Raw genomic sequence first — 55144 nt, 5'->3', positions numbered from 1 at the left:
CGCCAGGCCGAACTGGCCGCCAAAATGCCGGAAAAACTGCCGCCCGATACATCGAAAATGCTGCTGTGCCCGATGCCGGGCCTGATCGTCAAAGTGAACGTGGAAGTGGGCGATGAAGTGCAGGACGGACAGGCGCTGTGCACTGTCGAGGCGATGAAAATGGAAAACATCCTGCGCGCCGAGCGCAAGGGCATCGTATCCAAGATCAACGCCGGTGCTGGCGACAGCCTTGCCGTGGACGATGTTATCATGGAGTTTGAGTGAGATTGAATGCTGCCCGTCGAATGGATAGGCCCGGCCATTATTGCCGCCGTGATTGCGGCGCTGATCAATGTGGCGGGCTGGTTCGTGACCGGGCAGCGCGAAGTCAGGCGCGACCGGCGTCGCCGCCGCGAGAGGTGCGAAGATTTGCAAATCGCCCTGCGCGCGGAAATCCAGCATTATATGGATATTCTGTCAAATCCCGGCTTCGATCTGCGCGATATCTGGGCCGAAGTGGTGGGGCAGATGGAAACCGATGAAAACTATGCCCCGTTTGTGCCGTCCGAATGCAATGACACGGTGTTCAAGACGGTCCTGACCGATATCAGCATCCTGCCCGAACAGGTGATCGGCCCGGTGGTGCGCTATTACAATCAGGTATTCGCGATCGAGGCGATGATAGAAGACCTGCGATCCTACAAGTTTGACGGCATGGATCAGGAACAGCGTATCAAGATGTACACGGATTACATTTCGCTCAAGCTTGAAGCGCTGGATCAGGGCAATCAGGCTATTGAAACGTTAAATGCCAGTATCGGTGCGCCCAATGGCGCAGCCGTCAGTACCCCGGACGCGGTCCGGTCTGGCCAGTTCTAGGAGGCGGTGATTTCGGTGTATTCGACATATCCGGTCACTCCTGACGGTAAGGCGCACCATGCGCCCGTTTCCTGTTTCAATATAGGGCATCGCCGCCTGACATGCAATGAATCCGCCGCCCTACAGGGGCCGCGGTCGCATTATTCTCCGCGGCGCTCCTGCACCTCGCGCTGGCGCACGGGCATCTTGTCAATCACCCGTGTCAGTTCGCGCACTGTATACGGCGCCGGTTTACGCAGCTTGACCCCGCCGTCCTTGCCAACAAGCACCAGTGTAAAGCCGCGCGGGCGAAGCTTTGTACGGATTGCGGATTTTGCCGCAGGGTCTGTGTCGGTCAACACCACGACATCGCGCACTTCCAGCATCTCAAGCTCTTTTTCCAGCAATTCGATCTGTTCGATGAACCGCGGGTCGGCCGGGGTGTCCGCAAACACGACGACGGGCCGCTTTATCCATAAAAATTCGCTCAAATCTGAGCTTTCAGCGGGCCGGATCAAGGGCAGTTCGGCTGGATCAACCGATCCTGTCGCACCGGCTGGCAGTGCGAGAAATCCGGCTAAAACAAGGGCTAACGTGTTTTTCATAATGTCTCCTGCTAAGCGCAATATAGGGGGCAATTTCCGGAATGCGAACACAGATCGTAACGTTGTTGTACAAAACGGCTGTGTTAAGTGCTTTGTCAGAGGTTCAACGCAATGATGGCCGCCATCCCAAGGATCGGGCCGGACTGGGCGGCCCTGTGGCGACAGGCGGGCGCATTCATGGACGTGATATTGCATATCGGGGCGCACCGTACCGGCACGACGACATTTCAGGATTACATGCGTCGCAACCTGATTGAACTGAACGCGATGGGAACAGGGTTCTGGGGGCCAAGGCGCACACGGCGCGGGGTTTTTGCCGGCATCCTGCCAAAACCGGGGGCGGCAACGGGCCGCGATCTTCAAAAACGCGGGATCGGGCGGGTCAAACTGGGCTGCGCGTGGGCCTTTTCGCGGGGCCACACACATCTGGTGATCAGCGACGAAAACATGATCGGGTCGGTATGCGGTAATCTGGACACAAATACCCTTTATCCTGCGGCGGGTGAGCGTTTGGCCCATTTCGCACCTGCGTTTGAAGACCGGAAAACCAGGGTTTTCCTGACCATCCGCGCGCTGGACCGGTATTGGGCATCGTCGCTGGGATACGGGATCACCCGCGGGCGCGGCGTGCCTGATCGGGCAGAACTTGATCGGCTGGTGCAGGGGCGCCGCAGCTGGCGCGACGTGATTACCGATATCGCCTGCGCTATGCCACATGCGGACATTAACGTGGTGCCATTCGAAAACTATGTGGGCCAACCCGATGTGCAACTGGCCCTGATGACAGGGCAGGCCGGTCCGGAAACGCATGCCCGAAACTGGTGCAATGCCACGCCAGCACCGGATGTCTTGCGCCAGATGGTGGCCGAGCGCGGACAGAACGGCGCGGGCCTGACCGGTACGGATCGCTGGTATCCGTTTGATGCCGTACAAACCGCGCATCTGCGAGAAACCTATCTGGACGATCTGTTCTGGCTGCGCACAGGCGCCGACGGATTGGCCAATTTCACCCAGGGAACAGGGGCGAACAAGACGGGGAACACGTCTGCCATCGCCCGAAATGCAAGAGGACACGGACATGACAACGAAAAAAGAGAAATGGGCTGAAGCGGCCAAGGCCGAACTGCGCAACCGCAGCCTGGAAGACCTGACATGGCACACCCTTGAAGGCATCGACGTGCAGCCTGTCTATACGGACGAGGATGTGGCCGACCTGACCCATCTGGGCACCTTGCCGGGGCAGGCGCCGTTTACCCGTGGTGTGAAATCCACCATGTATGCGGGCCGGCCATGGACCATCCGGCAATATGCCGGCTTTTCCACTGCCGAGGAAAGCAACGCCTTTTACCGCAAGGCACTGGCGGCAGGGCAGCAGGGCGTGTCAGTTGCGTTCGATCTGGCCACGCACCGCGGCTATGACAGCGATCATCCCCGCGTGGTCGGTGACGTTGGCAAGGCCGGTGTGGCCATTGACAGCGTCGAGGACATGAAAATCCTGTTTGACGGCATCCCGCTCGACAAGGTTTCGGTGTCGATGACGATGAACGGTGCGGTGATCCCTATACTGGCCAATTTTATCGTCACCGGAGAAGAGCAGGGCCATGACCGTGCGGTTCTGTCCGGCACGATCCAGAACGACATTCTCAAGGAATTCATGGTGCGCAACACCTATGTCTATCCGCCCGAACCGTCGATGCGCATCATCTCGGACATTATCGAATACACCAGCACCGAGATGCCGAAATTCAATTCGATCAGCATCAGCGGCTACCACATGCAAGAGGCGGGCGCGAACCTTGTGCAAGAGCTGGCCTATACGCTGGCCGACGGGCGCGAATATGTCCGCGCCGCGATTGCGCGCGGCATGGATGTCGACAAGTTTGCCGGCCGGCTGTCGTTCTTTTTTGCCATCGGCATGAATTTTTTCATGGAAGCCGCGAAACTGCGCGCCGCGCGCCAGATGTGGTTCGAGATCATGAAGGAATTCGAACCGAAAAACCCGAAATCGTCGATGCTGCGGACCCATTGCCAGACATCCGGCGTGTCCTTGCAGGAACAGGATCCTTATAACAACGTGGTGCGCACCGCCTACGAGGCGATGAGTGCCGTGTTGGGTGGCACCCAAAGCCTGCACACCAACGCGCTGGACGAGGCGATTGCCCTGCCAACCGAATTTTCGGCCCGCATCGCGCGCAATACCCAGTTGATTTTGCAGGAAGAAACCGGCGTCACCAATGTGGTCGATCCGCTGGCCGGTTCCTATTACGTTGAAAAACTGACCGCAGATTTGATGGCCGAGGCGTGGAAGCTGATTGACGAAGTCGAGGAAATGGGCGGCATGACCAAGGCGGTTGCCAGCGGCCTGCCCAAGCTTCGGATCGAAGAATCCGCCGCGCGTCGACAGGCGATGATTGATCGCGGCCAAGAGGTGGTTGTCGGGGTCAATAAATACAAACTGGATAAACAGGATCCGATCGACATTCTGGATATCGACAATGACGCGGTGCGCACGGGCCAGGTGGCGCGGCTTGATAAAATGCGCGCAACGCGGGACGATGCTGCCTGCACCGCTGCCCTGAACGAATTGACCCGCCGCGCCAGCGAAGGCGGAAACCTGTTGGACGCCGCGGTGGATGCCGCCCGCGCCCGCGCATCCGTAGGAGAGATCAGTATGGCAATGGAAAAGGAATTCGGCCGTCACCGCGCCGAAGTCAAAACGCTGGCCGGTGTCTATGGCGCGGCCTATGAAGGCGACGAAGGGTTTGCCGCAATCCAGAAATCGGTCGAGGATTTCGCCGCTGACGAAGGCCGCCGCCCGCGCATGCTGGTCGTGAAAATGGGGCAGGACGGGCATGATCGCGGCGCCAAGGTGATTGCCACCGCCTTTGCCGATATCGGGTTTGACGTGGATGTAGGGCCGCTGTTCCAGACACCGGAAGAGGCCGCGCAGGACGCGGTGGACAACGATGTGCACGTGATTGGCATCAGTTCGCAGGCTGCAGGGCATAAAACGCTGGCGCCGCAGCTGGTTCAGGCCCTCAAGGATGCCGATGCCGAAGATATCATCGTGATCTGCGGCGGTGTCATTCCGCAGCAGGATTACAAGTTTCTCTATGACGCGGGCGTCAAGGCGATCTTTGGCCCCGGCACCAACATCCCCGAGGCGGCGCAGGACATTCTGCGCCTGATCCGCAAGGCGCGCGCCTGATGGGCAAACGCCCGACCATCCTTTCGGGCATGGCGGGCGGTGCCCTGTGGGCGCTGGCCGTGGTCTGGGGCGGGCAGCGACTGGCGGGCGGGGCGTTCATGCCCGCGAACGTCGCGCTGCTGACCGCCTTTTTTGCGCCCGGTCTGGTGATGATGGCGATGATCGCTCGGCTGGCGCAGCGGCGTTTCTTTGATGACAGTATCATCGACGGTCAGGATTTCGCACCGGGTTCTGCGGCATGGATCGATCAGAAGGTTCTGGCCAACACAACCGAACAGGCGGTGCTTGCGCTGGTGATCTGGCCGTTTGTTGCCACCACGCTGGGCGGCTTTGTCGTGCTGGTGATGGGGGTTGCCTTTGCGCTTTCGCGGCTGGTGTTCTGGGTCGGATACCATCTGTCCCCGCCGCTGCGCGGGTTGGGTTTCGCCGCGACGTTCTACACAACAGTTCTTGCGGCACTTTGGTCTGTCGTCGTCTGGGTGGGTTGAGACGCCCGCGCTTTCAACGCGCTTTGCGTCCGGAAACAGTTGAAATATTCTCAAATTCATTTTCCTATGGGGTCTGTTGTGGCCGAACCCGCTGCCATTTCGGGCGACGGCGCTGGGAGAACACAGAATTTGAGCACTGAAACCATCAGGTTGGATCATATTGCCATCGCAGGCCAGACATTGGCCGAGGCAACAGACTGGACGGAATCACGCCTTGGCGTAGCCCTGCAACCCGGCGGAGCGCATGATTTTTTTGGTACCCACAATGAATTGCTGGGTCTGGCCGACGGGCTGTATCTGGAAGTCATCGCAATCGATCCGTCCGCCCTGCCACCCGAACGGACGCGGTGGTTTGATCTGGACCGGTTTCAGGGGCCGCCGCGTCTGACCAACTGGATTTGCCAGGTTGAAGATCTGGATGCAGTTCTGGGCGTGTTACCCCAGGCGGGTGTGCCCGTATCGCTTAGCCGGGGTGATCTGCGGTGGCGCATGGCCGTTCCGAAAGACGGGATTTTGCCCTATGACAACTGCTTTCCGGCGCTGATCGAATGGCAATCGCCGGTGCATCCAAGTGCCCTGCTGACATCGCAGGGCTGCCGGTTGTCGCGCCTGATCGTGTCGCACCCGCAGGTCGAACGGCTTGAGGGTGAACTGGCCCCCTATCTCGACAGGTCCGTCATCGCCTTTGAAAAGGGAACCGCCGGGTTGCACGCCGATATAGAAACGCCGACTGGCACGCGACGCCTGTGATGGCGGTGCGTACGGCCAAAGTGCAGGACGCCGTTGCCATCTGTGACATCTGGAACGATGTCATCCGCGATACGCTTGTCACCTTCACAACCGAAGAAAAACAACCCGAAACCATCGCCGAAAGGATTGCAAACGCGCCCGACCCGTTTTTTGTCGCAACGGACACATCCGGCGCGGTTGTCGGGTTTGCCACTTACGGGCCTTTCCGGTCCGGGCCGGGATACGCGTTTTGCAAGGAACATTCGGTCATGCTGCGCCCAGGCGCGCGCGGTCAGGGCATTGGGTGCGATTTGATGGCTACACTGGAAAAAGCCGCCTGCGTGCACCGGGTTCACAGCCTGATCGCGGGGATCAGCGCACAAAACCCCGGTGCGGTCGCGTTTCACCGCAGTCTTGGCTTTGCTGATGCGGGATGTATCCGTCAGGCGGGGTTCAAACACGGGCAATGGATTGATCTGATCCTGATGCAGAAAATAATCGGCTGACCCCACTGACACTTGTCCCCGCAGCTTGTATCGTCGCGCCATGACGTTATGGACCCGTATTTCAGACGCCCTTGCCGCCCTGACCCAGGGCGAAAGCCTGACGGCTGTCTTTGACAAATTGCGCAGCCCGCCGGAACGCAGCGTGGCCTTTGCGATTGCCGTGATTGCGCTGGGCGCCAAAATGGCAAAGGCCGACGGGCAGGTCACGCGCGCCGAAGTGACCGCTTTTCGCGAAGTGTTCCAGATCGCCGCAGAAGACGAGGCGGGCGCGGCGAAAGTGTTCAATCTGGCGCGTCAGGACGTTGCCGGATTCGAAGATTACGCGACCCGCATCCAGAAAATGTTTGACGGTCAGGAGGGCACGCTCTGCGACCTGATGGAAGGCCTGTTTCACATCGCCATGGCCGATGGGTTCTATCATCCCAACGAGAACCTGTTTCTGAAACGTGTGGCCGAGATTTTCGGTCTGCCCGATGCCAGCTTTCAGGCGTTGCGCGCGCGGTTCGTTCCCGATGCACACCCCGACCCCTACACCGTTCTGGGGGTCAGCGCCGATGCCCCGATAAGCTCTGTTCGCAAGGTCTGGCGCGAACTGGTGCGCAGCAACCACCCCGATGCGATGATCGCGCGGGGGGTTCCGCCCGAGGCGGTGAAGCTGGCGGAAAAACGGATGATTGACATCAACCGCGCATGGGAAGCGATCAAAGAGGCGCACGGCTGATGCGGATTGCCACGTATAACGTGGAATGGTTCGCCAATCTTTTTGACGAAAACAGCAAACTGGTCGCGGATGGCGCATGGTCGGGACGGCGCGATGTTACCCGTGCGCAGCAGGCCGAGGCCCTGGGGATCGTGTTTACCGCCCTGAATGCCGATGCGATCATGATCATCGAAGCCCCCGATCAAAGTCCGAGTCAATCGACAGTCGCGGCGCTGGAAGATTTCGCCGCGGCCTTTGATCTGAGAACAAACCGGGCCGTGATGGGGTTTGCCAACGACACCCAGCAGGAAATTGCCCTGCTCTATGATCCGGAAGTGGTCAGCGCGCGCCATGATCCCCAGGGGGATGAAACCGGTAAAAAGGGCGGTGTTGATGCGCCCCGCTTTGACGGTGTGTTCCGGATTGATCTGGACATTGACGCGCATGAAGACCTTGTTCAGTTTTCCAAGCCGCCTCTGGAACTGGCGATGGAAACCAGAACGGGTGTGACCTTCCGGATGATCGGCGCGCATCTGAAATCAAAGGCACCGCACGGGGCGCGTGGCCGCGATGCGATCATGCGCCTGTCGATTGCGAACCGTCGCAAACAGCTTGCCCAGGCGATCTGGTTGCGGGCACGGGTGCAGGCGCATCTGGATCAGGGAACACCGGTGATTGTGCTGGGCGATCTGAATGACGGCCCCGGTCTGGACGAATACGAAGGATTGTTCGGGCGGTCTTCGGTGGAAATCGTGATGGGTGAAGGCAACGGCAATCCGCTGTTTGATCCGCACGCGCAGCGCGCACTTGGGCAGCGCATTCCGGCACTTCCGACCACATCGCGGTTTTTCATCAAGGACGAGGGCCGCTATCTGCAAGCCTTGCTGGATTACATCATGGTGTCGCAGGATTTGCGCCAGAAAAGGCCGGTCTGGCGGATCTGGCATCCTCTGGATGATCCGGCATGCTGGGCCGTTGAGGAATTGCGCGATGCTTTGCTTATCGCATCAGATCATTTTCCCGTCACACTGGATATTGATCTTTGACCCCTTAAAAACGACGGCGGGATCTCGTATATTGAGGAGCATGAAACAGTTTGCTCCCCTTGTGATGATCATTGCCTTGTCCGGTGTACCCGCCAGCGCGCAGGAACAGGACAGCGAAGGCCTGTCGCTGATGGAACGCGGTGCCCAGATGTTCATGGAAGGCATCCTGCAACAGATGGAACCGACCCTGAAAGATCTGGAAGGGCTGGGCGAAGAGGTGGGACCAGCCTTGCGGGGGTTTGCCGAACAGATGGGGCCTGCCTTGTCTGATCTGCTGGCGCAGGTCGAGGATTGGAGCGCGTATCACCCGCCTGAAATCCTGCCCAACGGCGATATCATACTGCGCAAGAAAACACCGGAAGAAATCGGGCCTGATGCAACGCCCGAACTTGGCCCCGAACTTGGCCCTGACGGATCCATAGATCTTTAAGGATTACGCCGCGGTGCTGACATGCGTTTCAGCGCCCAGTGAGGCCGCCAGTGACAGAAACCGGGCTTCGGCCACTTCACCGTAAAGCGGCACAGCCTCTGGCGTCAGCGTCAGTTCCAGCCGCTTTTTCTTGGGGTACCATCGTAGCTTGCCCATTTGCGCGTCGGGCTCCATCCACAGCATTGCGCCGAACCGCATCGCCTTGCCCAGAATTTCGGCCTGCAACTGCTTCTTTTCATCGATCAGGTTATACAGGTCTTCGAAACGCGTGCCCTCGCGACGGTTGCGATAGCGATGCAGCAAGGCCACGCCCAGAAATACCCTTTCGGAATGTTTCAGCCCGCCCAGATTGGCCCGCGTGGCGTTGTCAAAACACACCTCGGCGCGATAATCGGGATGCGCGCGCCAGCTGACATCATGCAACAGGCAGGCCGCCTTGATCAGTCGTTTCTTGTCAGCCGGTGCCGATTGGAACAGCGGCATGATGAAACTGTGCAAGGCCTTGCCAAACCCCGGCAGCCGCGCATCCTTGGCCTCTGCAAAGCGACACGCTTCTATCAGCGGGTCCCGGTCACGCAGGCGCTGCGGCATTTGTTCGTATAACATGCCTTCGCGGATGCCATAGCTGGACAGCGCAATGTCTTTGGGCCGAAAGGTGCTGATCAACCGTTTCAGCACTTCGGCGGCGATGGGCACCAGCGCCATGCGTGCCGATGATACACCACATTCGCTGCGCAATTGCTCGGGGTCGGATTTTTCGATGTATTTCACCGTCTGCGATACTGATCGCGCTGTCATCCGGTATTCGTGCAGCACGTGCAGGGGATAGCCGCGCCGGTGCATGTCGATCCGCGCGATGGCACGCCATGATCCGCCAACCAGAAACAGGCGGTCGCGCTGCGGCCCCATTTTTTCGCCCAGTTCCTGCATCACCGATTTGATATGCGCGCGCCGCCCGGCCTTGCCGCCCTTGATATCGCACAAAACCAGCGGGCCAAGTCGCGAAGACACCCGCCGCCCGACGCGGCCCTGCGATATTTCGGCCAGTTCCATCGAAGACCCGCCAATGTCACAGACCAGCCCGTAAGAGCCGGGCCAGCCCAGCAATACGCCCTGCGCCGAAAGACGGGCCTCTTCCTCGCCATCTATCACCCAGATGCGCAATCCGGTTTCGCGTTCCACGTCACTGCAAAAGTCGCGCCCGTCACTGGCCTCGCGCACAGCGGCGGTGGCCACAGCGGTCAAGGGCGGAATACCCATGCCATCGGCCAGGGTCTGGAACCGCTTGATCGCGGCCAGCGCCCGCGCACGGCCCTGTGGGCTCAACTGGCCGGTTTCGCTCAGACCTGCGCCAAGGGCGCACATGATCTTTTCGTTGTAAAAATAGACCGGGCTGCGGGCCGCGCCGTCAAATACCACCAGCCGCACCGAGTTCGATCCGATATCAATCACGCCCACCCGCGACAGCGCGCGGGCCGAGGCATCATTGAAAAGCGGACGACCGAAAGGCCCCCAATCGGTGTTGGCGGGTTCGGCTGCCACGTTCATTCAATCCCCCGTTTTCCGGTTCTTCGGCGCGCCTGCAAAATGCGTCACCGACGGGCAAGGGTCAATCACCGTCGCGGCGCAAACCGGCACTAATCGTCAGTATGGGTCAGTTGTGGCACATCGGACGCACCCGCCGAACCCCGCCCTGAAAGCGACGGATTTTCCATGAAAAAGCGATGGCAGTTGAAGGCAAACGTACCTTGCGGCACATCCGGGCGCACAAACGTGCCATCTGGTGACATGACCCAGCTTTGCGCAACATCCGCCAGATTGGCGGCCATGATCTGGCTGACGATCTGCGCCTTGACGGTCGCGTTGTTGATTTCGACAAGGGTTTCGACGCGACGGTTCAGGTTGCGCCCCATCCAGTCGGCCGATGAAATGAACACCCGCGCCTTTTTGCCCGGCAATTCGTGACCGTTGCCAAAACAGACGATGCGCGAATGTTCCAGAAACCGCCCGACGATGGATTTGACGCGAATGTTTTCGCTCAGCCCCTTGACGCCGGGGCGCAGGCCGCAAATGCCGCGGATCACAAGGCTGATCTTCACCCCTGCCTGGCTTGCGGCATAAAGCGCATCGATGACTTCGCTGTCGATCAGCGAATTCATCTTGGCCCAGATCACGGCAGGTTTGCCCGCTTCGGCATGGGCCGCTTCGGCCGCAATCAGATTCAACAGGCGGATTTTCAGGGTCGTGGGAGAAATGGCAAGGTTTTCAAGATGTTCCGGTTCGGCATAGCCCGACAGGTAATTGAACACCTTGGTGGCATCGCGGCCCAGTTCCGGATCGCAGGTGAACAGCGACACATCTGTGTAGATGCGGGCTGTGATCGGGTGGTAGTTTCCCGTTCCGTAATGGGTATAGGTGACCAGCAGATTGCCCTCGCGGCGCACGACCGTGCTGATTTTTGCATGCGTTTTCAGATCAAGAAACCCGTACACGACATGCGCGCCCGCCCGTTCCAGACGGCGAGACTGCCGGATGTTGGCGGCCTCGTCAAAGCGGGCTTTCAATTCGATCAATGCGGTCACGGATTTGCCGTCTTCCGCCGCCTCGCACAGTGCCTCGACGATGGGCGAGTTCTTGGAGGTCCGGTAAAGCGTTTGTTTGATCGCAACAACGTCAGGGTCGCGCGCCGCCTGTTGCAGGAACCGGATCACCATATCGAATGTTTCATACGGGTGATGCAACAGCATGTCTTTCTGTCGCATCGCGGCGAACATGTCGCCATCGTGATCGCTGACACGTTCCGGCACCCGTGGCGTGAACGACGGCCACAGCAGATCGGGGCGCGCATCAATCACCAGTTCGGCCAGATCGGCCACGCCAATCATGCCGTCAATTTCGATCACTTCGTCGGGGCGCACATGCAATTCGCGCATGATGACCTCTTTCAGCTTGGGCGGCGCGCCTGCTGAATGGGTCAGGCGCACCACTTCGCCGCGACGGCGGCGTTTCAGCGCCACTTCGAATTCGCGCACCAGATCTTCGGCCTCGTCCTCGACCTCAAGATCGCTGTCGCGCAGGACGCGAAAACTGAAATGCGCCTTAAGCTTGTAGCCCGGAAACAGGCTGCCCAGATGTAGCAGCAGCAGTTCTTCCAGCGGCAGGAAACGGTGTTCACCTTCTTCACTCGGCAGGGCGATAAACCTGTCGATCTGTCCGGGAATAGGCAAAAGCGCCTGAAGCGGACGTTTGTCGCGCGTGCGTTCCAGTTGCAGGGCAAGCGAATAGCCGGTGTTTGGAATGAACGGAAACGGATGTGCCGGATCAATCGCCAGCGGCGACAGAACGGCAAAGACGCGGTTCAGAAATACGTCTTCCAGATAGGTTTTATCGGCCTCGTTCAGGGTTTCGCGTTCCAGAATGGTGATTCCGTTGGCTTCCATTTCCGTGCGCAGCGACACAAAGGCCGCCTGCTGCGCGCGCAACAGGTTCTGCGCGTCCTCGTTGATCAGCAGCAATTGTTCCGCAGGCGTCAGCCCGTCATCGGACGGCATCGTGTTTCCCGCCTGCGCCAGTTCGCGCAGGCCGGCCACGCGCACCGTATAAAATTCATCCAGATTGCCGGCCGAAATGGACAGGAACCGCAAGCGTTCCAGAAGCGGCACCCGGGGGTTTTCCGCCTCTTCCAAAACGCGCCAGTTAAAGCCCAGCCAACTGAGTTCCCGGTTAAAGAACCGGCCCGGCCCGCCCAGATCAAGATCCGGCAAGTCGACAGCTTCGGGGAACGGTGCCTTGAGAAAATCTGTGTTTGTCATAAAGGCCTTATTACGATGAATTGTTATGTTTTTGTAACAGAGTCAGCCTGTTCCAAGCAATTCCTTGGCAAGGGCGCGATTCAATTTGCGCCGTTGCGCTAAAGACTGACGGTCCAGCATGTCTACCAAATCGCGGGCGCGGGCAAAAGACCGATCCATGCGGGGGATCAGATAGGGGATCAGATCAGCCGGTGGCGTAATCTGGCGATCTGCGAATAGTTTGGCCAGAACCGCCGCCAACAGCGTGTCATCGGGCAGCTGGAGTGCCGCGTTCTGCGTGCCTTGCATGCGGCTTTGCAGATCAGGCAATGTCAGGCCCCAGTGATCCGGTGCGCACACTCCGGTAAGCAACAGCGAATGACCTTCGGCCAGAACCAGATTGTGCAGGTGGAACAGCGCCTCTTGGGCGGCGGCGTCATGGGCAATGTCGGGCACATCCTCGATCGCGACGTGGCCGCGCGACAGGGCGGGGATATCGGCGTCGCCTACATCTTGGGCCTGCACGACATGCGCGCCCGATGCCGCTGCCCACACATGGGTCAGATGCGTTTTGCCCGATCCTGCGGGGCCACACAGAGTCAGCTTGCGGCCCACCCAGTTGGGCCACATATCAATCATCGACACGGCAACCGCATTGGCGGGCGATACGAAGAAATCACCGCGCCCCAGCGCCGGTTTGGCGGGCAGATCAAAGCTGAGCTGTTGTGACGACATTTCAGGTTTTGTCCTGGCCCGACTGTCCCAGATAAAGGCGGCTATGGGTATATTGCCCGACAGCAAATCGCGCGATTACGCCCATCGCAGCGGCGACCGGAACAGCGACAAGCATTCCGACAAAGCCGAACAAGGCCCCGAAAACAGACAACGCCAGCAGCAGCCAGACAGGGTGCAAGCCGACGGAATTTCCCACCAGCTTGGGTGTCAGAATATTCCCTTCCACGACCTGACCGATTACGAAAATACCCGCCACCATCGCAAGCGATATCCAATCCCCCCAGAACTGGAACAATCCCAGCCCGATCGCCAGCGCCCCGCCGATCAACGCGCCCAGATAGGGAATGAACGTGACAAGCCCGGCGACAAAACCCACAACAAGCCCGAATTGCAGGCCCACCAGCATCAGCGCGATAGCGTAGTAGGTTCCAAGGATCAGACACACAGTGCCCATCCCGCGAATGAACGAGGCCAGCGTTTTGTCAATATCGCGGGCCAGTTGGCGGATAACCGGCGCGTGATCCCGTGGCAAAAGCCCGTCGATCCGTTCGATCATGCGATCCCAGTCCAGCAGCATATAGACGGCCACAACCGGCGTCACGACCATCAGGATCACAACGTTGATCACCGACGCCGCCGATGACAGCACCGAATTCAGCAATTCGCCGCCGCGGTCCTGCACGGTTTCCCCGATTGTGACCAGCGATTTGCGGATCGTCGATTCGGAATCCACCAAAGATGGGAACCGTTCGGTCAGAAAGGTCGAAAACTCTCGCACCAGTTGGGGCGCGGTGTTGAACAGCGATACGGATTGTTCCACCAGCGTTGGCACGACCAGCAGGATCAGAATTACAAAAACCAGAACCGCGGCGACGGTAATGATCGCCGTTGCGGCAGCGCGCGACAAACCCATCCGTTCCAGTCTGTCCGCGACGGGATCCAGAAAATACGCGATGGCGCCGCCCAGAACAAACGGCAGCAGCACATCACCGAGAAGCCACATAGCCACGACAAAACCGACCGTAGCAATGCCCCAGTACTTCAGCTGATCTCGGGCTGACAATGTCATTCGATCCTCGGGTTGGTTGAGTGTACACATCGCCGATGCCACTGAAGGTTTCAAGGGGCAAGCACGTTCAGAACAAGCAAAAAGGCCCTGCTGTAACAGCAGGACCTTTCCGGCCGGATCATGAGATTGGGGGGACCAACCAGATGATCACAACATCTGACACTGGCAAAGGGTCAGTGGCAGGCGGGGCGTGTTCCGGGCAGCAGCACCTTGTCTACTACGTGGATCACACCGTTATCGGCCATGATATCTGCGATGATGACTGTCGCGGATTCACCGGTTCCATCAGCAATTGTGACACCGCCCGATCCTTTGGTGATGCACAGGCGTTCGGATGCGAGCACCGGCTTGAAATAGTTCGAACCGTTGGGGATGTCCCCGGCAGTCAGTTTGCGGTCATCGACATGGTACAGCAGCACATTGGTCAGTTGTCCCTTGTTTTCCGGCTTCAGCAGCGTTTCAACCGTGCCTTCTGGAAGGGCGGCGAATGCATCGTTGACGGGAGCATATACTGTAAACGGACCCGGGCCTTTCAGAGTATCGACCAGTCCGGCGGCGGTGACGGCTGCGACCAGCGTGCTAAACCGGTCATCTCCGGCGGCGATGTCAACGATGTCGGCGGCGCTCGCGGCGGTGCCGAATGTGAAGGCAGTCGCGGCGGCAGCGGCGATGGTGCGGAATTTGTTCATTTCTGGGTCCCTTCCCGTGTTTCAATCATGCTGTCTTGCATGTGGTAGGGAATACGGCCTGCATCGCGCCCCGGTTCACAGTGTCACGCCGACGTGATCACTGTTTGCCTAATTCCGGTGTCGTTCTAATTGGCAGGTGTTTCGCGTAAACTGCCTGTAACAGGTGAAACACCTTTGTTCATTGTGATTGCCGGATTGCGGGCCTGCCAGCTTTGGCTTAGACCCCTTGCAACATTCGACTGCCAAAAGGTTTCAAACCCATGCGCCTGACCCGATATTTCTTGCCCGTCTTGCGGGAAAACCCTGCCGATGCCCAGATTGTCAGCCATCGCCTGATGTTGCGGGCCGGCATGATCAAACAGGCCAGCGCGGGCATCTATTCGTGGTTGCCCATGGGCTTCAAGGTGCTGAAAAAGGTGGAAAACATCGTGCACGAAGAACAGATGCGTGCAGGCCATATTCCGATGCTGATGCCAACGCTGCAATCGGCAGATCTGTGGCGCGAAAGCGGGCGGTATGACGATTACGGCGAAGAAATGCTGCGCATCACCGACCGGCACGGGCGCGATATGCTTTATGGCCCCACGAACGAGGAACTGATCACCGATATCTTCCGCAGCCATGTCGGCAGCTACAAGGATCTGCCGCTGACGCTCTATCATATCCAGTGGAAATTCCGCGATGAAATCCGCCCGCGCTTTGGCGTGATGCGGGGCCGCGAATTCTATATGAAGGACGGTTACAATTTCGATGTGGACAAGCCTTCGGCGCTGCATGCTTACAACCGCCATATGGTCAGCTATCTGCGGACCTATGAACGGATGGGCCTGAAGGCGTTGCCGATGCGGGCCGACAGTGGCCCGATTGGCGGGGATGACACGCATGAATTTCTGGTTCTGGCGGACACCGGCGAATCCGAAGTGTTTTATGATGCCGATATCCTGAACCTGAAACTGGGCGACCGAGTGGTGGATTATGACAGCTGGGACGAATGTGCGGCCATCGTGAAAGAATGGACAACACCCTATGCCCGCACCGATGAAACCCATGATGCGGCCCTGTTTGATGCCATCCCCGAAGCGCGGCGCAAGACATCCCGCGGCATCGAGGTGGGGCAGATTTTCTATTTTGGCACCAAATATTCCGAAGCGATGAACGCCACTGTTCAGAACAAGGACGGCGAAAAGGTACCTGTGCATATGGGCAGCCACGGCATCGGCGTCAGCCGCCTGCTGGGCGCGATCATCGAGGCCAGCCATGACGACAAGGGGATCATCTGGCCCGAAGGGGTCACGCCGTTCCATTGCGGGATCGTGAACCTGAAACAGGGCGACGGCGAAGCCGATGCCGCCTGCGAGGCGCTTTATGCGTCTTTGACGGCGCTGGGGCTGGACCCGCTTTATGATGATCGCGATGAACGGGCCGGTGGCAAATTCGCCACGATGGACCTGATCGGTTTGCCCTGGCGCATCACCGTCGGCCCGCGCGGGCTGAAAAACGGTGTGGTTGAACTGACCAGCCGCCGCACTGGCGAAAGCGAAGAACTGCCGCCCGAGGCTGCGGTGCAGAAAATCTACGAGATTTACACGGGCCATCACAAGGCGGATCATGTGGAAATGATGGGGAAACGGTCGTTCCACACCTACATCTGACTCAGATTTTGATCGGACCGGTCTGATCTGCTAGACTGACGCAAAAGGGCACATCGCACGGCAGACGGCGATGGCCCACGCGGCAGGAGCAGACGAAATGATCACGCGCACATTGGTGCTTGCGGGCGGCGTTGCCAGTGCGGCAACGCTGTCGCAGTTTCCCGAATATGCACAGCAATACACCCAGCGTCTGGGCGGTGCGGTTGATGCACTGGGGCAGGTGGTGGCCGATTTTGATGCCTCTGCCGCCGCCGAAGGGCTGACCCGCGAACAGGCACTGGCGCAAATGACCGGCACAGCGTTTGTAGAGCGGCGGCGTGATGACATGCAGCGCAGCTTTGCGCGACATGCGCGCCTGAGCGCCGATCTGGAAGCACTGGCTGCCGCAGGGCCGTTTATGCGCGCCTATCACGGTACGCGCCTGACAGATCCTGATATTGCAAGTGCCGCACTGGTGGCGTTCAAACCGGCGGTGCCGGTCACGGTGGAAGGGGCTGTGTTTGCCTTCGTTGGCTTTGGCCTTGGGGCGGCCGCGATCCGCGCCGTGCTGATGCTGCTGCACCTTCTCCGGCGCAGGCGGCGGCTGATCTGACAGGGCACGGGCCGCCAATATCGCACAAACGTCAGTCACCGCTTGACCCCGCTGTTGCGAACCCCCACTTTCGCGCGCAAACGAGCAGGACAGCGAACTTGGCCAGAACACCCGCCCCCTTTGCCCCTTTTGAATGGATGATCGCGTGGCGCTATCTGCGCGCGCGCCGCGCCGAAGGCGGCGTATCGGTCATGACGTGGATCAGCCTGATCGGCATCACGCTGGCCGTTTTCGCCCTGATCGCCACACTGGCCGTTCGATCAGGTTTTCGCGCCGAATTTGTGGATACGATCCTTGGCTCCAATGCCCATGTGACGGTTTACAAGATCGGTGATGTGCTGCCCAACGGCCAGTTGGACCGCACGATCAAGGATTACAGTGCCTTGGCAGATCGCGTGGCACAGGTGAACGGTGTGACCCGCGTGGCGCCTTTGGTGCGCGGGCAGGTCATGGTCAACCTGCGCGACCGCAACGCCGGGGTTGAGGTCTACGGCATCAGCGCCGCCGATCTGGCCACAATCCCGCGTATTGCGAACCCTGAAACGGCCATCGGCAACATCGCCGATTTTGATCGCGGGGTGGCGATCGGGTCTGGGGTGGCGCGGGAACTGAACGCGCAACTGGGCGACAAGATCAAACTGATCTCACCCAACGGGGTAAAAACCGCCTTTGGCACCAGCCCGCGCATCAACGCCTATGAAGTAACCTATATTTTCAATGCGGGACGCTATGATATCGACCGCACCCGTGTGTATCTGCCCTTTGCCGAAGCACAGGCGTTTTTCAACCGCGAAGGTGTTGCGGACGAACTTGAGGTCATGGTGCGCGATCCTGAAACCGTCGACAGCATGAATTTCGATCTGCTGAAGTCGGCAGGCGAACGGGCCCAGCTTTGGACATGGCGTGATGCATCGGGCGGGTTCCTGCGCGCGCTTGAGGTCGAGGATGATGTGATGTTCATCATCCTGTCGATTCTGGTGCTGATTGCGGCGATGAATATCGTCAGCGGCCTGATCATGCTGGTCAAGAACAAGGGGCGCGACATCGGTATCCTGCGCACGATGGGCCTGACCGAAGGGTCGGTGCTGCGCGTGTTTTTCATATGCGGGGCGTTTACCGGTATCATCGGCACCGCCCTTGGCGTGATCCTTGGATGTTTGTTCGCCATCTATATCGATCCGATTTTTTCCTTCGTGAACTACGCATGGGGCGGCGGAGTCTGGGATCCGGCTGTGCGCGGAATCTACCAACTGCCTGCCGAATTGCATCTCAAAGATGTGCTGTCCGCCGTTACGCTGTCTCTGGGGCTGTCCTTTGTCGTGACGATCTTTCCGGCGCGCCGCGCCGCACGGATGAACCCGGTCGAGGCGCTGCGCTATGAATGACGTCCGCATTCTTGATCTTAAGGGCCTGACCAAGACCTACAATGCGGGCAAGCCGAATGAGGTGGCTGTCCTGCGCGGTGTCGATCTGCATGTGGACAAGGGCGAAGTAGTTGCATTGGTCGCCCCGTCAGGTGCGGGTAAATCCACCCTGCTGCATATCGCGGGTCTGCTGGACACGCCGGATGCAGGGCAGGTGCATATCGGGGGCACCGACATGACCGGATTGTCCGACCGTCAGCGCACCACGGTGCGCCGCACCGATGTGGGGTTCATTTATCAGTTTCACCATCTGCTGCCCGAGTTCTCGGCGCAGGAAAACATCTTGCTGCCCCAACTGGCCGCCGGCGTGCCCAAGACACAGGCACAGAACCGCGCGATCGAATTGCTGCGCACTGTCGGCATCGCCGCGCGGGCAGACCACCGCCCTGCCGCGCTGTCGGGCGGGGAACAACAGCGCGTCGCGTTCTGCCGCGCACTGGCCAATAAACCGCGCCTGTTGCTGGCGGATGAACCGACCGGTAATCTTGATCCGGAAACATCCAATCAGGTGTTTGCCAGCTTGATGGATCTGGTGCGCAATACCGGCCTGTCGGCCCTGATCGCGACCCACAATCTGGAATTGGCCGCGCGGATGGACAGGATTGTGCGGCTGGATGCGGGCCGGTTAAGCGACACGGCAAGCCACGGTTGACCGTAACATCGGGCCGCGCGCACATCTGGGCGCGGACAGGAAGGAAAGACAGGGTATGACAAAGGTTTCGCTGGATCAGATCGAACAGGCAACGCGCGAAGCGCTGATCGCGCACGGGGCTGCCGCGCCGGCTGCGGATGCGGTTGCGGATGCCGTGCGCGAGGCCGAAGGCACCGGCAACAAAATCTGTGGTCTTTATTATCTGCAAAGCTATTGCGAACAGTTGCTTTCGGGCCGTGTGAACGGGCATGCCGCGCCCGATGTCAGCACACCGCGCGCCGGTGCCGTGCGCGTTGATGCCATGCTGGGGTTTGCCCAGCCCGCCTTTGCCGCCGGGCTTGACGCTGCCATCGCTGCGGCGCGCACCAACGGCACCGCATCACTGGCCATCTGTCATGCCCACACCTGCACATCGCTGGGCTATTTTACCGGCCAGATCGCGCGCCGAGGACTGATCGGCATCGGGTTCACCAACGCATCCGCCATTGTTGCACCGCCCGGCGGGCGTACCCGTGTTCTGGGCACCAACCCGATCGCGTTTTCCGTGCCTGACGGACAGGGCGGGGTTGCGATGCAGTTTGACCAGTCCACCACAACCGTCGCGCTGGGCAAGATCACAATGGCCAATGCGGCGGGGGAACGCATTCCCGAAGGCTGGGCCGTGGATGAAAACGGACAACCCACAACCGATCCTGCTGCCGCGCTCAAGGGATCGTTGGTGTCGATGGGCGGCTACAAGGGCTGGGGCTTTGGTCTGATGGCCGAATTGCTGGCAGCGGGCCTGACTGGGGGTGCCCTGTCGCGCGATGTCAAGGCGCTCAAGGCGGCAGACGGTCCGCCGCATGATCTGGGACAGTATTACCTGCTGATTGATCCGTCAGATGCAGATCATTTTTTCACGCACCTGTCCGAGATCAGCGATCTGGTGGCACAGGACAAGGGCGCGCGCCTGCCCGGACAGGGCAAGACCCTGTCTGATCCGGTCGATGTGCCCGATGCGCTATGGGCGCAGACACAAGCGCTGGCCACTTACGCCAGTTGAGTGATCCAGACCCCAAGCGCCATGACCGATATCCCGGCAAGGCGCATCCAGCCCAGCGTTGAAACCTGTGCGCCGAACAATCCGAAGTGATCGATCGCGGCGGCGCTGATCAATTGGCCCAGCAACACGAAAAACACCGCGTTGCCCACTCCGAAACGGGGGGCGACATAGGTGATCGACAGCACGTAGAACGCCACCAGAAGCCCCGCCAGCAACAGGTGTTTGGGGGCAGATGTGATTTTGGACAGCGCCTGTGGCCCTGTGGCCAGCAACACCAGCACGGTGGCCCCGAAGGCAACGGCAAACAACACGGTTGCGGCCGCCGCGGGCGATCCGATCCGCGCACCAAGGGCGGCGTTCAGGGCGGCAAGGATTGGGATGCCGATGCCTGCCACCAGCATGATCACTGCGTATTGCGCCATTCTTCTGTCCCTGTGCTGAGTCTTGATCTGGATCATTGCTGCAAGTGCGCTTTGGTACAAGACTTGGGTGCGGGTCAAAGGGGACATTCCGCACCCTTTCCGGTGCAGCCGTGCCGGAATTTCAGGCCCGAAAGCGGGAGGCGAAAATGCAGTTTACAAAGATATCCGCATTGCTGTGCGGGCTGGTTCTGGCGGCAGGCGGCGCACAGGCTCAGGACATTACCGAAGGTGCCGGCCTTTATCTCAAGCATTGCGCCACCTGCCACGGGATCGAAGCGACAGGGCAGGGCCCGATGGCAGGCGTTCTGGTGATCAAACCCACCGATCTGACGACTTTGAGTAATGAAAACGACGGCGTATTCCCGATGGAGCGGGTGGTCCGGCGGATCGACGGGCGTGACCCGCTGGTCAGCCACGGCAGCCCGATGCCGGTATACGGCGATTTTTTCGAAGGTAACGATACCGCGCTGAAAGCCGCCAACGGCCAGCCGATTTTGACAAGCGGCCCCATTGCGCAACTGGTCGCCTTCCTGCAATCTGTCCAGACACAATAAGCGCCGTTAAGGGCGCGAAACTGGCAGAAGGGAACATGGCATGAAAATCTGGGTAACTGTCGGCGCACTTGCCGTTGTTGCGGCTTGTGCGGCATCGGAAATGCCCGGCCCGTCCGAAGGAGCCGCAATTTTCGCTGAAAACTGCGTATCTTGCCACGGTGTGTCAGCCACCGGAAACGGCCCCTTGGCCAATGGCCTGTCGCCCGCGCCATCGGACCTGACACAGATCGCCGCACGCAATGGCGGCGTGTTTCCACGTGCACAAACCCTGTCGGTGATCGACGGCTATTCCAAAGGCACCCATAAGGATCGCGCGATGCCCGAATTCGGCGCGCAGATGACAGGCGAAGACACCGTGCCAGTGGAAGTGGATGGTATCCTGACGCCGACACCGCGGTCGCTGGCCGCCTTGCTGGCCTATCTGGAAAGCATCCAGGGCTGACCGCGATCAGTCGCAGATACCTTTGATCTGCGCATCCTTCCAGGGCAGCACCACTGCCCGCCCCAGCAGATCATCCTCAAGCGGGGTCACCGGAAAATTTTGCGAAATCATGTCGTGCAGCCGCTGGGTGCGTGGCGCGTCTTTGGCCAGCGCACGGCAGCATATGTATTCTTCGACGATCGAGGCCTGCTGTTCATACCCGAAATCCAGAAACTGCGTATCGGGCGAAATTTCGAACAGATAAGGGTCTTTGCTTTGTGCATGTTCCGATGCGGCCTTTAGCGGATGATACCCGGTCTTGTCGCGGTTCTGCCACTGCCAGACATGGGTCATTTCATGGGCAAAGAACATTGTGGCCATCAGGCTGACCTGATCAGGATAGCCGTTTATGTAATCAGCGAAAAAAATATCCTTGCGGACAAACACGCGGTTGAAAAGAGCCATGGCGCCGGGTTTGACGGTGACAATCTGTTCGTCCTGCGGCGGCAGGATACGTTCGCGGCAGGTTACGCGCGGGCGTGCCGGGCGTTTGAAGGTGACAGAACCCGCCGGTACACCTTCGATCAGTCGCACCCGACTGGTATCAATAGCGCCACCTTTCATGCGGGCGACGAATGCCGCTTCGTTTTCGCTTAGCGGACGTCCGCAAGCGGCCAGCAGGATCAGGATGCAAAGGGCGCGAAAAACCATACCGGCAGATTAGTGCGCAAAGGCGTAAAGGAAAGAGAATTGCACCTTGCCCGCCAGAAATGTCTCAGGGTCGGCAAAGCGGTGTGCCACCACCTCTGTAAATTCACCCTATGTCGCACTGTCAAAAAAGTTGCTGTTTGACGCGGGCGGTTGTGTCTGTGAGAAAAGGCGCGCGAACGGTGGAAATCTCAAAATGCAAAAGCAAGATGGAAAACGGAGCGTGCGGAGCCGCCCAAAGCGGTTTCGTCATGCGTTGCGGAGCGCCTTGATCGCCGTTTGCGCGTTCGGCGCAACGCTTTCGGGTTTGCATTCCGCTAGGGCCGAAGCCTGGATATTCGGCGTTGGGATTAACGATTTTACCGAGCTTGAAACCAAGGACCGCGCGATTGGCAGTGTTGAATACCAAACCGATCCTGTGACCCGGATATGGGGCGCGGATATGTCTTTGGCTGTTGCCGCCACTGTTCATGCCAGCCGCGATGTCTGGGCCGGTGCCGGGCTTGCCGCGCTTTATCCGTTGCGCAACCGCTGGTTTGTCGAGGGCAGCGTAATGCCGGGGATATACTTCCATGAACAACCTTCAACCGATATCGGCAGTCGTTTTGAGATCAGAACCCTGCTGGGCATGGGCCGCCAGATCAATGACAAGACAGCGCTTTCGGTTGCGATCACACATAAATCAAACGTCGGAACCTCGGATGTGAACCCCGGCGTTAATGCATTGCTGGTACGTCTACGGTATGAATTTTAGGCGGGGTTGCCAGGCAGCTGAATTGCCGCGCCCTTAGACATCCAGTTCTTCTACAAAACGCGCGTTTTCCTGAATGTACTGGAACCGCATTTCAGGCTTCTTGCCCATCAGACGTTCCACCAGATCGCCGGTTTCGCCCGGTTCGTCCTCGTCAATCGACACGCGGATCAGTTTACGGGTTTCGGGGTTCATCGTGGTGTCTTTCAGGTCTTTCGCGTCCATTTCGCCCAGGCCTTTGAATCGCGACACGTCAATCTTGCCCTTGCCGCCCAGTCCGGCCTCAAGATGTTTGTTCTTTTCAACCTCGTCCAGGCAATAGACCCGCTTGGCCCCCTGCGTCAGACGGAACAGGGGCGGGCAGGCCAGATAAAGATGCCCCGCATCGATCATCGGACGCATCTGGGTGAAAAAGAAGGTCATCAGCAGCGCGGCGATATGGGCGCCGTCAACATCCGCATCCGTCATGATGATCACCTTGTCATAGCGCAGATCATCAACGTTGAATTTGCTGCCGAGCCCAACACCAAGCGCCTGGGTCAGATCGGAAATCTCCTGATTTGATCCCAGTTTTGATGAAGCCGCGCCCAGCACGTTCAGAATTTTGCCACGCAACGGCAACAGCGCCTGTGTCTTGCGGTCCCGCGCCATTTTGGCTGACCCGCCCGCGCTATCGCCTTCGACGATGAACAGTTCTGTGCCTTCGCGCGAGTTTGACGAACAATCCGTCAGCTTGCCGGGCAGGCGCAGTTTCTTCGTGGCGCTTTTGCGCTGGGTTTCCTTTTCCTGCCGCCGGCGCAACCGTTCTTCGGCGCGCAGCACCAGAAAATCAAGAATTGCGCCCGCCGATTTGGTATCGGCCGCCAGCCAGTTGTCAAAATGGTCACGCACCGAATTTTCGACCAGCCGCTGTGCCTCGACCGTGGCCAGACGGTCTTTGGTCTGGCCGACAAATTCCGGTTCGCGGATAAAACAGCTGACCAGAGCGCAGCCGCCGGTAATCAGATCGTCACGGTTGATCTGCGTTGCCTTGCGGTTGCTGACCAGTTCGCCATAGGCGCGGATGCCTTTCAGGATCGCGGCCCAGAACCCGGCCTCGTGCGTGCCGCCTTCGGGTGTGGGCACGGTGTTGCAATAGGACTGGATGAACCCGTCACGCGATGGCGTCCAGTTGATCGCCCATTCCACCTTGCCGGGGGTGTTGAATTTTTCCTTGAAATCCACCGTGCCGGAAAACGGCTTGTCGGCATAGATCGATGCACTGCCCAGTGTTTCGGTCAGATAATCCGACAGACCACCGGGAAAATGAAACGTCGCTTCAGTCGGCGTTTCGCCATCATCGATCGCGGATTTCCAGCGGATTTCGACACCCGAAAACAGATAGGCCTTGGAACGGATAGATTTGAACAGGCGCGCCGGCTTGAACCGGTGGTGCCCGAAAATATCGGCATCCGCGTGGAACGTTACGGTCGTGCCCCGCCGGTTGGGGGCCGCGCCGATCTTTTGCACCGGTCCCAGCGGGATACCACGCGAAAAGCGTTGTTCGTAAAGATCCTTGTTGCGCGCGACCTGCACCACCATGCTGTCGCTCAGCGCGTTGACCACGGATGCGCCCACACCGTGCAGGCCGCCCGAAGTTTCATAGGCATCACCCGAAAACTTGCCCCCCGCATGCAGCGTGCACAGGATCACCTCAAGCGCGGATTTGTCGGGGAATTTGGGGTGTGGATCAATCGGAATGCCACGCCCGTTGTCGCGGATCATCACCGAATAGTCTTCCAGCAGTTCCACTTCGATCCGGGTGGCGTGTCCGGCCACCGCTTCGTCCATGGAGTTGTCCAGAACTTCGGCCACCAGATGGTGCAGCGCGCGTTCATCGGTGCCGCCGATATACATGCCCGGACGTTTGCGCACCGGTTCCAAACCTTCCAGAACCTCGATCGAAGAGGCGTCATAGTCTTTCTGGTCCGGCTGGCCGGAAAGGAGATCGTTCATACCGCTGCTCAGTTCTTGTTTGTTTGCGCCATTATGGCAGCGCGCGGGGCGATGGGAAAGGGTGAACCTGCACCACACTCGGGTATGCGGGTCGGGAAAAACAGGCAAGGGCGCAGCTTTCCTGCCCCGGAAATTCATGTGAGGGTGAAAGTAATCAAAACCAGAACAGAAAGACGCAAGATGAGCTGGATCGCCACCATTCCGTTTGACGCCGCCACTGGCAAACTCAAAACGCTGTACCAGCGCGTGACTGGCCCCGACAACAATGTCGACAATATCATGATGCTGCATTCTCTGCGCCCCCATACGATGGAGGGGCACATGGCGATCTACAAATATGTGCTGCATCATTCGGGAAATACCATTCCCAAGTGGTTTCTTGAGGTTCTGGGCGTCTGGGTCAGTGCGCTTAACACCTGCAATTACTGTGTGGAACACCATTTTGCGGGGATGAAGCGGCTTTTGGGGGATGATCCGCGCGCTGAAGCCATTCGCGCGGCGATTGAAGCGCGCGATGTGGATGCCGCGCCTTTGGATGACAGCCAGAAGGCGGCAATGCGCTATGCGCAGATGTTAACGCAAGACCCCGCCAACCTGCAAAAGGACGATATCGAAACCCTGCGCGCCGCGGGCTTTGATGATGGCCAGATTCTGGAAATCAATCAGGTTTGCGCCTATTTCGCTTATGCAAATCGCACGGTTCTGGGGCTGGGCTGTTCGACGGATGGCGACGTGATTGGCCTGTCGCCCGGAAATTCGCAAGATCCGGACGACTGGAGCCATGCCTAGGCCGGTTTAAACGGCGCCGGTATATTCGCCGCGCGCCGGATAGTTGTTCTTGATCGCGAAATCGAGCGCGCCAACCAGTTCCGAAAAATGCGGGCGCACGAACGGCATGGTCTGCACCGATCCGTAATAGAGCGTCTGTTCCGGCGTCACCATGAACAGGCCCGGTTCGGCAAACAGCGCCGGTTCTTCGATACCGATCGAAGTTTTGCCCCGCGAGGTCGAGATATAAAGGCCCCATTCACGCGCTTTGGCCAAGGGCAGATCATAGGCAAAGCGCAAGGTATCGGCGCCGATCTTGTCCGCCATCGCGCGGGTGCGTTCCTGCCCGTCGGAACTGATCGCGATTGTTTTTACGCCGCGATCCGCAAAATCGGCGACCCGCTTTTGAAATTCGGTCAGATAGGTGGCGCAGATCGGACAGTGCAGCCCGCGATAGAAACAGATCACGGTGCCCCGTTCCGACCCATCGGTGGTCAGGTCAAATGTGCCATGATCCAGCGTTTCAAGGGTCAGATCGGGGGTTTTCTGGCGGGGCATAAGCATCGTGTGTCCTTTCGGGAATATGGGTTGCTTTACCCTACATATCAGCATTACCATCTGAAAAATGCAAAATACCAAACCGAAACACCTGAATGAGCCGTTTTGACCGTCTGACCACCCTGATGGACCGCTTTAGCCTGAGCGTGCACCCCGCCGCCGTGCGGGACGCGACACTGGTGGTCGTGTCGGGGCCGGATGGTGCGCCGGCAAAGGTGCGGTTCGGGCCGCAGGCCAATCTGGATGATATGCCGGTTCAATCGGTTCTGGTATCGGCCGAGGTGGATTGGGGCGGTGCGGCAAACCCGCTGGTGGCCGCGCTGCCGGAGCTTGTGGAACTGGACGTGACGGGGGACCGGGAAACAACCGGCCTGATCCTGCTGATGCAATCGGAATTGCTGGGCCAACGCTGCGGATCGGGTTCGGTCGTTAACCGCCTGGGCGAGGTGCTGATCGTGCGCCTGTTGCGCGCCCAGATCGAGGCGGGCACCACCCGCACCGGTCTGCTTGCGGGTTTGTCAGACCCGCGGCTTAGCCGCGCCATCGTCGCCATGCACGACACACCGGGCCGCGATTGGCGCAACGAGGATCTGGCGCAGATCGCCGGCCTTTCGCTCAGCCGGTTCGCGGGCATGTTTCTGGAAATGGTGGGTGAAACGCCGGCGGCCTATCTGCGGCGCTGGCGTCTGACACTGGCGCGTCAGGATGTTCTGCGCGGCGACAGGGTGGACAGCATCGCGCGGCGCTATGGCTATCATTCACCCGAAGGGTTCGCGCGCGCGTTCAAGAAACATTACGGAGAAACGCCGGTGTCCGTACGCCCCAGACCTGCGGCCTAATTCCAATCCAGAAGGGCGCGGGCCACTTCGGCGGGTTTCTGATGGTGCAGCCAGTGATCCGCACCTTCGATCCGCACGCGCGTCAGATCGGCGGCAAACTCTTCCAGCCCTTCGGTTGAAACCTCAAGCAGGGCGGTGTCATTGACCCCCCAGATCAGCAGGTGAGGGCAGTGGACCTGCATCGTTTCGGGCGGCAATTGCGGGATGTCAGTCACCGGCACGCCCGGATCGGCCACTTTGAACGGCGCCGCCCGATACCAGTTCAGCATGGCGTTGAACCGCCCGGGGCGCGACCATTCGGTCGCATATTCCGCCTGTTTTTCAGGTGTCAGCCACGCCATGTCCATCGTTTCGTTCAGGAACCCCAACAGGGCTGCGAACCCGTTCGCCGAAAGTACATCTTCGCTCCCGTCCGCGCGCAGCAGGTTCATGTACTGCGAGGCCTGCGACTGCGCGCCACCTGCCGACACTTCACGCCTGAACGGCACAGGATGCACGCCGTTCATGATGATCAGTTTTTCAACCAGATCAGGGCAGAACAGCGCCAACCCGTAGGCCACGGCTGCGCCCCAGTCATGTCCCAGAACCGTGACTGGCCCGCCGCCCAAATGCCCGACAAGTGCCGCCATATCCCCGACCAGTTCGGATACGGCATAGTTTTCCACGCCTTCCGGGGTCCAGCTTTGGCCATAGCCGCGCATATCGGGCGCGACACAGTGATAACGATCCGTCAACAACTGCGCCAGCGTATCCCACGCACCGCCATATTCGGGAAAACCGTGCATCATCAGCAATGTCGGCAGCTCCGGATTGCCCCAGGAACGGATGAAAAACGGGTGGCCGTTCAGGGTCAGTTCCTGAGTATGCATTTTATTGGTCCTTTGCTTTGGTTTCAAACCGCAAGCCGGCGGCGGTGCGCGCGGGAAATCCCGCCCAATAGGTGTGGTCGGCAGTTTCCTTGCCGGCATCATCCAGCGCAAACACGCCATTGGAAGACTGTGGAACCAGATCAAGAAAGCGCGCCCGCGACACATCCTGTTTCAGATGGATATCCAGAAACGCCGTGGTGAAGTGCTGTGCGATATTGTTCATGCGCACAGTGTCCCAGACCGGATCGCTGTAATGTTCGGCCGGGGCAAACTCCAGATTGTCGACCGGCGCCCAGCTTTCAACCGGGGCGGGGATCGGCGCGGCCGCATTGTGGTTGGCGTTTTCGAAGGTCAGTAGATGACGTTCCGTTCCAACCGTTTCGTCAAAAATCTGCCGGATCGCGGCATAGACCGAAACATCATCGACAGACCCTGCAATCAGCAGCAGGGGCTTTTGCAATCCGGCCAGTCCGACATCGTCCCAGATATCGGCATTCATGCCCCACGGGCCAATCGCCACAATGGCCTTGACGCGGGCATCTATCAGCGCCTCGTGGCTTTCGCTGCCTGACAGATGACGTTCAAGCAGGGCGTTCGGTGCGCTCCAGCTTGCTTCGACAGCGGCAGGGGTGACGCCGGCACCACCGTAAACCAGCGCGCCATATCCGCCCATGGAAAACCCGATGACAGCCGTATTACCGGCATCCACAATATCGCCCAGCGGGCCATCAAGACCGGCCATCTTATCGATCACGAACCTCTGGTCCAGCGGGCGATGATAAAGCGTCGATCCGAACGCCCCCTGATCGGAATAGGTGCTGTCTGTGTGTTCAATGGACACCGCGACATAGCCTTTGGACGCAAGGTTTTCGCCCAGATGTGACATCAGAAACCGGTTTCCGGGGTAGCCGTGGCTGATCACGATCAGCGGAAACGCATCGCCGGTATGGGGCGGCGCATCCCGTGCAGCGCGCCCGCTTAGCGTCACTTCGGTTTTGCCGTCGCGCAGGATGGCGCGATAGGTGCCGCCTTGCGGCGTACCCGAATGGGCAGGATACCAGATTTCCACCGTCAGGGGGCGGTCATAACGCGGCATTTCACTGGCTGTCGTGTTTATGATGTCGACCTGATCGGCGTGTACGAACCTGCGGGTTTGAACGCCGACGGTATAATCGCCAAACGCTGCCAGTTCCGGAGCGTCCGAACGCACCATGCTGATCTGGTTTTCCGCCAGTGCGGCCTGTCCCAGCGCTGTGCCAAGCATGGCGGCAACCATGGCAGATTTGGGTGTTTTCGCAGTCACGGCATACTCCTGTCGGGGGCAATTCCCCGGCTTACTGGTAAAGAAGGCACACAGGCCGCTTTGGTGCGCAAGGGTTTTGATCGCTTAGTTTGACAGGGATCAAGGACAGGCCAACGCGGTGGAATTACAATCTGCCCGAGTTCAAAAGCGGGAAATTATTGTATGACAGTCACATCAACGGCCACCAAAACAGCAGAAATCGACACCAAGGCAAAGCCTGAGGCGAAGGAAATTGTGGAACACGCTCCTTCGCCCGATAAAATCCGTCAGGCATTTGAAAGCGGGCGTTACCCTTATACGACACGCATGTCGCGCCGCACATACGAAGCCCGCAAGGCGTTGTTGCAGGCCGAACTTTTGAAGGTGCAGTTATGGGCGCAGGAAACCGGCCAGAAGTTCGTTCTGTTGTTCGAAGGCCGTGATGCCGCAGGCAAGGGCGGGACGATCAAACGGTTTACCGAACACCTGAACCCGCGGGCTGCCCGCGTTGTTGCGCTGAACAAACCCACCGAAGAAGAACGCGGCCAGTGGTATTTCCAGCGCTATATCGAACATCTGCCCACGTCCGGTGAAATGGTGCTATATGATCGCAGCTGGTACAACCGGGCGGGCGTGGAACGCGTGATGGAATTCTGCGAACCCGGCGAATATCTGGAATTCATGCGCCAGACCCCGGATCTGGAACGGATGCTGGTGCGGTCGGGCATCAAACTTTACAAATACTGGTTTTCAGTGACGCAAAGGGAACAAAAGGCACGTTTTGACAGTCGCGCCACCGACCCGTTAAAGCGCTGGAAGCTTAGCCCGATTGACAAGGCGTCGCTGGACAAATGGGATGATTACACTCAGGCCAAGGAAGCCATGTTCTTTTACACGGATACCGCCGATGCGCCGTGGACGATCATCAAATCGAATGACAAGAAACGCGCGCGTCTGGCCTGTATGACCCATTTTCTGGCGTCGCTGGAATATCCGGGCAAAGATTATGATCTTGTCGGACAGCCCGATCCGCTGATCGTGGGGCACGCCAACCATGTTGTGCACAACGCAGACCAGATTCTGGGCACGGCGCAGCATCCGGGTCAGCGCCGCAGGAAAAACGCCGAACCGGCCAAAACACAGACGGCCAAGGCCTAAGCGCCGGTTGGAACACGGCAAAGGCGTTGTGCCGGGCATCGGCAGTTCGCGCGACAGCCTGCGCCCGCAGAATGAATGCGGAAAACCCGCTGTGGATCTGACCGGCCTTGGCGAAAACATGCCTTCGCGCCAGCCAATGGCCCGAAATCACGCTCGCGCCACGTTGTGAGACTGCAAATTACAGATTAGATGTCTTCCATGGAACGCGTTCTGATCTTGTGTGCGATGACGTTGGGGCCTGCTTGTGCGGCCGCGCATCCGCATGTTTTTGTCGATACCGAATTGCGGGTTCAGGTGGATGGCAACGGCATGCTGACCGGCGTTGAACTGGTCTGGGAATATGACGATCTGTATTCCCTGCTTTTGTTCGAAGATATGGGGCTGGACCCGGATGGTGACGGGCGTTTGAACCCCGAGGAAGAGGCCCGCCTTGCCGGTTTCGACATGAACTGGATCGAAGGATATGAAGGTGATTTGTACCTTCGCACCGATCAGGAGAGCATCGTGCTGGGGCCGCCGCAACCGCGCGAAACCACAGTTGTCAATGCGCGGATACGTACCGTGCATTACAGATCGGTCGATCCTGTGCCGGCGGATGCGGTGAAAATACGCGCTTATGATCCCACGTTCTACACCGCCTATGATCTGAAATCTGTGACAGCAAGCGGTGCATGCAGCACACAAATCAAAGAAGCGGATATTGATGCCGCTTTTGCGTTGACCGAAAAACTGATTGGCGAAATGGCCGCGGATGCTGATGAGGATGCCTATCCCGAGGTGGGCGAAGCCTTTGCCAGTACGGTGGTCGTGTCATGCGTAAACTGATCTGGGCGGGTTTGGCCGCACTCTCCGCGCTGGCCATATGGCTTTGGCCGATGGGCGGCATGGCCGATGTGACCCGTTGGGCGGCGGTCGGACAACGGGATGCGCAAAACGCGCTGGCGGGGGCGTTGCGCGCCGTGCGCGCCGGTGATGCGGGGGCGTGGTCTGTTTTGCTGGGCCTGTGTTTTGCCTATGGCTTTTTTCACGCGGCGGGGCCTGGCCACGGCAAGCTGGTGATCGGCGGATATGGCGTTGCACGCCGGGTTTCCGCTCTTCGGCTGGGCGCGCTGGCCATCATGTCGTCGCTGGCGCAGGCGGCAACGGCTGTCATCCTTGTCTATTCCGGCGTCTGGGTTCTGGGCATGGGCCGCGAGGCGCTGACAGGGGCCGCAGAATCCCTGTTTGCGCCGCTCAGCTATGGAGCGATTGCGCTGGTCGGCCTGTGGCTGTTGCTGCGCGGAATGAAACGGTTCCGCGCGGTGCGCCCGACCAGTCACGTTACGCATGCGCACGACAACTGCCACACATGCGGGCACAAACATGCACCCACACCCGAAGATGTGAACCAGATCACCACATGGCGTGATGCGGCCATTCTGATCGGGGCGATCGCGATCCGCCCCTGCACCGGTGCGCTGTTCGTGCTGATCCTGACATGGCAGATGGGCATTGCCGCCGCCGGTATTGCGGGTGCGTTTGCCATGGGGCTGGGAACGGCCAGCGTCACGCTTGCCGTGGCCTTTGCCGCGACTTTCCTGCGTGAAGGCACGCTGGCACAGGTGCAGGGCACAACAGCCCTGCGCGCGATGGCGGTGCTTGAGATGCTGGCGGGTGCTGTTGTTGCAACCCTTGCCGTTCAAATCCTGCTACGTCTGATCTGATCCGGTTGCGGCCTTGCCGGGGCAGGCCAATCGGCCTAAGCGTTGGCCATGACGTCTCTATCCCATCATTCCACACCCAGGATGAGCTATGCCCAGCACACGCGCGCATTAAGCGTGCTTGGCCTGCCGTTGATCGGCGGCCATCTTGCGCAGTTCGCCATCGGGCTGACCGATACCGTGATGCTGGGTTGGTACGGGGCCACGGCCCTAGCGGCGGTGACCTTGGCGGGCAGCGTCTTTTTCACCCTGTTCATTATGGGGGGTGGATTTGCATGGGCCGTCATGCCGATGGTGGCCAGCTTTCACGCGGAGGGCGATGAAACCAGCCTGCGCCGTGCGACCCGCATGGGCATGTGGCTGTCGATGATCTTTGCCGCTTGTGCCCTGCCGGTTTTCTGGTGGTCTTCACCGATCTTGCAGGCGCTGGGGCAAGACCCGGAACTGGCGATGGCTGCGCAGGGGTATTTGCGCATCGCAGGCTGGGGGATCGTGCCGGCCCTGCTGGTGATGGTGATAAAATCCTATCTGGCCGCGCTGGAGCGGACACAGATCGTGCTGTGGATTTCGCTGCTGTCGGCAATTGCAAACGGTCTGGCCAATTATGCGCTGATCTTTGGCAACTGGGGCGCCCCTGAACTGGGTCTTCAGGGGGCTGCAATTGCGTCGGTGATCACGCAGATCATCGGGCTGGTCGGCGTTGTCTGGTATGCCGTGCGCGCCTTGCCCGATCACCACCTGTTCCAGCGCCTGTGGCGGCTTGATCCGGAAATGTTTTCCCGCGTCTTCAATCTGGGATGGCCGATCAGCCTGACCAGCCTTGCCGAAACCGGGCTGTTTGTGGCCAGCGCGCTGATGATGGGGTGGCTGGGTACAATACCGCTGGCGGCGCACGGCATCGCCATCACATTGGCCAGTGGCACCTTTATGGTGCATCTGGGGATCAGCAACGCGGCCACGATCCGTGCGGGCAATGCCTATGGCCGCCGCGATGTGGATCATATGGCCCGCGGCGGGCGCACTGCTATTGTCCTGTCCCTTGGCATGTCGGCGCTGACGGTTCTGGTGTTTCTGGCCATTCCGGAATTCCTGATCGATGGTTTTCTGGACGCGGGCGAACCGGCGCGGGATCAGATACTGGCCATCGGGGTCGGATTGTTGGCAATGGCGGCCCTGTTCCAATTGGTCGATGGCGCACAGGTGATCGCGCTGGGCCTGTTGCGCGGTGTGCAGGACACAAGGGTGCCGATGTTCATTGCGGCCTTCAGCTATTGGGGCATCGGAATGCCAAGCAGCTATGTTCTGGGCTTTGTCGCGGGCATGGGTGCAATCGGCGTCTGGCTGGGTCTCGTGATCGGGCTTGCCGTGGCGGCGGTGCTGCTGATGGTCCGGTTCTGGGGGCCCACAATGCACCGTCTACGCGGCTGAATTCACGAATTGTGGATGATGATTTCCATCACGTCATCATAGGTCAAAACGCGCGCGACCCGTTCGGCAATGCCCAATTTCAGGTCATCCTGCCCGACCGATTTCGGGCATGAAACCGGCGGCACCTCGATATCTTGATCATCGTGCACGCCGGACAACTGGCCCAGTGTTTCGCCCAGATGTGCGTCCTGCCATGACGCGGACACCAGATCCTCAAACCGAAGATGATGTTTGGTGGCCGAAGGTTCCGACGCAAAAAATGTCACCAGCCCAAGATAGCTGTCGATTTCGTTCTCGATCAGCCGGCGCTGTTTCAGGGGCGATAAAGCGGCAAAACGTCGGTGTTCTTGCAGCAGCTTGGATGCAATCGCAGCACCTGGTTGGCGCGTCAGAAAAAGAAATCCCAGCGGCGCATCCACATGCGCGCGGTGGAACATGATCTGGCTTGGACGATGCGATGTGTATCCAATAGGATCCTGATCGGTGATTTCGATCGGGTTCCGGCCCGCTTGCACCGCGCGGGCATGCATCGGCAAATCTTTTTTGCCGCTTTGGGGGCAGCCAATGGTCGGACGACCGGAAAATGTCTCAAGCAGGGTGCGGACAAGATTGCTGCCGCTGCGCGGATAAGAGGCGATGTGCCACGCCGGTTTCCTGAAGTCTGGCTGCACTCTTGCTGTCCTTGTCGCCGCCCCCGGCCAGATACAAAACAAAGCAAAAATGGCCCGGACGCAATGCCTGGATCGCGCGCGGCCGAAGGAAAAGCCGTTTTAAAGCGGGTTTCGGCCGCTCCTGCGCCGCAGATGCCGGCATAGACTAGTCGTCGGCATCCCCTTTCATCAATCGGTCGGCTTTCTTGCGCACCAGAACAGACCGCAGATCATGCATGGCCAGCAAAAGATCGTCTGTGACCGCCTCAAGCTGGTCGGGGCTGGCCTTGGACTGGGCCCATTGCGTTGTCAGGTTCATGTAGTCGACAGCGCGGTGGATATCATCAATGTCGCGATGCGCCAGAACCGCGGCGCGTTTTTCCATCCAGTCCCGGATTATGGCCAGATCTTCATCCGACAGGGTGCGATCCCCGTGCGGCTTCACCTCGCCGTTGCGGATATTGAGCACAGCGATCTGATCCATTTCGATGCGGCGCTGGCGGTTCTCGGTGTCGATACGAAACACGACAGCGCCGTTTTCGCGCACCCTGAAATAATAATCGGGCAACTCGCTTGCCATGATGCGGCCCCTGAACAGGTTGATGGTGGCGAACACCTAGCAGGTGGTCGCCCCTAGTTCCACATCAAGCTGGCCGACGGGTCAAGTTCGGCGTCAGGACAAACCTTTGCAAAAAGTCTGGATGCGGGTGCATGCTTCTTTCAGGGTGTCATCCGACGTGGCATAGCTGATCCGGAAATTCGGTGACAATCCGAATGCCGCACCGAACACCACGGCAACGCCGGCTTCTTCCAGCAATGCGGTGGCAAACGCTTCGTCGGTGTCGATCAGCGTTCCGGCGGCACTGGTCTTGCCGATCAGCCCGGCGATCGATGGATAGACGTAAAATGCCCCTTCCGGGACCGGGCAGGCGACCCCGTCAATTTCGCGCAGCATCGATACGACCAGATCGCGGCGGCGTTTGAAAATCGCGTTGTTGCTGTCGATGAAATCATGCGGGCCGTTCAGCGCCTCGACCGCGGCCCATTGCGAAATGGTGCAGGGGTTGGACGTGCTTTGCGACTGGATCTTGCGCATTGCCGCGATCAGATGTTCCGGCCCCGCTGCATATCCGATACGCCAGCCTGTCATGGCATAGGCCTTGGACACGCCGTTGCAGGTCAGTGTGCGGTCATAAAGGGCGGGTTCGACCTGGGCGGGGGTGCAGAATTCAAACCCGTCATAGGCCAGATGTTCATACATATCATCGGTCATCACCCACACATGGGGATGGCGCAAAAGCACGTCTGTCAGCGCCTTCAATTCCGCACGGCTATACCCGGCACCCGTCGGATTGGACGGGGAATTGAAGATGAACCATTTCGTTTTCGGGGTAATCGCGGCCTCGAGCGCGGCAGGCGACAGCTTGAAATCATCCTCAAGCGTGGCGGCGGCCACGACAGGTTCGCCCCCAGCCAGAAGCACCATATCGGGATAGCTGACCCAGTAGGGCGCGGGAATCACCACCTCGTCCCCCGGATTTAGGGTGGCCATCAGCGCATTATAAAGGATTTGTTTACCGCCTGTGCCCACACTCACCTGCGCGGGAACGTAGTCAAGCCCGTTGTCACGCTTCAATTTGGCGCAGATGGCCTGTTTAAGCTCGATAATTCCGTCAGGCGCTGTATACCGCGTCTTGCCCGCACGGATTGCGGCGATACCGGCCTCCGCGATGTTTTTCGGCGTGTCGAAATCGGGTTCGCCCGCGCCCAGTCCGATCACATCGTGGCCTGCGGCCTTGAGTTCCTGGGCTTTGGTGCTAACGGCGATTGTGGGCGACGGTTTGACACGTGACAGTGTCGCAGACAGGAAATCCATAGGGGCCTCGGTTCGGTTATGACGAACCCATGCTTAGGCGGCGCGTTGATCCCGATCAAGCGCTTAGAGTGATACGACGCAAAGGAGAGCAGAATGAGTGAAATGAACTCGAACTTTTACGGACCGGAATTTGCCACCTTTGGGGATCGTCTGGCCGCCGCGCGCGAAGCCGCAGGTATGGATCAGGCGCAAATGGCGAAACGACTGGGCGTAAAGCAGTCAACCATGCGCGCATGGGAAGATGACATGGCCGAACCGCGCGCCAACCGTCTTTCGATGCTGGCGGGAATTCTGAACGTGTCGATGATGTGGCTGATCAACGGCGAAGGCGAAGGCCTGGACGGACCCGTCGAAACCGACACCATGCCCGAGGACATGCAGGACCTTCTGGTTGAACTGCGCGCGGTAAAATCCGAGATGACAAAATCCGCCGAACGGCTTGGCCGGTTGGAAAAGAAACTGCGCCGTTCCCTTTTGGAAAGCGCCGCGTGATCGAAACGCCCGAACACCGGCTCAAACGCCTGAAAATGCGGTCAATGCGGCGCGGGATCAAGGAAATGGATCTGATCCTGTCCGCATTTGCCGATGCCAACCTTGCCCATATGGACGAGGCGGGGCTGTCGCTTTTTGATGCGCTGCTGAACGAAAACGATCAGGACCTCTATCAATGGGTGACCGGGCAGGTAGCAACACCGGCCCCTTATGCGGCGTTGATGAACGATATCGCGCAAACTCTTCAAACCAGGGACTGATCCGTCAAGCCTGAACAGGCTTAACGGATTGTTGGGTTTTCTTCGTCAGGGTGGTGTTGCACTGCCTTGAGTCGGAGATAGGAATGAGTATGCAACAACAGCTTGGCGTGACCCAGAACAAGGGTTTCATGGCCGGATACCTTGATGCGCTGGCGCTGGTGGAACGGCTTCACCGTCTGCTTCTTGATGTGGTCAAAGATGAATTCGAACGCGTCGGGGTGCTGGAAATAAACGCGGTTCAGGCACTGCTGCTGTTCAATATCGGCGAAAACGAGGTGACGGCGGGCGAGCTGAAAAGCCGTGGTTACTATCAGGGCAGCAATGTCAGCTATAACCTCAAGATGTTTGTGACAAATAGCATTTATGTACACGTTACCAGCCAGATACCCCCAGCCACCCTTGAGTGTTTCGCGGGGTTTCTGAGGGGGCCACGGGGGAGTTGGCGGAAGGCTCACGTATATATACCCTCAGAGATTTTTGGGGCGAAATCCTAATGAGTAACCCGGGGTGCACTTATGGAAAACTCAAGGCTCAGCTATCCGTCTTAATTATGGGAGAGACCCGAGTATCTGTAAGAGTCAAAACCTTGCCTTCTAGGTAGATCAGCAGAAAGTTTCGATGTCCAAGCGTTGCGTTCGGCCCTTTGCTGCCGTTGACCACTGCCGTTCGATGCTGCATCTGCAGCCCACATTGCCGACATTCGCTGCGATCGCAAAATCAGCTCAGGGGCGAATTCACGCAATGCGGACCAAGCTGCCGCAGACGCGACCGGACAGACTGCTTTGCGGACTATCTCTGCAGTTCAATATTGTGCTTCTGAAAGTCTGTCGTGGCGTTTGTATGCGGATAGCTTTGATCCGGCACAGATACTCCGAGGAACTCACAGAGCGGCTCCCATCCTGAGCCCAGTTCATATACGAGAAGACGGTCCGCCGGGATCACTGACTTCACCTCGGCAACATGCGCCTCGAAGTCTTTTATTGCCCGTTCCTCGGTGTCGAAGCGGTCGGCGAGAAAGACATCCACGAACTCCTGGATTTGGCGCATATGTGGCGCCTCCGGCGGCATTTCGGTTTCGCGAAAAACTTTGATCGTTTTCGAGTAGGACGCATACCAGCCCTCCGGATCACGCACCGACAGGATTACCTTCGCGTTCGGGTAGTATTCAGCCGACTCGCGCCAAAGATGGGCGCCAGGCCAGTCGACCTGCGACCGATAGCCGTCGAACAACAGGTCGAGATCCAACGGCGACCCACCACAAAAATAATCATGCCATGGACCCGCTTTCTCCGGATTGTCCCGGATCTCATGCATGTGGTGGCAAGGTCCGAAGCCGAGAACCGCCAATGCTTCACGGAGGGAGTCCGTGCCAGTACGCCCGAAGCCGGCGCCAATAATTTCGAGGGCCATCAGATGAAATCCTTGCTGCGATGTGGAAGCTTTACCCGAACTACAGTGCGGCCCGAAGCAGTCTCTGGCAATACCCTACATGATGTAAGTCGCCCGGTGCCCACCGGTACTGGATATTCACGGCGTCAAGGAAAGGACCGCTCTGGGCTCCGCGCAGTCATCCGACTTTTTTGCTCAGATGCCTATTATTCGGGGTAAAGCTGGAGTTGGCGGTAGCGAAACGGCGATTTCAGGTCCGAATGTCAGCTTCTTCCTGGAGCAGCCATTCGCAAAAATTCGAGCAGCGTCTATTGTGCGGGACAAAGTGTGAATTCGCTGCAAGTGCGAAATTCCAACTGTTTTAGAAAGCCCACTGATATCTCGGGCGGATTCCGGACGTTCGTTGCGCCATGCGTGGAGGTCCGCACTGCGGACTTGGCGACCTTGGCAAAAAGCAGATGAAGCGTAGAAAACCCACAGGTTCTCAGATTTTGTTTGCCCGGATTGGAAAGACTGGTAACCTTCACCATTCAAACAGAAGCCAAGGAGCTCAAAAAGATGCCAGTTTTTAGACTTACCGAATTTACATCACGAGATATGAGCAAGATGGTCGAGTTCGCTGAAACTTTACGCGAAGAAGTGGCAGCTGCTGGCGCGGAATTTATTGATGTTATCTCAGTGGGCGATGGCAAAGGCATTGTTATCGCCAAATATGACACTCAAGCCAAGATGGAGGCTGCAACCGAAATCAACAAAGCCGCATTTGGAAAAATGATTGCGGCGGGAATTGTCGACGCAGAAAGCATCAGCGGGCAATCCGGTGAGATTACTTTCTCTTTCTAAGTTAGTGGCGGATGAAGCCAAAAAATTAGCTCGGCCAATTGCTGAAAATTACTGCAACTTCAAACTAGAAAGGTGGTGCAAATCTCATGCAAGTTAGCGTTCGTGACAACAATGTCGATCAGGCCCTCCGGGTTCTGAAAAAAAAGCTACAGAGGGAAGGCGTTTTCCGTGAAATGAAGCTCAAGCAACATTTCGAGAAGCCGTCCGAGAAAAACGCACGCCAGAAAGCTGAAGCTATCCGCCGTGCCCGTAAGTTGGCACGCAAAAAATTGGAACGCGAAGGATGATGCATTTCATTCCTCGATGCTGAACAAATGTACCCCTGTTGCCCGCTGACAGCAGGGGTTTTGCGTTTCTGTGGGCCATTTTTCAAATCGACGTCCTGAGATATCAAAGTCCGTAAACCGCCCCTTCGCCGCAACGGTCACTAACGGCGGCTGAAGGCGGCGTGGTTGTGCGGGTTACTTCCCTGATGAGTTCCAAATTAGTGGCCACTCAAGACCAAAGAAAACACCGGGAGCATAAATACTTGAATTCTCAGAATAATCGCGTGAACCAACCCCAGCGTATCCACGGCGTGCAGATAGACCCGCTCGACAGAACCAACGTCACCTTCGTGTAGAACGTCATGATGATTACTGTATGCATTCGCCAGACACGTGGACCCGGTCAAAACTTCGTCGACACTGCCAGGATAAACAGGCTCCAGGAAAACCGTTAGGCTGCCCGGTAACAGGCCAATCTGCGGATCAAGAAGACGGTCCTCCTGCCTGATCTGTCCCGAGGGTATAACATCCTGAATATCGACCACCACCATTGGGATTACAGTGAAAGGTTTGGAAAGGCAGGACATTTCGACGTAGCTTCCCACCTTGATAACAGGCGCAGAAATCTGGCCGAAACTGGCTAGGAATCGCTTATTTCTGGAGAACTTTTCAGGGATCAGAATCCCTGCAGGGCGCAAGATCGGATTGACATAGTCTCCCACCTGCAAAGTGAACTGCTCGACTGAACCATCCACACCCGCGTAGATGTAAGTTTTCGCGAGCTCTGCTTCCGCCTGTTCCAGAGACGCTTTTGCAGCCTCCAATTCAGCAGGTATTTGTTCCTTCAAACGCTCTTGAGCGGCTAACCGCGTACTCCTCGCCAATCTGCCCCACTAGCGTTCTTGGCTGAAAGACTTCGACGCGTGTTTTGATCTTGGAGGTTGGTAAGTACTGCCTGCCTGCGTCCCCATCGGTCACAATCGACAAGTCCGGGGTGGCAGTACCCGTTGCAGCGTGATCATTAAGCTCGCTGAGTGCGGCTTCGAGCGGCATTTGTGTGGTAGCGCCTTGAGTCATTCCAGTTCACTTGCCTTTTCTTGTATTGGCCGAGGGCGATATTAAAGCACCCTTGTTTTGATGTCTGAAGCCGAACACGGAGGTTGTGAGATATCGATGCGGTGTGCAGCGCTCATCTTCCTACTGTTGTATTCGCTGGGAAAAACTTCGTGTTTTTGCAATGCATGGCATCACACGTGAGCGCAACACTAGAGTGCGGTTAGCTTGATTTTTCTGGATGGGCGACTAAGACCTCACTCGCTCACAGAAACATCAGCGCCGTATCACCGAGGTAGAGTTTCAATCCGTTCCTCAGTTTCACTTCAAGCATCACTTGCTTACCACGTCTACCATCCTCGCCTTCAACCCGCTCCTGCCGCCTTTCACCGCGTACAACGTCAACCCGCTCAATCACCCTCCGCACGATCTCATTGGCTTCCCATGGCTCCATCTGGGAGAGGTCTGTGGGGGTGTCCTGCAACGCCAGCGCCTGTCCCCTGCGGTGTTCCTTGAGGGCGGCTTGAGCCTCCTCTATGTCCGCCTGTGCCGCCATCATCAATCGTTCTGAGCCATTCCTCTCAGCGAACTCTAGAGAGGTATGAGCGGTCAACAGCGCAGCCTCCGACGCCTCTATCTCTGGCGTAGTGTCAGTCTTGCATGCAGCGACGACATCGGACCAACCCTCAAGGAATGGCCGCTCAATGACCTCCCTCTTAGCGACCCACTTGCGGGTGATGTTGTCCACATACGCAAAGGTGCCATCAGTGCTCTTGCGGCACACTGCACGGTTCCCTCCGGCCTTCTCATGGGACCAGATGACCCCCGTCAGAATGCCATGAGTTTTCCGCTTGGGGGACGTAAGAGCCTTCGCTTCATTCGTCTTTCCCCTGTTCATGTCCTGCAAACGCATCATCACACGCCGCTGCACATCCTCATCCACGATCCTTGGGAAGTACTCATCAATCTGGTCGAAAACCGTCCGGTCATTCTTCGTACCCTTGCCCAACTCAAGTATCCCGAAGGGTGCCTTGGACTTCACCAGCCGATAGATGTTGCCACTCGCAAACTCTTTTCCCCGTGGTGTCTTGATGCCTCTATCCCTGAAACCCTTAGCGATGCTCCACACGGTCTCACCATCAGCATACCGCTGGTACAACTCACGTGTAATCGCAGCCTGATCCTCAACGATCTCGAAGTGTCCATCATCCATGTCGCCAACCAACTTGACCCACGCTGGCACCGCACTGGACCGCTTCCGCTCACCAGCCTTCACCTTGGCTAAGTTCTTCTGCCAGCCATCCTTCACCCGAATGGACTTGATCTCGCTTTCCTCATTGGCTCGCTTGAACGTCAGAATGATCTCAATGCCCGTCATCATGTCGTCATCAAGGTGTTCCTTGGTGTAACGTCGCTCAGGGTTTAGTGTCACAACATCAACACCAGCATCCACGATGCTCTCAAGAAGGTTCCTAGCCCGTCGATACTTATCACGGCTAATACGATCCAAGCTCTCAACGATCAGCACAGCACCCTCAGGCACAGCACCAGTATCCACCGCCTCCTGAAACCTCGCCAGATCACCCACCGAGCTATTGTCGCCACGGTAAGCTGACATCCCAAGGTCTTCAAAGTTCTGATTGCTGAGCCGATAGCCGTTTGCTACCGCCCATTGCTTTGCCTTTTCGGTCTGCCGTTCAAGGCTCGCACCCTGCCGCTGTTTCTCGCTGCTGAACCTGACATAGCTAAACGCTATTGGCCTTGTGTCTCTTTGTGTGTCTTCCTGCGTGGTATCCGTGGGCATATGAAAGCCTCCAAAGCAATCGTCATCTACCCTCGCTATATCCTCTCCTAAGTTACAAACGTCAAGAAACTGGTGGAAATGGACTATATGCACCACCAGCGATGCGAGATCGATCGCAGGTCGGTGCGCGTCAGGCTGACCCGCAAGGGGCGCGACATTCGCGATATTGTCGGGGCATTGTTTGCGCGACATGCGGACGGGCTTGAAACCAAAGGCGTGCTGGGCGTTGATGGAATCGAAGAAATCACGATGTCCCTGAAACGGATGGAACGGTATTGGACGGATCAGATCCGCTACATTTACTAGATCTACGGGGCAGGGGCAGGGCTTACCGGCTGGACAGGGCAAGACCCTGCAATTCGCGCAAAAGCTTGCGCACCATCGCGTCTTCAAAATCCTCGAACCCCAGCGCTGTCTGCACAAACGCATCTGGCCCGACGATCACATAGGCGCGAAAATAGGACGAGATTTCCGCAATATCGACCTGGCGCGCATCGCTGATCTTTGGCGCATCCGCGCCGATCACCAGCGCATTGATCGTGATGCCGCCACGCTGCAATCTGTCCGATACAGCGCGCGGGTGCGGCCCGATATTCGATTTGCCATCGCCCGAAATATCAAGTGTCCGTTTCCAGCAGGTCGATTGCTGGCGCAGCAGATCAGTGCCAAACAGCATCGTCTCGCCAAGTGATGTGCCCGGTGTGGACACGATGCGCTGCGTTAAACGCAACCGTGCGGCAATGCTGTCAATCTGGGCGTCACTTTCGATATATGTCCAGCCCAGTAACATGCGCTGATCCTGCGCGCCGCTCCATTCATAAATCGCCAGCGAAACTGGTGCCGACGGCATCGCCAGCAAAGCGCCGCGCACATCGGGATGCGACAGTGCGCCCGCCAGACCATCCAGTTGCAACCGGTATTCCCGCGCATCCACCGATCCCGAAACATCCAGCGCCAGCGCCAGTGCCTGCCGGCATTGTGCCACCGCCATCTGACCCCAAAACGCCAGAACAAAAGCGGCAAACACGATGCGGCGCATCCCCGTTCACCCCGGAATGTCGGGCGCAGGCGCTGACAGATTGCCAATTGTCCGGGCAGAAACCTCGCGTTCCAGCTTGCGCCGCATGGCGTCCTTGTAATCTTCGAAACTGTGCGCCTGTTCCAGAAACGCCCCCGGACCACGCAGAACCTGATCCTGATAGAACCGGATCACGTCCTGCCCGTCCGACGTATCCGGCGTGGCGATCACCAGACCATTCACGGTGACACCCTCGAACGGGAACGCGCCATAGGCCGTATCGGGCATGAACCCTTCGTTGTTTACGCCATCCCCCGCCATATCCAGCGTGCGAAACAGGCAGGTCGGGCCGCGCCGCAGCAGGCCCGCGCCATATCCCAGCGCATAGCCCATGGCGGTTGGAAATTCGATTTCGCTGCGATCAGACCGCTGGATCGCAAGGGCGATATCCTGCAGCGTTTCAGGGCCTGTCACCATCTGCCAGTCGACCAGCAGCGACTGATTGTACCGTCCGCTCCATTCAAAAACCGCCAGCGCCACCGGCAGGTCCGCGCCAAAAAACGCGGCCTGCACATCGGGCGAGATTAATGCGGCAGCCAGACCGCTGCGCTGCAAACGGTCTTCGGCCTCGTCCACCGATGATGACACATCAATCGCCAGAACAAGCGCCAGCCGACAATCCACAGCCTGCGCCGGCCCGCCCGCCAGCATGGCGCAAACGGCGCCTTTCAAGAGGCGCGGTATTACCAATGGCCGGTGTTTTCCATGCTGGCCCAAGGTTCGACTACCTCAAGCGCATCGCCGTTCTGCAGCAACTCGACCGAGATGTTATCCGGCGAGCGTACAAAGGCCATACGCCCGTCGCGCGGTGGGCGGTTGATGGTTACGCCGTTGTCCATCAGGTGCTGACAGGTTTCAAAAATATTGTCGACTCCGTAGGCCAGATGGCCGAAATGGCGGCTGTCGCTGGGCAAAGCGTCATCGCCATCCCAGTTATACGTCAGCTCAAGCGGGCATTCCTCTTGTCCCGGCGCTGCCATGAACACGTTGGTGAAACGCCCCTGTTCAGAATCCCAGCGCCGTGTTTCCCGCAAACCCAGCAGTTCGTAAAACGCCATCGATGTTTCCAGATCCTTGACGCGGACCATGGTGTGCAAATATTTCAAACCCATAAAAAAACTCCTTCTGTTCGTGTTGAACCTAGCACAGCCCGCGCTGTGATCCAGCGCGATCCACGGTTTCAGAACTTGGAGCGGATACCCATCGACACCGACAGTTCGCGCGTATCAAAGCGGCTGACATTTGACCGGCTTTTGCCTGCCTGGAACCGCATGGTCGGGGCAAACCCGGCATAATCGATCCCGCGAAACAAAAGGGTTACATCTGCCAGCACGGATTCATCCTGTCGCCCGCCGGGGACCGAGATGAACCCGACATTGAACGCATCGTAATCGGAATACCCAAAGGTGATACCGGCACTGACTTCGACCGGGCCAACCGGGTTGGCAAAACTATAGGACGCCCGCAAAGCCGTTGTGTTGAAGTCGTTGTTTATATTGACGGAATTGACATCGCGCAGGGTCAGATCAACGCTGACGGCATCGCCATTTGCAAGCCGCTGGAAATACCTTGCGCCCAGCCCGTAGATGTCTGCATCCTGCGAGGCCGGATCAATCCGCGACCTGCTTTCATAAAGTCCGCTCACGGTAACGCCGCTTTGCGCATTCAACCGCCACCCGCGCAACGCAGTGACCCGTCCGAAATCATAAGATTCCCGCCCCCCCGACCAGAATCGGCCCGCCGCCGCCTCGACCGATCCGAACCCGTCAGAGCCTATCGCAAAATCGTGTCGTAAAGAGGTTTCGGCATAGGTGCTGTCAAAATCGTCATCCGAAGCCATCGGCGCCTGCGATCGCGCGTCATCGGACAATCGCACCTCTTTGATGTACAGCCGCCCGCCCCATGTTGTCGTGCTTCTGCCATCCCCGCGCAGGCGGTATCCGGTTGAAATATCCAGCGTCCCGATCACACCGCTCAGCGCTTGCGCATCCGGGCTTAGGATGCCGGTCGCGGGAACGCCGTCGATGATGTTAAGGCCGGTATCGGCCCCGTTGTTCACGTTGTCGGACGGGCGCAGACCCACCCCGATCTGGAATGACCAGGGGTTCAGCGCGCGCACCTGTGCGTATTCACGGCCGATCTGGCTCTCTATCTCCTCGGTCGGGGCGTGCTGAACGGCGCGCCGCATCCAGATTTGTGTCAGCGTCGGGCGCCCTTCGGCATAGGACAGTTGCGCCGCCAGTTGCGCGGCTTCGAACTTGCGCCCGGGATTTTGGGTATAGCGATAGGCCTGCGATGCCGCCTTGCGGCCCTCGCGCAGGTTTCGTTTCTGCGAATAGGCCACGGCCATCACGAAATGCGCGAAAGCATCGTTCGGGTCGGCCTGCAACAACCCGCCAGCCACTTGCAACGCAATGTCGGGATCACCGGCCTTGAGCGCCTGTTCGGCAACGATACGGGCCTGATCCAGCGACAGGGTGACGGTTTGCGCTGTGTCCTGCGCCGCAAGCGGCGGCGTCAGGGCGACAGTAAAACAAGCGGCAATCAGGTAGACAGCGTTCCGAATGGCCTGAGCAGGTTTACGGACAGGCCGGATCATCGCCAGGCTTGCCACACTGGATCAGGACAAAGACACCGCGTTCGCGTTCGGTGCCGTTGGCGATGCCTGCATCGTCAAAAAACTGGTCCAGAGAAATGACGCCGCCCACGGCCGCCGCGTCTGTGCCACCGAACACGCCGCCGAATGCACCGATGCTGCGGCTCGGATCTCCGTCATATTCGACATTGCCCAGAAACGTGCCATCGGCCGCGATGTTGCCTTCGACCAGTACGATTGTCGGCAGGGCGGTTGCCGTATCAACCAATGTGCGGCCCGACACGTTGCCGTTCACCGAATCGTCGGTGAAATCAACGTTCAGGAAAATCTGACCGGTGGTGCGGGCCGATTGTGCCGGAAGGTCTGACAGCACCGCGCCAACGGGCGGGGGCAAAAGGTTCGGGCCACCGGGTGCTTCAAGGTTGGTCACGCCCGCATAATTACCGGCGTAAGTTACAAGGCCGGATGGCGATGCCACCCCACCGGGGGGATCATAGGCGCCGGTGCGCTGATAAAACGCCCCCGAAAAGAAGCGGTTGAACTGTCCGCCATCGGAGACGGCGCCAGCTTTGACAGAGGTGCCGGGATCGGTGCTTTCCGCGACAAGGGCGGTAAAATGCCGGTTCGCCCAATCTTGCTGGTAGGTGAAGGCCTGATAGTTCCCGATATCAAGCCCGGGCGTACGCACATAAGGGGCGATAAGCGTCCCGGCATCCAGCGACGTCAGTTCAAGCTGCAAAGTGCCGTCTGCGGGATTGTAAATTGCCGATTGCAGGTTGCCGGCCAAAACTTCGGGAATGCCGTTCGTGCTGTCGTCGGGAATTTCACCCGGCGCACCGCTTCCGGGTGGCGGGGTATCAAACGGGTTGCCGTCGCCACAGGCTGCCAGCGCCGCCAAAAGTGCCACACTCATCCAAACGCGCATGATCTGCCCCTAATCCGTTTTTTTACTTTGGGGCAGATTCCATTGGGGCGCTGCAAAAGTCAACGCTGTTGCAGTGTAATAAGAAATCAGCGTGGCCGATAAATTACCATCATATTGCGGTTCACGCAGGGGCAACAGCTATATACAGTAGGGCGCAAATAGATTCTGTAACAGAACCTGCGGATCAGGAGAATGAAGATGTCGCTAAGCCCCGAACAACAGGCCGAGATTGATGCCCAGCGCAGTGCGCCCACGCCAACCCTGCGCACCGTCGCACCGGGAATCGAGGCGCATTTGTACAGCGCAATTCCGGTTCTGGATCACGGGTTTGTCCGTGTAATCGATTACATGGGCGATGATGCCGCGATCTGTCAGGCGGCGCGGGTCAGCTATGGCAAGGGCACCAAATCGGTGCAGAACGATGCCGGACTGATCCGCTATCTGATGCGCCACTGGCACTCCACTCCGTTCGAGATGTGCGAGATCAAGTTGCACGTGAAACTGCCGGTGTTCGTTGCGCGCCAGTGGATCCGCCACCGCACCGCCAACGTGAACGAATATTCCGCGCGCTATTCCATTCTGGATCGCGAGTTTTACATCCCAGCGCCTGAACATATCAACGCGCAGTCGGTGGTGAACAATCAGGGCCGCGGTGCCGTGCTGCAAGGGGAAGAGGCCGCGCGCGTTCTGGAAATCCTCAAGGCGGACAGCACCCGCGCCTATGACAATTACGAGGCGATGATTTCACAGGACGGACAGGACGGGCTGGCGCGCGAATTGGCCCGCATGAACCTGCCCGCCAACATCTACACGCAATGGTACTGGAAGGTCGATCTTCACAACCTGTTCCATTTCCTGCGCCTGCGCGCAGATGCCCACGCGCAATACGAAATCCGTGTCTATGCCGATGCGATCTGCAACGTGGTCGCCGACTGGGTGCCCGCCGCCTACGGTGCCTTCGAAGACTACCGCATGGGCGGCGCACAGCTAAGCGCGACCGCGCTGGACTGTGTAAAGCGGATGCTGAAGGGCGAGACGGTGACGCAGGAAAACTCCGGCATGAGCAAAGGGGAATGGCGGGAGTTTGAGGGGGTTATTGGTGGGTGACGAAAACAACTCCTCCTTGGCTGGTCAGTGGCTTGGCAAAAGCAATGGTGATCCAAGTGCTGAGGTGTTGTTGGATGTCGATGCCGAAGACGGCGCCGCTTCAGGCATAGCTTACTTGTTCCCAGACGGTGATTTAATCCCATCCTCCTTAGCGCGCATTCGAACTGAAGATGGAATCTCAAGTTTTGATCTTGATACAATCGTTACCCATTTCTACTCAAATGATGGAAGAGTGCCAACTTGGGATGAATTGGGCAACAGATTTCCAGATGTCACGTTTCCAGAAAACGTGAACTTATCATTTAATAAATACGACTCACACGAAATGGAAGTGACTTGGAAAACACCCGCTGGCACTTACGGAAAAGCCAAGCTTAGTCGTACCACGGCTAGAAAAGACTCTGAGATTGACCCGATTTTAGAAGTAAAAGATTGGGATAGTTTTCAAAGATTTGTTACATCTGATCCAAAAAAACGCCTGATCTTTCGCGGCCAAGCCCGGCCTTGGCCGTTAACGACCAGTTTCCATCGCTCGAAAAGAAGAGATCTTAAAAGGTATTTGGACCAAGACATTCCAAGATTACATCAAGCTCTCAGCGCACGAACAAAACATCTTTTTGATCGCAAAAATCCGCTGGAAAATGGCGCTTTTCTGAACCTTGCTCAACATCACGGCTATCCGACACCGTTACTCGATTGGACATACTCACCCTTCGTCGCAGCTTACTTTGCCTTTTCTGGGGTTGTTTTCGGAAGTTCGGAAAGGGTAGTGCGCGTTTTTGTTTTCGATCAAGCAGCCTATCGAGCGAGTCTTTTTCAGCATGAAAATTTGACTTTTGTAAAACCGCATTTTTCGATTATTGACACATTGGCTATTGAAAACGAACGTGCCATTCCCCAACAAGGGCTGCTGGCATTAACAAATGTTGAGGATATCGAACGATTTGTAAGGGCTAAGGAAAGTTTTTCTGGTCAGTATCTAAGGGCAATCGATTTGCCCGTTTCAGAAGCAGAGAAAGCTCTAAATGATTTGAGATTAATGGGCATAACCAAGGCGACTCTATTTCCTGGAATTGAGAGCATTTGCGAAGAATTGAGGAACCTGTATTTTTCTTAACGCTCACGACTACAATTGAAATTTGTTGCCCAATCTCCGATTGGGCAGCGCCCGAACCGCCCCCGTTGTGCCGAAGGCGCGCCTGCGGCGTGATGCGGGCGCTTACGCCCACCCCTCGGTTCGGGCGCTGCGCACTATTTAGAACGCAAACCCAATGCGCACACCTCAATTACATCACCGCCACACCGCAGCGCAGCAGTCACACCCCTTGTTCATGAAATCATCCGGCGACACTTCACCTGTGCCCGGCCCCCAGTATCCAGAGGCCGGCCCGATCCTGTCGCCGTTTTGGAAAGGTCAGAGCGGTTTGATATCGCCGGCCATCTGCCGTCCGTCACGCCCGTCTTCCAGCTCGTAGCTGACCTTTTGATTGTCCGCCAGTCCGGTCAGTCCGGACCGCTCCACAGCCGAAATGTGCACAAACACATCCTTGCCGCCATCTTCGGGTTCGATAAATCCGAACCCTTTTGTTGTATTAAACCACTTCACGGTGCCTGTTGGCATCACGTGTCTCCTTCTTCCCTTAACGCCCGCACCATCACCCGATGCAGGCAAACTAAGTGGCGGGCACGCGCCGCACCGCAACCGGCAGGGCGTTACCACATCCACGATCTGAATGATTGCACGGTAATTCTAAAAATCAAGCGAAACGGGATGCAATCGCCCGCCGTGCTGCTATTTTGGGCATCAGATAACGGGGGCGTGATGATACTCTACGGGCTGAAAAACTGCGACACCTGCCGCAAGACATTGAAAGAATTGCCAAATGCCGATTTTGTCGATGTCCGCGCCGATGGCGTGCCCGCCGATGTGATGGCCCGCGCGCATGAGCAATTTGGTGCCGCTTTGCTGAACACGCATTCCACCACATGGCGCGCGCTGGATGAGGATACGCGCCAAACCCCGCCGCTGGCATTGCTGGCCGCCCACCCCGCGCTGATGAAACGCCCGCTGATCGTGGCGGGGGACACGATGTATCTGGGCTGGGGGCCTGATGTGCGCGCCGCCCTTGGGATTGCGTGACCGCGCCCTTATGTAAGGCACCCGAAACAGACACGAGGCCCCGATGCGCAACGCAGCTTTGACCCTTGGCATTATCGCCGGACTGACCGGCATGATCGTCGGGTTTTTCAGTTTCGGCTATGTCGAAGCCATCGAAAAATACGGCGAAATCGAAGGCTTGGCCGAACAGGTCGCCAATGTCGGGCTGGTGCAGGTGGTGGCAATCCTGTCGCCGATGCTGGCGATTGCCGGCGGCGCAATGGCGCGCGCCCGCGCACTGGCGGGCGGGCTGCTGATGGGCCTGTCAGCGGTGGGGATGTACGCGGCTTTCGGCTTTAACGTGTTCACGATGTTCCCCATCGCCTTTGCCAGCCTGGGCGCGGTTCTGGGCATCACCGCCGGTCAGCCTGACGAGCCCAAGGCGCATTTCTAGGCGGCGTCTTTTGGTAACAACGAGCGATCCACCGAAATCGGACCCGCACCTTTGACCACAAGGATCAGCAGCAGCATGATCCAGAACGCCCGCTGGTCCATGATCACGCCATCTGGAAACCGGTCAAACCACGCGCCCAGCGTTTCGGGATGATCAATGCCGCCGTGGCCGTAAAGATCGGTCAGTGATTGCACCACGATGAACCCGATCATGCCAAGCGCCGAAAGCCGTGTCAGCAACCCGATCACGATCAGCGCGGGCAGGATGAATTCGGCCCAGGTGCCGGCCACAACCACCGCCCAGTGAAAGAAACCGAACGCGTCGGTGTCATATCCCACCGCTTCGAAGGCGCGGGGAAAGATTTGCGCATAGGCCCCGGTTGACGGCTGGAACAGGCCCATGAACCCATCGCCCAGCTTGGTCAGGCCCGAGACCCAGAAATACATCAGCAGCGTGGCGGCAAAAACGAACCGGGCCAGCGTGGGCAACAGCCAGTCGGCCCTGTCAAGCCTGCCGAAAATCGCAGTGTGCAAAGAAATAAGCGCGTTCATGGGATGTCCTTTGAAATAATATCTGTCATGGCATTGCCCTGCACCAGCAGCCCAAGTGCCATGCCAAGATCAAAATTCGGGTTTTCCTTCAGGGCGATATCATGCGCCGCCCCGAACGTATGGTCTGATAGCGCGGCAATCCACGCGGCGCCGCCTGGGGGCAGAAGATGGGGCGCGGGATCAAATTCGGGCCGTGTGATCAGAACATCCTGCGCACCTGCCTGCGGTTTCGGTGCGTTTTCTTCTGTGTTGTAGCGCCAGATATCAAATATCGGCCAGTCCGAGCGTACCAGACGCACCGCCGGGGCCAGCCGGATTTGCGCTGCCATCAGGGTTTCGGGCGAGATGGTTTGCAGCATGGCGGGATCAACCGGCTGCGCATCCGCCGCGTGATAAGACGCGCGCAACGCCAGTTCCAGCCGCGCCACATCCTCCAGATACCCCAGATGCGTTACAGGGGCGAACCCTGCCAGAAAATCGGGAAAATCCTGTCCGTACTGCATCATCAGGGGCGATTGCGGCGGATGCGCGCGCAGATAGATCGCGGCGATACCGTCAAAGTTCTCTGGCCCCAGCAATTTCGCGATCACCGGAAATCCTGTGGCCAGCGCTTCGCCCAGCGACACGGCAATATTGTTGCGATAGACGTTATAGCGGCGCCCGGCGGGGCGGTTCCGCCCGTCTGTCAGGCCGTCCGGCACAGGGTGCGCGGCATCCAGCAAGGCGGCGTGAAACGCTGTCTGGTCGGGGATCATGCCGGCAGCTTTTCAAGCGCGGCCTGCGCCCTTGCCGCTTCGGCACGCAACACCGGCCAGTCGGGCACGTCATTGTCCCATTCCACCAGCACGGGGCGCGGGCCTGCGCGGTCCAGCGTATAGTCCAGCAACGCCCATACCGGATCGGCGATCGGTGCGCCGTGGCTGTCGATCAGCAACGGTGCGCCGTGATCATCCATGTCTTCGTCATGCCCGCCCAAATGGATTTCGCCAACCTGATCCAGCGGAAACGCATCGATATAGGCGCGCGCGTCCAGTTCCAGATTGGTGGCCGAAACAAATACGTTGTTCACGTCCAGCAACAACCCGCACCCGGTGCGCGCCGCAAGTTCGCGCAGGAAGTCGGTTTCCGACCATGTCGATGCCTTGAACGCCAGATAGCTTGACGGGTTTTCCAGCAGCATCCGTCGCCCCAGAACGTCCTGCACCTGATCAATGTGGGATGCGACGCGGGCCAGCGTGTCGTTGGTATAGGGCAGGGGCAGCAGATCGTTCAGGAAATGGCTGTCATGGGTGGACCATGCCAGATGTTCGGAAAAGCTGGCCGGATTAAGCCAGCCCACCAGATGTTTGAGCCGGGCAAGATGGTCCTGATCCAAAGGCCCTTCGCCGCCGATGCTAAGCCCGACGCCGTGTACGGACATGGCAAACCGCTCTGAAAGGTGTTTGAGTTGCGCGATCGGACGACCGCCGTCGCCCATGTAATTTTCGGCGTGGACTTCAAGCCAGCGCACATGGCCCGGATCATCCTGAATATCGCTGAAATGCTGCGGCTTGTAGCCGATGCCCGGCGCAGCCGGCAGGCGGTCAAATCGCGATGCGGTGTCCAGCATGTTCAGGCCTTTCTTGCGTGGGGCAAGGCACCAGCTGCCTTACCCCGCTTTTTGTGATTGTACCTGATCTTAGGCCGGCAGGTCACGCTCCAGCGCTTCCAGCGATCCTTTGCGCGGTGTGCCGTCAGCTTGCGCAGGCAATTCCAGTTCGGTGCATGTGCCAGCTTCCACCAGCGACCACGCGTTGCCCTGATAATCGACAACAGATGACCCGGCGCAGGTTGTGCCAGGTCCGGCGGCACAATCGTTTTTGCCTGCCAACGACACGCCAAAGCATTTTTCCTTGGATGCGGCAGACACGGTTGTTGCTGTCGATGCCAGTGCAGTGGCGACGGCGCCTGCGACGGCCAGAGTTTTGAAAGCTGTAGACATTTTGCAGTTCCTTCTGTTGTTGGACTAAGCGAAGTGTTCGCCATTTCTTGTTGTGAAACATTGATATCCGGCCACGGCATCGGTTTCCACTCACGAGGCTGTGTCTCACGTGCGTGTTAAAGTGTGTGAGAAGTCCTGGCACGGCAACGCTTTGAAATATGGTGAAGATTCGCCTGGGTGTTTCAATCCGGCCGGGCCATGCCGACCGGATTGCGCCAAATTCTTGCGAATTGTTACAGCAGATCGGGCGGTGTCGCGGCCGTCTTCAGCGTCTTTGTTACATCCGCCAGCGGCTCGACGCTGGTGTGTTTTTCGCCCAGACGGCGTACTGTTACGGTGCGCTCGGCCACTTCGCGGGCGCCGACAGCCAGAATGACAGGCACTTTGCCAACCGAATGTTCGCGCACTTTGTAATTGATCTTTTCGTTGCGCACATCGGCCTCGGCGCGCACGCCGGCGGCGGTCAGTTGCGCCACAACTTCGTGGACGTAATCATCCGCATCCGAAATGATCGAGGCCACGACAACCTGACGCGGGGCCAGCCAGAACGGCAGCTTGCCCGCATGTTCTTCGATCAGGATACCGATGAAACGTTCGAATGATCCCAGACACGCGCGGTGCAACATGTAAGGGCGGTGCTTGGCACCGTCTTCACCGATATAGGTGGCACCCAGCCGTTCCGGCAGGTTGGGATCGACCTGAAAGGTGCCGCACTGCCACTCACGACCGATCGCGTCAGTCAGTTTGAAGTCCAGTTTCGGTCCGTAAAACGCGCCTTCACCGGGGTCGAGCGTATAGGCGTTTCCGGTAGCCTTGATTGCATTTTCAAGCGCATTTTCAACGTGGTCCCAGCTTTCCTCAGTACCCACGCGTTTTTCCGGCCTTGTTGCAAACATGATCTCGAATTTCTCAAATCCGAGATCCTTGTAAACTGATGACAAAAACGCGATGAACTTGGCGCATTCCGCCTCGATCTGGTCCTCGGTACAGAAAATATGTGCGTCGTCTTGAGTAAACCCGCGCACCCGCATGATTCCATGCAACGCACCAGAAGGCTCGTATCGAGTGCACGACCCAAACTCGGCCAACCGCAAAGGTAAGTCTCTGTAGGATTTCAGGCCCTGATTGAAAATCTGCACATGGCAGGGGCAGTTCATCGGTTTAAGAGCGTTGATGGCTTTCTCGCGCGCGTGCTCTTCGTCGACTTCGACGATGAACATGTGCTCCTGGTACTTGTCCCAATGCCCGGACGCTACCCATAGCTTTCGGTCGACGACTTGAGGCGTGTTGACCTCTTGATAGCCGTCAACGCGCTGCTTGCGCCGCATGTAGTTTTGTAGTTCCGTGTAAACCGTCCAGCCGTTGGGGTGCCAGAAAATCTGCCCCGGTGCTTCTTCCTGCATGTGGAACAGGTCCATCTCGCGGCCAAGCTTGCGATGGTCGCGCTTGGCGGCCTCTTCCAGCATGTGCAGGTGCGCCTTGAGCTGTTCCTTGTTGGTGAACGCGACGCCGTAAATCCGCTGCAACATCGCGCGGTCGCTGTCGCCGCGCCAGTAGGCGCCGGCGATGCTCATCAGTTTGAACGCGTCACCCGGAACCTGACCGGTATGTTGCAGGTGCGGCCCGCGGCACAGATCCTGCCAGTGGCCGTGCCAGTACATGCGCAACGGTTCGTCGCCGGGAATGGCGTCGATCAGTTCGACTTTGTAGGGTTCGTTATTGGCCTTGTAGAACTTGATGGCGCGCTCGCGGTCCCACACTTCCGTGGTGACGGGATCGCGTTTGTTGATGATCTCTTTCATCTTCTTTTCGATCAGGCCCAGATCTTCGGGGGTGAACGGTTCGGACCTGTCGAAATCGTAATACCAGCCGTTTTCAATCACCGGGCCGATTGTGACCTTGGTATCAGGCCAGATTTCCTGCACCGCGCGCGCCATGATGTGCGCCAGATCGTGGCGCACCAGTTCATTGGCCTGCGCCTCGTCCTTCATGGTGTGAATGGCGATACTCGCATCCCTTTCAATCGGCCATGCCAGATCGTAATGCGCGCCATCGACGGTGGCGGAAATGGCT

The 55144-nt window shown here is 58.3% G+C and carries 63 protein-coding genes and 1 pseudogene (2 of these 64 only partly in view); 35 read left to right on the top strand and 29 right to left on the bottom strand.

Annotated features, from left to right (window positions below):
* Window positions 1-264, top strand: partial view of an acetyl-CoA carboxylase biotin carboxylase subunit gene (locus OLX72_RS00890; RefSeq protein WP_433989575.1) — the 3' end only. It extends 1737 nt beyond the left edge of the window; 264 of the gene's 2001 nt are visible here — the last part of the coding sequence; the start codon falls outside the window, past its left edge; its stop codon occupies window positions 262-264.
* A 6-nt stretch (window positions 265-270) separates the two neighbouring features.
* The gene (locus OLX72_RS00885) at window positions 271-858 is read left to right on the top strand and encodes a hypothetical protein (RefSeq protein ID WP_433989574.1); all 588 of its coding nucleotides are present in this window, start codon (window positions 271-273) and stop codon (window positions 856-858) included.
* 140 nt (window positions 859-998) lie between these two features.
* Here OLX72_RS00885 and OLX72_RS00880 read toward each other — a convergent pair whose 3' ends face one another.
* The gene (locus tag OLX72_RS00880) at window positions 999-1442 is read right to left on the bottom strand and encodes a DUF4174 domain-containing protein (protein ID WP_114869296.1); all 444 of its coding nucleotides are present in this window, start codon (window positions 1440-1442) and stop codon (window positions 999-1001) included.
* 111 nt (window positions 1443-1553) lie between these two features.
* Here OLX72_RS00880 and OLX72_RS00875 point away from each other — a divergent pair, with 111 nt between their 5' ends.
* From OLX72_RS00875 to OLX72_RS00840, 8 genes are all read left to right on the top strand, one after another.
* A complete protein-coding gene (locus OLX72_RS00875; protein WP_433989573.1) occupies window positions 1554-2549 on the top strand; it encodes a hypothetical protein in 996 nt (331 codons plus the stop codon).
* Window positions 2521-4650 (top strand): methylmalonyl-CoA mutase, encoded by a 2130-nt coding sequence (gene scpA / locus OLX72_RS00870; protein WP_433989572.1) that lies wholly within the window; start codon window positions 2521-2523, stop codon window positions 4648-4650. Before OLX72_RS00875 ends, scpA begins: the two co-directional genes overlap by 29 nt.
* Window positions 4650-5138: an MAPEG family protein gene (locus OLX72_RS00865; protein ID WP_114869299.1), complete on the top strand. Its 489-nt coding sequence runs from the start codon at window positions 4650-4652 to the stop codon at window positions 5136-5138. The genes scpA and OLX72_RS00865 overlap by 1 nt, the downstream gene beginning before the upstream one ends.
* Window positions 5139-5267: 129 nt before the next feature.
* On the top strand, window positions 5268-5888 hold the full coding sequence (locus tag OLX72_RS00860; RefSeq protein WP_433989571.1) for a VOC family protein: 621 nt from the start codon (window positions 5268-5270) through the stop codon (window positions 5886-5888).
* Window positions 5888-6373 (top strand): N-acetyltransferase family protein, encoded by a 486-nt coding sequence (locus OLX72_RS00855; RefSeq protein ID WP_433989570.1) that lies wholly within the window; start codon window positions 5888-5890, stop codon window positions 6371-6373. Before OLX72_RS00860 ends, OLX72_RS00855 begins: the two co-directional genes overlap by 1 nt.
* 40 nt (window positions 6374-6413) lie before the next feature.
* Complete coding sequence (locus OLX72_RS00850; protein WP_433989569.1) at window positions 6414-7094, top strand: TerB family tellurite resistance protein; 681 nt, start codon at window positions 6414-6416, stop codon at window positions 7092-7094.
* Window positions 7094-8119: an endonuclease/exonuclease/phosphatase family protein gene (locus tag OLX72_RS00845; protein ID WP_433989568.1), complete on the top strand. Its 1026-nt coding sequence runs from the start codon at window positions 7094-7096 to the stop codon at window positions 8117-8119. Before OLX72_RS00850 ends, OLX72_RS00845 begins: the two co-directional genes overlap by 1 nt.
* 40 nt (window positions 8120-8159) lie before the next feature.
* Window positions 8160-8549, top strand: a complete 390-nt coding sequence (locus tag OLX72_RS00840; RefSeq protein ID WP_114869304.1) for a hypothetical protein — start codon at window positions 8160-8162, stop codon at window positions 8547-8549.
* Window positions 8550-8552: 3 nt separating this feature from the next.
* On the opposite strand, the gene OLX72_RS00835 is transcribed toward OLX72_RS00840, so the two are convergent.
* From OLX72_RS00835 to OLX72_RS00815, 5 genes are all read right to left on the bottom strand, one after another.
* Window positions 8553-10097: a Ppx/GppA family phosphatase gene (locus tag OLX72_RS00835; RefSeq protein WP_433989567.1), complete on the bottom strand. Its 1545-nt coding sequence runs from the start codon at window positions 10095-10097 to the stop codon at window positions 8553-8555.
* An 89-nt stretch (window positions 10098-10186) separates the two neighbouring features.
* Window positions 10187-12361 carry an RNA degradosome polyphosphate kinase gene (locus OLX72_RS00830; RefSeq protein ID WP_433989566.1) on the bottom strand — a complete coding sequence of 725 codons (2175 nt, stop codon included), beginning with the start codon at window positions 12359-12361 and terminating at the stop codon, window positions 10187-10189.
* A gap of 42 nt (window positions 12362-12403) precedes the next feature.
* Window positions 12404-13075: a DnaA ATPase domain-containing protein gene (locus OLX72_RS00825; protein WP_114869307.1), complete on the bottom strand. Its 672-nt coding sequence runs from the start codon at window positions 13073-13075 to the stop codon at window positions 12404-12406.
* A 1-nt stretch (window position 13076) separates the two neighbouring features.
* Window positions 13077-14144 carry an AI-2E family transporter gene (locus tag OLX72_RS00820; RefSeq protein ID WP_114869308.1) on the bottom strand — a complete coding sequence of 356 codons (1068 nt, stop codon included), beginning with the start codon at window positions 14142-14144 and terminating at the stop codon, window positions 13077-13079.
* A 173-nt stretch (window positions 14145-14317) separates the two neighbouring features.
* Window positions 14318-14833, bottom strand: a complete 516-nt coding sequence (locus tag OLX72_RS00815) for a fasciclin domain-containing protein (RefSeq protein ID WP_433989565.1) — start codon at window positions 14831-14833, stop codon at window positions 14318-14320.
* Between the two features lie 260 nt (window positions 14834-15093).
* Between OLX72_RS00815 and proS the strand changes: the two genes are divergently transcribed.
* The 5 genes from proS to OLX72_RS00790 all read left to right on the top strand — a co-directional run bounded on the left by proS (window position 15094) and on the right by OLX72_RS00790 (window position 20195).
* Window positions 15094-16485 (top strand): proline--tRNA ligase, encoded by a 1392-nt coding sequence (gene proS, locus OLX72_RS00810; protein WP_114869310.1) that lies wholly within the window; start codon window positions 15094-15096, stop codon window positions 16483-16485.
* Window positions 16486-16582: 97 nt separating this feature from the next.
* Entirely contained in the window at window positions 16583-17077 is a 495-nt protein-coding gene (locus tag OLX72_RS00805) for a DUF2937 family protein (protein WP_433989564.1), read from the top strand.
* A gap of 98 nt (window positions 17078-17175) precedes the next feature.
* Window positions 17176-18462, top strand: a complete 1287-nt coding sequence (locus OLX72_RS00800; RefSeq protein ID WP_114869311.1) for a lipoprotein-releasing ABC transporter permease subunit — start codon at window positions 17176-17178, stop codon at window positions 18460-18462.
* Window positions 18455-19153 carry an ABC transporter ATP-binding protein gene (locus tag OLX72_RS00795; RefSeq protein ID WP_433989563.1) on the top strand — a complete coding sequence of 233 codons (699 nt, stop codon included), beginning with the start codon at window positions 18455-18457 and terminating at the stop codon, window positions 19151-19153. Before OLX72_RS00800 ends, OLX72_RS00795 begins: the two co-directional genes overlap by 8 nt.
* A 55-nt stretch (window positions 19154-19208) precedes the next feature.
* Window positions 19209-20195, top strand: a complete 987-nt coding sequence (locus tag OLX72_RS00790; protein ID WP_114869313.1) for an Ldh family oxidoreductase — start codon at window positions 19209-19211, stop codon at window positions 20193-20195.
* Here the strand turns inward: OLX72_RS00790 and OLX72_RS00785 are convergent.
* On the bottom strand, window positions 20183-20617 hold the full coding sequence (locus OLX72_RS00785) for a DMT family transporter (protein WP_114869314.1): 435 nt from the start codon (window positions 20615-20617) through the stop codon (window positions 20183-20185). The genes OLX72_RS00790 and OLX72_RS00785 overlap by 13 nt on opposite strands.
* Window positions 20618-20763: 146 nt before the next feature.
* On the opposite strand from OLX72_RS00785, the gene OLX72_RS00780 reads away from it, so the two are divergent.
* Window positions 20764-21171, top strand: coding sequence for a c-type cytochrome (locus tag OLX72_RS00780; RefSeq protein WP_205389075.1), 408 nt, complete (start codon window positions 20764-20766; stop codon window positions 21169-21171).
* Between the two features lie 40 nt (window positions 21172-21211).
* Complete coding sequence (locus tag OLX72_RS00775; protein ID WP_433989562.1) at window positions 21212-21613, top strand: c-type cytochrome; 402 nt, start codon at window positions 21212-21214, stop codon at window positions 21611-21613.
* Window positions 21614-21619: 6 nt separating this feature from the next.
* Here OLX72_RS00775 and OLX72_RS00770 read toward each other — a convergent pair whose 3' ends face one another.
* Complete coding sequence (locus OLX72_RS00770; protein WP_433989561.1) at window positions 21620-22303, bottom strand: hypothetical protein; 684 nt, start codon at window positions 22301-22303, stop codon at window positions 21620-21622.
* A gap of 265 nt (window positions 22304-22568) precedes the next feature.
* Between OLX72_RS00770 and OLX72_RS00765 the strand changes: the two genes are divergently transcribed.
* Window positions 22569-23054 carry an acyloxyacyl hydrolase gene (locus OLX72_RS00765; protein ID WP_433989560.1) on the top strand — a complete coding sequence of 162 codons (486 nt, stop codon included), beginning with the start codon at window positions 22569-22571 and terminating at the stop codon, window positions 23052-23054.
* A 33-nt stretch (window positions 23055-23087) separates the two neighbouring features.
* On the opposite strand, the gene parE is transcribed toward OLX72_RS00765, so the two are convergent.
* Window positions 23088-25046 carry a DNA topoisomerase IV subunit B gene (parE, locus tag OLX72_RS00760; RefSeq protein ID WP_433989559.1) on the bottom strand — a complete coding sequence of 653 codons (1959 nt, stop codon included), beginning with the start codon at window positions 25044-25046 and terminating at the stop codon, window positions 23088-23090.
* A gap of 180 nt (window positions 25047-25226) precedes the next feature.
* On the opposite strand from parE, the gene OLX72_RS00755 reads away from it, so the two are divergent.
* Window positions 25227-25835, top strand: a complete 609-nt coding sequence (locus tag OLX72_RS00755) for a carboxymuconolactone decarboxylase family protein (protein WP_433989558.1) — start codon at window positions 25227-25229, stop codon at window positions 25833-25835.
* A 6-nt stretch (window positions 25836-25841) separates the two neighbouring features.
* On the opposite strand, the gene OLX72_RS00750 is transcribed toward OLX72_RS00755, so the two are convergent.
* Complete coding sequence (locus OLX72_RS00750; RefSeq protein WP_433989557.1) at window positions 25842-26378, bottom strand: peroxiredoxin-like family protein; 537 nt, start codon at window positions 26376-26378, stop codon at window positions 25842-25844.
* A gap of 89 nt (window positions 26379-26467) precedes the next feature.
* Here OLX72_RS00750 and OLX72_RS00745 point away from each other — a divergent pair, with 89 nt between their 5' ends.
* Complete coding sequence (locus OLX72_RS00745; RefSeq protein ID WP_433989556.1) at window positions 26468-27211, top strand: AraC family transcriptional regulator; 744 nt, start codon at window positions 26468-26470, stop codon at window positions 27209-27211.
* Here the strand turns inward: OLX72_RS00745 and OLX72_RS00740 are convergent.
* Entirely contained in the window at window positions 27208-28080 is an 873-nt protein-coding gene (locus OLX72_RS00740; RefSeq protein ID WP_433989555.1) for an alpha/beta fold hydrolase, read from the bottom strand. The genes OLX72_RS00745 and OLX72_RS00740 overlap by 4 nt on opposite strands.
* A 1-nt stretch (window position 28081) precedes the next feature.
* Window positions 28082-29356: an alpha/beta hydrolase family protein gene (locus OLX72_RS00735; protein ID WP_433990489.1), complete on the bottom strand. Its 1275-nt coding sequence runs from the start codon at window positions 29354-29356 to the stop codon at window positions 28082-28084.
* A gap of 189 nt (window positions 29357-29545) precedes the next feature.
* Between OLX72_RS00735 and ppk2 the strand changes: the two genes are divergently transcribed.
* The 5 genes from ppk2 to OLX72_RS00710 are packed head-to-tail and all read left to right on the top strand — an operon-like array spanning window position 29546 to window position 33648.
* Complete coding sequence (ppk2, locus tag OLX72_RS00730; RefSeq protein WP_433989554.1) at window positions 29546-30520, top strand: polyphosphate kinase 2; 975 nt, start codon at window positions 29546-29548, stop codon at window positions 30518-30520.
* 7 nt (window positions 30521-30527) lie between these two features.
* Window positions 30528-30689, top strand: a complete 162-nt coding sequence (locus OLX72_RS00725) for a hypothetical protein (protein WP_433989553.1) — start codon at window positions 30528-30530, stop codon at window positions 30687-30689.
* Between the two features lie 29 nt (window positions 30690-30718).
* Window positions 30719-31345 carry a DUF1007 family protein gene (locus OLX72_RS00720; RefSeq protein ID WP_433989552.1) on the top strand — a complete coding sequence of 209 codons (627 nt, stop codon included), beginning with the start codon at window positions 30719-30721 and terminating at the stop codon, window positions 31343-31345.
* Window positions 31333-32223, top strand: coding sequence for a nickel/cobalt transporter (locus tag OLX72_RS00715; protein WP_433989551.1), 891 nt, complete (start codon window positions 31333-31335; stop codon window positions 32221-32223). Before OLX72_RS00720 ends, OLX72_RS00715 begins: the two co-directional genes overlap by 13 nt.
* Before the next feature lie 48 nt (window positions 32224-32271).
* Window positions 32272-33648: an MATE family efflux transporter gene (locus OLX72_RS00710; RefSeq protein ID WP_433989550.1), complete on the top strand. Its 1377-nt coding sequence runs from the start codon at window positions 32272-32274 to the stop codon at window positions 33646-33648.
* Between the two features lie 2 nt (window positions 33649-33650).
* Here OLX72_RS00710 and OLX72_RS00705 read toward each other — a convergent pair whose 3' ends face one another.
* The 3 genes from OLX72_RS00705 to OLX72_RS00695 form a co-directional block, all read right to left on the bottom strand.
* Window positions 33651-34319 carry a hypothetical protein gene (locus OLX72_RS00705; protein ID WP_433989549.1) on the bottom strand — a complete coding sequence of 223 codons (669 nt, stop codon included), beginning with the start codon at window positions 34317-34319 and terminating at the stop codon, window positions 33651-33653.
* Between the two features lie 145 nt (window positions 34320-34464).
* On the bottom strand, window positions 34465-34878 hold the full coding sequence (locus OLX72_RS00700; RefSeq protein ID WP_114872129.1) for a hypothetical protein: 414 nt from the start codon (window positions 34876-34878) through the stop codon (window positions 34465-34467).
* Between the two features lie 93 nt (window positions 34879-34971).
* Complete coding sequence (locus OLX72_RS00695; protein ID WP_433989548.1) at window positions 34972-36174, bottom strand: pyridoxal phosphate-dependent aminotransferase; 1203 nt, start codon at window positions 36172-36174, stop codon at window positions 34972-34974.
* 93 nt (window positions 36175-36267) lie between these two features.
* On the opposite strand from OLX72_RS00695, the gene OLX72_RS00690 reads away from it, so the two are divergent.
* The 3 genes from OLX72_RS00690 to OLX72_RS00680 all read left to right on the top strand — a co-directional run bounded on the left by OLX72_RS00690 (window position 36268) and on the right by OLX72_RS00680 (window position 37420).
* On the top strand, window positions 36268-36666 hold the full coding sequence (locus OLX72_RS00690; RefSeq protein WP_433989547.1) for a helix-turn-helix domain-containing protein: 399 nt from the start codon (window positions 36268-36270) through the stop codon (window positions 36664-36666).
* On the top strand, window positions 36663-36926 hold the full coding sequence (locus OLX72_RS00685; RefSeq protein WP_114869328.1) for a succinate dehydrogenase assembly factor 2: 264 nt from the start codon (window positions 36663-36665) through the stop codon (window positions 36924-36926). The genes OLX72_RS00690 and OLX72_RS00685 overlap by 4 nt, the downstream gene beginning before the upstream one ends.
* A gap of 83 nt (window positions 36927-37009) precedes the next feature.
* Entirely contained in the window at window positions 37010-37420 is a 411-nt protein-coding gene (locus tag OLX72_RS00680) for a hypothetical protein (RefSeq protein ID WP_433989546.1), read from the top strand.
* A 295-nt stretch (window positions 37421-37715) separates the two neighbouring features.
* On the opposite strand, the gene OLX72_RS00675 is transcribed toward OLX72_RS00680, so the two are convergent.
* Entirely contained in the window at window positions 37716-38336 is a 621-nt protein-coding gene (locus OLX72_RS00675) for a sulfotransferase family protein (RefSeq protein ID WP_114869329.1), read from the bottom strand.
* Window positions 38337-38873: 537 nt separating this feature from the next.
* Between OLX72_RS00675 and OLX72_RS00670 the strand changes: the two genes are divergently transcribed.
* Together OLX72_RS00670 and rpsU are read left to right on the top strand one after the other, a co-directional pair.
* The gene (locus OLX72_RS00670) at window positions 38874-39158 is read left to right on the top strand and encodes a hypothetical protein (RefSeq protein ID WP_162797923.1); all 285 of its coding nucleotides are present in this window, start codon (window positions 38874-38876) and stop codon (window positions 39156-39158) included.
* Window positions 39159-39244: 86 nt separating this feature from the next.
* On the top strand, window positions 39245-39445 hold the full coding sequence (gene rpsU / locus OLX72_RS00665) for a 30S ribosomal protein S21 (protein ID WP_114869331.1): 201 nt from the start codon (window positions 39245-39247) through the stop codon (window positions 39443-39445).
* A 197-nt stretch (window positions 39446-39642) separates the two neighbouring features.
* Here the strand turns inward: rpsU and OLX72_RS00660 are convergent, their stop codons facing one another.
* Together OLX72_RS00660 and OLX72_RS00655 are read right to left on the bottom strand one after the other, a co-directional pair.
* Window positions 39643-40272, bottom strand: coding sequence for a hypothetical protein (locus OLX72_RS00660; RefSeq protein WP_433989545.1), 630 nt, complete (start codon window positions 40270-40272; stop codon window positions 39643-39645).
* Between the two features lie 470 nt (window positions 40273-40742).
* Entirely contained in the window at window positions 40743-42281 is a 1539-nt protein-coding gene (locus OLX72_RS00655; protein WP_433989544.1) for a recombinase family protein, read from the bottom strand.
* Window positions 42282-42338: 57 nt separating this feature from the next.
* On the opposite strand from OLX72_RS00655, the pseudogene OLX72_RS00650 reads away from it, so the two are divergent.
* Window positions 42339-42587, top strand: a pseudogene (locus tag OLX72_RS00650) (MarR family transcriptional regulator); the annotation flags it as partial.
* A 22-nt stretch (window positions 42588-42609) separates the two neighbouring features.
* Here OLX72_RS00650 and OLX72_RS00645 read toward each other — a convergent pair.
* From OLX72_RS00645 to OLX72_RS00625, 5 genes are all read right to left on the bottom strand, one after another.
* Window positions 42610-43320, bottom strand: coding sequence for a DUF1194 domain-containing protein (locus OLX72_RS00645; protein WP_114869333.1), 711 nt, complete (start codon window positions 43318-43320; stop codon window positions 42610-42612).
* Between the two features lie 6 nt (window positions 43321-43326).
* Window positions 43327-44010 carry a DUF1194 domain-containing protein gene (locus OLX72_RS00640; RefSeq protein WP_433989543.1) on the bottom strand — a complete coding sequence of 228 codons (684 nt, stop codon included), beginning with the start codon at window positions 44008-44010 and terminating at the stop codon, window positions 43327-43329.
* 32 nt (window positions 44011-44042) lie between these two features.
* Window positions 44043-44471, bottom strand: coding sequence for a VOC family protein (locus OLX72_RS00635; protein ID WP_114869335.1), 429 nt, complete (start codon window positions 44469-44471; stop codon window positions 44043-44045).
* A 68-nt stretch (window positions 44472-44539) separates the two neighbouring features.
* The gene (locus tag OLX72_RS00630) at window positions 44540-45958 is read right to left on the bottom strand and encodes a tetratricopeptide repeat protein (protein WP_433989542.1); all 1419 of its coding nucleotides are present in this window, start codon (window positions 45956-45958) and stop codon (window positions 44540-44542) included.
* Window positions 45939-46880 (bottom strand): thymidylate synthase, encoded by a 942-nt coding sequence (locus OLX72_RS00625; RefSeq protein ID WP_162797924.1) that lies wholly within the window; start codon window positions 46878-46880, stop codon window positions 45939-45941. Before OLX72_RS00625 ends, OLX72_RS00630 begins: the two co-directional genes overlap by 20 nt.
* 198 nt (window positions 46881-47078) lie before the next feature.
* Between OLX72_RS00625 and thyX the strand changes: the two genes are divergently transcribed.
* Both thyX and OLX72_RS00615 read left to right on the top strand, forming a co-directional pair.
* Window positions 47079-47987, top strand: coding sequence for an FAD-dependent thymidylate synthase (thyX, locus tag OLX72_RS00620; protein WP_433989541.1), 909 nt, complete (start codon window positions 47079-47081; stop codon window positions 47985-47987).
* A complete protein-coding gene (locus OLX72_RS00615; protein WP_433989540.1) occupies window positions 47980-49104 on the top strand; it encodes an FRG domain-containing protein in 1125 nt (374 codons plus the stop codon). The genes thyX and OLX72_RS00615 overlap by 8 nt, the downstream gene beginning before the upstream one ends.
* 297 nt (window positions 49105-49401) lie before the next feature.
* Here OLX72_RS00615 and OLX72_RS00610 read toward each other — a convergent pair whose 3' ends face one another.
* Window positions 49402-49608 carry a cold-shock protein gene (locus OLX72_RS00610; protein WP_433989539.1) on the bottom strand — a complete coding sequence of 69 codons (207 nt, stop codon included), beginning with the start codon at window positions 49606-49608 and terminating at the stop codon, window positions 49402-49404.
* 201 nt (window positions 49609-49809) lie between these two features.
* Here OLX72_RS00610 and OLX72_RS00605 point away from each other — a divergent pair, with 201 nt between their 5' ends.
* Entirely contained in the window at window positions 49810-50127 is a 318-nt protein-coding gene (locus OLX72_RS00605) for an ArsC/Spx/MgsR family protein (RefSeq protein ID WP_433990488.1), read from the top strand.
* Between the two features lie 43 nt (window positions 50128-50170).
* Window positions 50171-50539, top strand: coding sequence for a hypothetical protein (locus OLX72_RS00600; RefSeq protein WP_433989538.1), 369 nt, complete (start codon window positions 50171-50173; stop codon window positions 50537-50539).
* Here OLX72_RS00600 and OLX72_RS00595 read toward each other — a convergent pair.
* The 5 genes from OLX72_RS00595 to thrS form a co-directional block, all read right to left on the bottom strand.
* Window positions 50536-51090, bottom strand: coding sequence for a DoxX family protein (locus OLX72_RS00595; protein WP_433989537.1), 555 nt, complete (start codon window positions 51088-51090; stop codon window positions 50536-50538). The genes OLX72_RS00600 and OLX72_RS00595 overlap by 4 nt on opposite strands.
* Complete coding sequence (locus tag OLX72_RS00590) at window positions 51087-51845, bottom strand: HvfC/BufC N-terminal domain-containing protein (protein WP_433989536.1); 759 nt, start codon at window positions 51843-51845, stop codon at window positions 51087-51089. The genes OLX72_RS00595 and OLX72_RS00590 overlap by 4 nt, the downstream gene beginning before the upstream one ends.
* Complete coding sequence (gene bufB / locus OLX72_RS00585) at window positions 51842-52699, bottom strand: MNIO family bufferin maturase (RefSeq protein WP_433989535.1); 858 nt, start codon at window positions 52697-52699, stop codon at window positions 51842-51844. The genes OLX72_RS00590 and bufB overlap by 4 nt, the downstream gene beginning before the upstream one ends.
* Window positions 52700-52768: 69 nt before the next feature.
* The gene (locus tag OLX72_RS00580; protein WP_433989534.1) at window positions 52769-53071 is read right to left on the bottom strand and encodes a BufA1 family periplasmic bufferin-type metallophore; all 303 of its coding nucleotides are present in this window, start codon (window positions 53069-53071) and stop codon (window positions 52769-52771) included.
* Between the two features lie 233 nt (window positions 53072-53304).
* Window positions 53305-55144, bottom strand: partial view of a threonine--tRNA ligase gene (gene thrS, locus OLX72_RS00575; RefSeq protein WP_433989533.1) — the 3' portion only. Its footprint extends 107 nt past the window's final position; only the last 1840 of its 1947 coding nucleotides appear in the window; the start codon falls outside the window, past its right edge; its stop codon occupies window positions 53305-53307.

Origin of the sequence: Sulfitobacter sp. TBRI5 (assembly GCF_051013555.1) — a bacterium.
Classification (GTDB): Bacteria; Pseudomonadota; Alphaproteobacteria; order Rhodobacterales; family Rhodobacteraceae; genus JL08.
This window is presented reverse-complemented; position numbering and strand designations above follow the sequence as displayed.

Excerpts from the sequence above, each read along its gene's own strand:
- OLX72_RS00885 (WP_433989574.1), top strand. The coding sequence starts at position 271 with ATGCTGCCCGTCGAATGGATAGGCCCGGCCATTATTGCCGCCGTGATT.
- OLX72_RS00880 (WP_114869296.1), bottom strand. The coding sequence starts at position 1,442 with ATGAAAAACACGTTAGCCCTTGTTTTAGCCGGATTTCTCGCACTGCCA.
- OLX72_RS00875 (WP_433989573.1), top strand. The coding sequence starts at position 1,554 with ATGATGGCCGCCATCCCAAGGATCGGGCCGGACTGGGCGGCCCTGTGG.
- scpA (WP_433989572.1), top strand. The coding sequence starts at position 2,521 with ATGACAACGAAAAAAGAGAAATGGGCTGAAGCGGCCAAGGCCGAACTG.
- OLX72_RS00865 (WP_114869299.1), top strand. The coding sequence starts at position 4,650 with ATGGGCAAACGCCCGACCATCCTTTCGGGCATGGCGGGCGGTGCCCTG.
- OLX72_RS00855 (WP_433989570.1), top strand. The coding sequence starts at position 5,888 with ATGGCGGTGCGTACGGCCAAAGTGCAGGACGCCGTTGCCATCTGTGAC.
- OLX72_RS00850 (WP_433989569.1), top strand. The coding sequence starts at position 6,414 with ATGACGTTATGGACCCGTATTTCAGACGCCCTTGCCGCCCTGACCCAG.
- OLX72_RS00845 (WP_433989568.1), top strand. The coding sequence starts at position 7,094 with ATGCGGATTGCCACGTATAACGTGGAATGGTTCGCCAATCTTTTTGAC.
- OLX72_RS00840 (WP_114869304.1), top strand. The coding sequence starts at position 8,160 with ATGAAACAGTTTGCTCCCCTTGTGATGATCATTGCCTTGTCCGGTGTA.
- OLX72_RS00835 (WP_433989567.1), bottom strand. The coding sequence starts at position 10,097 with ATGAACGTGGCAGCCGAACCCGCCAACACCGATTGGGGGCCTTTCGGT.
- OLX72_RS00830 (WP_433989566.1), bottom strand. The coding sequence starts at position 12,361 with ATGACAAACACAGATTTTCTCAAGGCACCGTTCCCCGAAGCTGTCGAC.
- OLX72_RS00825 (WP_114869307.1), bottom strand. The coding sequence starts at position 13,075 with ATGTCGTCACAACAGCTCAGCTTTGATCTGCCCGCCAAACCGGCGCTG.
- OLX72_RS00820 (WP_114869308.1), bottom strand. The coding sequence starts at position 14,144 with ATGACATTGTCAGCCCGAGATCAGCTGAAGTACTGGGGCATTGCTACG.
- OLX72_RS00815 (WP_433989565.1), bottom strand. The coding sequence starts at position 14,833 with ATGAACAAATTCCGCACCATCGCCGCTGCCGCCGCGACTGCCTTCACA.
- proS (WP_114869310.1), top strand. The coding sequence starts at position 15,094 with ATGCGCCTGACCCGATATTTCTTGCCCGTCTTGCGGGAAAACCCTGCC.
- OLX72_RS00805 (WP_433989564.1), top strand. The coding sequence starts at position 16,583 with ATGATCACGCGCACATTGGTGCTTGCGGGCGGCGTTGCCAGTGCGGCA.
- OLX72_RS00795 (WP_433989563.1), top strand. The coding sequence starts at position 18,455 with ATGAATGACGTCCGCATTCTTGATCTTAAGGGCCTGACCAAGACCTAC.
- OLX72_RS00790 (WP_114869313.1), top strand. The coding sequence starts at position 19,209 with ATGACAAAGGTTTCGCTGGATCAGATCGAACAGGCAACGCGCGAAGCG.
- OLX72_RS00785 (WP_114869314.1), bottom strand. The coding sequence starts at position 20,617 with ATGGCGCAATACGCAGTGATCATGCTGGTGGCAGGCATCGGCATCCCA.
- OLX72_RS00780 (WP_205389075.1), top strand. The coding sequence starts at position 20,764 with ATGCAGTTTACAAAGATATCCGCATTGCTGTGCGGGCTGGTTCTGGCG.
- OLX72_RS00775 (WP_433989562.1), top strand. The coding sequence starts at position 21,212 with ATGAAAATCTGGGTAACTGTCGGCGCACTTGCCGTTGTTGCGGCTTGT.
- OLX72_RS00770 (WP_433989561.1), bottom strand. The coding sequence starts at position 22,303 with ATGGTTTTTCGCGCCCTTTGCATCCTGATCCTGCTGGCCGCTTGCGGA.
- parE (WP_433989559.1), bottom strand. The coding sequence starts at position 25,046 with ATGAACGATCTCCTTTCCGGCCAGCCGGACCAGAAAGACTATGACGCC.
- OLX72_RS00755 (WP_433989558.1), top strand. The coding sequence starts at position 25,227 with ATGAGCTGGATCGCCACCATTCCGTTTGACGCCGCCACTGGCAAACTC.
- OLX72_RS00750 (WP_433989557.1), bottom strand. The coding sequence starts at position 26,378 with ATGCTTATGCCCCGCCAGAAAACCCCCGATCTGACCCTTGAAACGCTG.
- OLX72_RS00745 (WP_433989556.1), top strand. The coding sequence starts at position 26,468 with ATGAGCCGTTTTGACCGTCTGACCACCCTGATGGACCGCTTTAGCCTG.
- OLX72_RS00740 (WP_433989555.1), bottom strand. The coding sequence starts at position 28,080 with ATGCATACTCAGGAACTGACCCTGAACGGCCACCCGTTTTTCATCCGT.
- OLX72_RS00735 (WP_433990489.1), bottom strand. The coding sequence starts at position 29,356 with ATGGTTGCCGCCATGCTTGGCACAGCGCTGGGACAGGCCGCACTGGCG.
- ppk2 (WP_433989554.1), top strand. The coding sequence starts at position 29,546 with ATGACAGTCACATCAACGGCCACCAAAACAGCAGAAATCGACACCAAG.
- OLX72_RS00720 (WP_433989552.1), top strand. The coding sequence starts at position 30,719 with ATGGAACGCGTTCTGATCTTGTGTGCGATGACGTTGGGGCCTGCTTGT.
- OLX72_RS00715 (WP_433989551.1), top strand. The coding sequence starts at position 31,333 with ATGCGTAAACTGATCTGGGCGGGTTTGGCCGCACTCTCCGCGCTGGCC.
- OLX72_RS00710 (WP_433989550.1), top strand. The coding sequence starts at position 32,272 with ATGACGTCTCTATCCCATCATTCCACACCCAGGATGAGCTATGCCCAG.
- OLX72_RS00700 (WP_114872129.1), bottom strand. The coding sequence starts at position 34,878 with ATGGCAAGCGAGTTGCCCGATTATTATTTCAGGGTGCGCGAAAACGGC.
- OLX72_RS00695 (WP_433989548.1), bottom strand. The coding sequence starts at position 36,174 with ATGGATTTCCTGTCTGCGACACTGTCACGTGTCAAACCGTCGCCCACA.
- OLX72_RS00690 (WP_433989547.1), top strand. The coding sequence starts at position 36,268 with ATGAGTGAAATGAACTCGAACTTTTACGGACCGGAATTTGCCACCTTT.
- OLX72_RS00680 (WP_433989546.1), top strand. The coding sequence starts at position 37,010 with ATGAGTATGCAACAACAGCTTGGCGTGACCCAGAACAAGGGTTTCATG.
- OLX72_RS00675 (WP_114869329.1), bottom strand. The coding sequence starts at position 38,336 with ATGGCCCTCGAAATTATTGGCGCCGGCTTCGGGCGTACTGGCACGGAC.
- OLX72_RS00670 (WP_162797923.1), top strand. The coding sequence starts at position 38,874 with ATGCCAGTTTTTAGACTTACCGAATTTACATCACGAGATATGAGCAAG.
- rpsU (WP_114869331.1), top strand. The coding sequence starts at position 39,245 with ATGCAAGTTAGCGTTCGTGACAACAATGTCGATCAGGCCCTCCGGGTT.
- OLX72_RS00655 (WP_433989544.1), bottom strand. The coding sequence starts at position 42,281 with ATGCCCACGGATACCACGCAGGAAGACACACAAAGAGACACAAGGCCA.
- OLX72_RS00645 (WP_114869333.1), bottom strand. The coding sequence starts at position 43,320 with ATGCGCCGCATCGTGTTTGCCGCTTTTGTTCTGGCGTTTTGGGGTCAG.
- OLX72_RS00640 (WP_433989543.1), bottom strand. The coding sequence starts at position 44,010 with ATGCTGGCGGGCGGGCCGGCGCAGGCTGTGGATTGTCGGCTGGCGCTT.
- OLX72_RS00635 (WP_114869335.1), bottom strand. The coding sequence starts at position 44,471 with ATGGGTTTGAAATATTTGCACACCATGGTCCGCGTCAAGGATCTGGAA.
- OLX72_RS00630 (WP_433989542.1), bottom strand. The coding sequence starts at position 45,958 with ATGATCCGGCCTGTCCGTAAACCTGCTCAGGCCATTCGGAACGCTGTC.
- OLX72_RS00625 (WP_162797924.1), bottom strand. The coding sequence starts at position 46,880 with ATGCGCGTTTGGATGAGTGTGGCACTTTTGGCGGCGCTGGCAGCCTGT.
- thyX (WP_433989541.1), top strand. The coding sequence starts at position 47,079 with ATGTCGCTAAGCCCCGAACAACAGGCCGAGATTGATGCCCAGCGCAGT.
- OLX72_RS00610 (WP_433989539.1), bottom strand. The coding sequence starts at position 49,608 with ATGCCAACAGGCACCGTGAAGTGGTTTAATACAACAAAAGGGTTCGGA.
- OLX72_RS00605 (WP_433990488.1), top strand. The coding sequence starts at position 49,810 with ATGATACTCTACGGGCTGAAAAACTGCGACACCTGCCGCAAGACATTG.
- OLX72_RS00600 (WP_433989538.1), top strand. The coding sequence starts at position 50,171 with ATGCGCAACGCAGCTTTGACCCTTGGCATTATCGCCGGACTGACCGGC.
- OLX72_RS00595 (WP_433989537.1), bottom strand. The coding sequence starts at position 51,090 with ATGAACGCGCTTATTTCTTTGCACACTGCGATTTTCGGCAGGCTTGAC.
- OLX72_RS00590 (WP_433989536.1), bottom strand. The coding sequence starts at position 51,845 with ATGATCCCCGACCAGACAGCGTTTCACGCCGCCTTGCTGGATGCCGCG.
- bufB (WP_433989535.1), bottom strand. The coding sequence starts at position 52,699 with ATGCTGGACACCGCATCGCGATTTGACCGCCTGCCGGCTGCGCCGGGC.
- OLX72_RS00580 (WP_433989534.1), bottom strand. The coding sequence starts at position 53,071 with ATGTCTACAGCTTTCAAAACTCTGGCCGTCGCAGGCGCCGTCGCCACT.